The following is a 56,638-nucleotide window of genomic DNA, read 5'->3' on the forward strand; positions in this document are numbered from 1 at the left end:
GCAGTCGACGGACGGCGGGGAGTGCCCCGTCAGGGGCGCGGGGAACTGCGCGACGAGCCACGACGGCGCTGCAGTCGAGCGATGGCGGTAGGGCCCGCGACCGGGGGCTGGGGCGAAGGCCCCAACAGCCCACGACGGCGGCAGGACCCGGTGAGCCCCGAGCGTGGCGCGCCGCAACGGCAAGGGGGGGCCGGGGCTGAGCCCCGACCCCCGACCGACCCGCGCCGCAGGCACCCTCAGCGAGTCCCCACCGCCGCCCGAACCGCCCGACGCGCAAGCGCGACGTCATCGTGCAGCCGCCGCAGCAGCAGCCGCTGCTCCTCACCGGACGGTGCGCCGCCCGCCTGGGCCGGACCAGCCGCCGGAGAGGCAGCCGCGGGGGCCTCGGTCATGGCGCGCTGCACGGCCGTCTCGTACGTACGGATCTCCCGGGTGAGGACCAACATCAGGTTCACCAGGAAGGCGTCGCGTGCCGCCGGCCCCGCGGACTGGGCGAGTTGGCTGATCTGGCGTCGCGCCACGGGGGCGTCGCCGAGGCAGGACCAGAGCGTCGCCAGGTCGTACCCCGGCAGGTACCAGCCCGCGTGCTCCCAGTCGACCAGGACGGGTCCTGCCGGGGAGAGCAGGACGTTCTGCAGCAGGGCGTCGCCGTGGCAGAACTGGCCCATGCCGCTGGGGCCCGCGGAGTGCGCGATGCCGTGCAGCAGCTTCTGCAGGTCGCCCAGGTCCCGGTCGGTGAGCAGGCCCAGCTCGTGGTAGCGGGAGATCCGCGAGCCGTAGTCGAGCGGGGCGTCGAACATTCCGGCCGGCGGCCGCCAGGCGTTGAGCCGGCAGATCGCGCCGAGCGCGGCCCGGATGTCGGCGCGCGGCGGCGCCTCCACGGGGTGCCGTTGCGCTGCCGCGACCCGTCCTGGCATCCGCTCGATCACCAGCGTGCCGCCCACGGGGTCGGCGGCGATGAGCCGCGGGGCTCGTACCGGCGGACGGTGCCGGACGAACGCGCGGTATGACGCTATTTCGTGCTGGAGCCGCTCCGACCACGCGGGGGAGTGGTCCAGTAAGCACTTGGCGACCGCGGTTGAGCGCCCGGTCGTGCCGACTAGGAGCACGGAGCGTCCGCTGCGCCGCAGCACCTGCACCGGGTTGAACTCGGGGCAGATCCGCAGCACCGACGCGATGGCGGTACGCAACTGGGCGCCCTGGGCGCCGGACAGATCGAGTCTGCCGCTCACGGGTGGCGTGCCGGGGGCGGGGCGCCGCATCCGGCCGCCTATGGCGGGGACCGCCTGCCGGGACGGTGCCAAGTACGGGCCGCTGCCCTGACGGTGGGCCTGCGGCCGGGGCGGAGCGGACACGGAGGACGATGCTGCGTACATGGGAGAGACAGATCCCTTCGTGTGCCGACGAGTCACATGCGCCACCCGACCCGGCCGCCCGGTCGCACCCTGGGGAGTGCGGTGCGGACCCCGGGCCGGGGTGGCGCATATCTACCTGACACCTACCGGCCCTTGGCACACCACGTAGCGCACCCTGGCGAACCCTGGCGAATAGTCGCACCGCAGATGACAGGCGGTTACTGTCAACTCAGCCGAGAACCTGGGGGCTTGACGTGAGCAGCGAACCCAACACTCGCCTGCAAGACCTGTTCGGCCTGGCCGGCTGGTCCAAGGGCGAACTGGCGAGACTCGTGAACCGGCAGGCGGCGGCCATGGGCCATCCGCAGCTGGCGACCGACACCTCGCGGGTGCGGCGCTGGATCGACATGGGAGAGATCCCGCGCGATCCCGTGCCGCGGGTCCTTGCGGCCCTGTTCACCGAGCGACTCGGCCGTGTCGTGACCATCGAGGACCTAGGTCTGGTCCGGCACGGGCGTACGGGAAAGAGGCAGAGCAAGGGGCAGTTGGACAACCCCGACGGACTGCCCTGGGCGCCCGAGCGGACTGCTGCGGTCCTCACCGAATTCACGGGAATGGACCTCATGCTCAACCGACGCGGCTTGGTGGGCGCGGGCGCCGCGCTCGCCGCGGGATCCGCACTCAGCAGCGCCATGCACGACTGGCTGCACACCGACCCGGCCCTGTCCGCCGACGCTCCCCGCAACCACGACCCCCTGCACGCCGACCCCGCTGGGTACGACCGGTACGAGGCCGCCCCCATCGGGTCGCAGGAGATCGAGGAACTGGAGCGTTCGGTGGAGGTGTTCCGCGCCTGGGACGCGTCCCGGGGCGGCGGACTGCAACGCAAGGCCGTGGTGGGCCAGTTGAACGAAGTGGGCGGCATGCTCGCCTACCGGCACCCCGACCACCTCCAGCGCCGCCTCTGGGGCGTCGCCGCCAACCTCGCGGTCCTCGCGGGCTGGATGTCGCACGACGTCGGCCTGGAGCCCACCGCCCAGAAGTACTTCGTCATCGCCGCGCACGCGGCCCGCGAGGGCGGCGACCGGCCGCGCGCCGCCGAGGCGCTCTCCCGGGGCGCCCGCCAGATGGTGCACCTCGGCCGGCCCGACGACGCCCTCGACCTGATGAAGCTCGCCAAGTCCGGCTCGGGCGACGAAGTGCTGCCGCGTACGCAGGCGATGCTGCACACCATCGAGGCCTGGGCGCAGGCTGCCATGGGTAAGGGCCAGGCGATGCGGCGCACCCTCGGCGAGGCCGAGGAACTGTTCGTCTCCGACAAGGGCGATGTGCCGCCGCCGAGTTGGATGCAGATGTTCGACGAGGCGGACATGCACGGCATGCAGGCCCTCGCGTACCGCACGCTCGCCGAGCACGACCCGAGCGCGTCCGGCGTCGCCCAACGGCACGCCAAGGAGGCCCTGGAGCTCCGCGTCGGCGGCCGGCAGCGGTCGAAGATCTTCGACTACATCTCGCTGGCCTCCGCCTGCTTCATCGCGGACGACCCGGAGCAGGCCGACCGGTACGCACGCCTGGCCCTGGTGTCCATGGGCGAGACCTCCTCGCACCGCACCTGGGACCGGCTGCGGGAGATGTACCGGCTCACCGGCCAGTATGCCTCGTACCCGAAGATCCAGGACCTGCGCGAGGAGATCGAACTCGCCATGCCGAAGGCCCCGTCGAAGGCGAAGGGCAAGAACGTGAGGGCGTGAGGGCTCTCGCACACACCGACTGCGGGGGCTCGTCTGCCGGGTGGTGGTTCGTCGCCGGGGCTCAGGCCGGTGGTCCGTCCTCGCGCAGTTCCCCGCGCCCCTGAGAGGCGGCTCCGCCGGCCTCTCAGGTCAGGGCGTTCCGATCCTCGCGATCAGTACGCACGCGTCGTCCTCGCGCTCGGTCTGGCCGAACTCCTCGACGACCGTGCGTACGCAGTCCTGCGCTCCGCGCGCCCCGGCGAACCGGGGGGCGAGGTCCAGGAGCCGCTCCGTGGCCGTGCCGTCGCGCCCGGACACCAGGCCGTCGGTGTGCAGCACCAGCAGGTCGCCGGTCTCCAGGCGCTCCTCGGCCTGCTCGTACGCGGCGTTCGTGGTGGCGCCAAGGAGCACGCCGTCCGGCCGCGTCAGCGCACGCCCCGTCCCTTCGCGGAACAGCAGGGGGGCGGGGTGTCCGGCCTGCGCCCATGTCAGGGTGCGGCGCACCGGGTTGTAGCGGCAGCAGACGGCGCTGCCCAGGGCGGGCTGCACGGACACGTCCAGCATCTGGTTGAGGTGGCCGAGCAGCGGTCCGGGCTGGGAACCGGCGACGGCCATGCCGCGCAGCGCGCCGAGCAGCATCGCCATGCCGGAGGTGACGGCGACGCCGTGCCCGGTGAGGTCGCCGACGCTCAACAGGGCGTCGCCGTCCGGGAGTTGCATCGCGTCGTACCAGTCGCCGCCGATCAGGGCGCTGGACGAGGACGGCAGATAGTGCGCCGCCAGGTCCAGGGAGGCGGGGCCGCCGTCCTGGAAGCGGAGCGAGCCGCGCCAGGGCGGCAGGACGGCCTCCTGCAGTTCCACGGCGACACGGTGTTCGGTCTGGGCGAGCTGCTGCTGGCGCTGCAGCGACTCCCCGGTCTCGCGGACGGCGAGCTCGCTGCGGCGCAGCTCGCTCACGTCCCGCAGGACCGCCCACATCGAGGCGGTCATGCCGTCCGAGTCGAGGACGGGCTCGCCCATCATGTGGACCGTGCGGACCTCGCCGTCGGGGCGGATGATGCGGAACTCGCCGTCGATGGGCCGGCCGTCGACGAGGCAGTCCGTCACCATCGTGGTGAGCAGCGCCTGGTCGTTCTCGTGGACGAGGGCGGGGAGTTCGTCGAGCGTCAGCGGCTGCTTGGTCTGATCCCAGCCGAATATGGCGTAGAGCTCGCCGGACCAGGTCACCTCGTCCGTCAGCAGGTTCCACTCGGCGCTGCCGACCCGGCTGAGCAGGGAGCCGCGGGGCGCGTCGGCCCGCAGTGGCGCCTGCTCGTACGCGAGGTCCTCGTCCTCCGGGGAGTCGACGGGGATGCCGGCGCGGAGCTGGCCCAAGTGGGCGTTCAGGTCGTCGAGTTGGGTCACGGCGAGTTCGCAGAGGGCGCGCTGCCAGCGGCCCTGCGGATGCGTGTCGTCGTGCCCGGCGTCGCGGCGTACGGCGTCGACGTCACCGCGCAGTCGCTGGGTCTGCGAGATGAGCGCGTCGACCGTGCCGCGCTCGGGCGGCTGGGGTGCGGGGCGGTCCGCAAACAGATGGGACGGCATGACGTACTCCGATGCAGGCGCGGTGCGACCAAGGCTGACGGAAGAGCCGGTTACGACTGTTGCACAGGCAGCCATGCCCCGTAAGGGATTTGGCAACACACGATCCGGTGGTGCTCTCGGCATATGCCGGTGTCCCGCCGTGCGTGATGGGTGTTTTCGGGTGGTTTGCCGGGCGGTTTACGCGGTTGCGCGCCCACTCGAACTATGCCCGGGGCAGCGCGAGTTGAGGCCGAAAATAGCCGTTTGCCCGAAGCAAGTAACGCTCCGTACGCACCCCGCTCCAGGCAGACCGCCGACCCCGCCCGCGCCCCGGCCGGAAGCCGCCCCGCGAACGGCCGGAAACGACTGCCCGAGGGTGCTGTCGCGAGAGGTGACCGGGCCGTCGGCGGCTCACAGCGGCAGCGCGCACACCGCCGTCGGAGAGGCGTAGGGCTCGCCGGTCCGCCGCAGGGCGCCGTCGGCCGGGTCGACCGCGAACGTCGTCACCGTGCTCGACCGCTGGTTCGAGGCGAAGAGGAGGGCGCCGTCGGGGGAGAGGGCGATGTGGCGGGGGAAGTCGCCGCCGACGGGGACCGTGTCGAGGAGGCGGAGTCGGGCGCCGTCCGACTCGATCGCGTAGCGGCTGAGGCTGTTGTGGCCGCGGTTGGCGAGGTAGGCGTACGCGCCGTCCGGCGTCACCGCGAACTGTGCCGGGTAGCTCGTGCCGGGCCCCGTGCCGGTCTCCTGCGGCTCGCCCGCCCGCAGCCGCCCGGTCTCGGGGTCGTACGCGCAGACCACCGCCGTGTTGTCCAGCTCGTTCGCGACGTACGCGTACCGCCCCGACGGGTGGAACGTCAGGTGCCGCGGCCCCGCGCCGGGCCGGAGCGTGACGTGGGCGGTGCGGCTGAGGGTGCCGGCTGCGGGGTCGAGCCGGTACGTGTAGACCGTGTCCGTGCCGAGGTCGACGGCGAGCAGGTGGTCGCCGTCCGGGGCGGTGACGAACTGGTGGGCGTGCGGGCCCTGTTGGCCGGGGCCGGGCGGCGGGTCGTCGTGCGTGACGAGGGCGGTGCGTTCGCCGAGCGCGCCGGACGCGTCGACGGGGTGGACGGCGACGCTCCCCGAGCCGTAGTTCGCGCTGAGTAGCCACTTGGCGTCGGGGTGCACGGACAGGTGGCAGGGCGCGGCGCCGCCGCTGTCGCGCCGCCCGATGACCTGGTGCGGCCCGCCCTCCCGGAAGCGGATCGCGGTCACGCCGCCCTGCTCGCCCTCGTTGACCGCGTAGTACGTGTGCCCGTCCGGGTGGACCGCCAGGTACGACGGGTCGTCGACCCCGGTGAGCGTGTCCCCTGCGGTGATCTTCCCGGTGCCCGAGTCGTACGAGGCGATGCCGATCCCCTTGCCGCCGCCCTCGGCCGACGTGTACGTGCCGATGAGCAGTGGCCGGGGGCCGGGCTTCGGGCGGCGGGAGGCGGCGGGGCGCCGGTCCGTGGACGTGGACGCGGGCGGGGGTGAGGCGCTCGCGCCGGACAGCGTGGCCAGCGCGCCCGCGGCCGAGAGCGCACCGAGGAAGCGGCGCCGGCCGAGGGGGCGGGGAGGTGTGAGGCCATCCATGGGGACACAGTGACGTGTGCGCCCCCTCCGGGACAAGTACCGCAACTCGAATTGCGCGCTCCGCAACGCCAGTTGAGCCCGGGGTTCTCACGCTTTACACCTCACGCCGTCACGGCCCGCACCCGCTCCCGTGCGTCCACCCGCTGGGCCGCGACGCCCTCCCGGCCGGGCGCCACGTGTGGCCGCAGCACCAGGTCGGCGTCGAAGTCGCCGCCCTGCTCGTGCCGGTAGCGCAGCGGCTCCTCGTCGGCGAGGCCGCGCAGGCGGTCGGCGAGGGACGCGGCGGCCGTGCGGGCGCCCTCGGCGGTCATGCGGTCGGCGCCGAAGACGGTGAACGGGGCGAGCGGCGCCATGCCCGTGTACCAGAACGTGCCGTGCAGCAGCGGGAACAGCACCTCGTCGACGGGGCCGTGGATGCCGCGCGGCCCGAAGCTCGACTCACGCGCCCCGACCGACGTCACGACCAGGGCGCGCTTGCCCGCGAGCCCCCCGTCGCCGTACCGCAGGGTCGTGCCCGACGCGTCCTTGAGGCCGAAGGCGAAGCCCTGGACGAGGACGCGGTCGAACCAGCCCTTCAGGATCGCGGGCGGCCCGAACCACCACATCGGGAACTGGAACACCACGACGTCCGCCCAGTCCAGCTTCTCCTGCTCGGCCCGGATGTCCGCGCTCAACTCCCCTTGCTCGTAGGCCTGTTCCTGCGCGGCCCCGACGACGAGCCGTTCCCGTGCGGAGTCGTCTCCGGAAGCGTCCGCGCCGCCGAAGTCCGCCGCGTCGACGACGGCCTTCCAGCCCATCGCGTACAGGTCGGACACCCGGTGCTCGTGGCCGAGCGCGTCGAGGGTGCGCAGGCCCTCGTCGAGCAAGGCGCCGTTGAGGGAGTGCCGTTCGGGGTGGGCGAAGATCCACAGAACTCTCATGCCTCGATCGTGCGCCCGCGAGCCTCGCCGAACCAGTGGCCAGATGGCCCCGTACCGCAAGCATCTGGCCAGGCCGGGCCGGGCTCGGGGAGGAGTGGGCCCCGGTCGGCCGAGGACCAAAGTCCCTACGAGCATCCAGGACTAATGCCTGCACTCGTCATAGAGTGCGAATCGTGCATAACGCCCATAGGTGGGCATCAGGGTCGCTGTCGTAAGTGCTTTGTGGGGAGAGTCGATGGGATACCGTCCGAGCCGCCGCACCACCCGGTTCCTGCTGGGCGGCGGAGTGGTCCTTGTGCTGGCCGCGACCAACGCACCGGCGGTCTACGACTTCGCCTCCGAGCAGTACCACGCGTACGAGATCGACCAGCCGGAGTACAAGGCGGCCAACGGTCAGTGGAAGCTCGTCGATGTACCGGAGCAGTACCGCATCAACACCATTCACGCGGCCCTTCTGCACACCGGGAAGGTGCTGCTGATCGCGGGCTCGGGCAACAACGCGAAGATGTTCGACGCCAAGACCTTCCGGACCGTGCTCTGGGACCCGGAGAAGAACACCTTCGAGAACGTGGACACCCCGGCCGACCTGTTCTGCGCCGGGCACACCCAACTCCCCGACGGCAACCTGCTGGTGGCGGGCGGCACCCAGCGCTACGAGACGCTCAAGGGCGACGTGAAGAAGGCCGGCGGCCTGATGATCGTCTACAACGAGAACCCGGACAAGCCGAAGACCCTGCCCGCCGGGACCCGCTTCACCGGCCAGGAGAGCGGCAAGACCTTCGAGTCTAAGGTGAGCCTCGTCGTCCCGCGCGCCGAGAAGACCACCGACCCGAAGACCGGCAAGGCCAAGGTCACGGCGAGCAGCGCGCGCGTGTACGTGGAGGCGCTGAAGGAGGGCGAGCAGTACCAGACCGGCAGCCAGGACCAGTACCGCATCTCCGGGCTCAAGGGCGACGAGCAGAAGAACATCTACGGCATCGCGCAGAAGCTGTCCTTCGACAAGAAGGACTTCCAAGGCATCAAGGACGCCTACGAGTTCGACCCGGTCGCCGAGAAGTACATCAAGGTCGACCCGATGGGCGAGGCCCGCTGGTACCCGACCCTGACGACCCTGGAGGACGGCAAGGTCGTCTCCGTGTCCGGGCTCGACGAGATCGGCCAGGTCGTGCCGGGCAAGAACGAGGTGTACGACCCGAAGACCAAGAAGTGGCGCTACCTCCCCAAGTCCCGCTTCTTCCCGACCTACCCGGCGCTGTTCCTCGCCGACGACGGCCGGTTGTTCTACACCGGCTCCAACGCCGGGTACGGGCCGGACGACCAGGGGCGCGAGCCCGGTCTGTGGGACCTGGACACCAACAAGTTCACCAAGGTGCCCGGCATGAGCGACCCGGACGTCCTGGAGACCTCGATGTCCGTGCTGCTTCCGCCCGCCCAGGACCAGAAGTACATGGTGCTCGGCGGGGGCGGCGTCGGCGAGTCCGAGAAGGCCACCGACCACACCCGCCTCGCCGACCTGAAGGCCGCCAGCCCCCGCTTCGTGGACGGCCCGAACCTGTACGAGAAGGCCCGCTACCCCACGAGCGTGATCCTCCCCGACGACAAGGTGCTCACCACCAACGGCTCCGGCGACTACCGCGGCAAGGGCGACACCAACGTCCTCAAGGCCGCGCTCTACGACCCGAAGAGCAACAAGTTCGACCCGGCCGCCGCCCCGCTCGTGGGCCGCAACTACCACTCCGGCGGGCTGCTGCTCCCGGACGGGCGGGTGATGACCTTCGGCTCCGACTCGCTCTTCGCCGACAAGGCCAACTCCAAGCTGGCCACGTTCGAGCAGCGCATCGAGCTCTACACGCCCCCGTATCTGCACCAGGGCGGCGAGCGGCCCGAGCTGCGGGACCCCAACGGGGCGCGCGGCAGCGTCGAGTTGGGGAAGAAGGCGAAGTTCACCAGCAAGGACGCGGCGTCCATCGAGCGGATCCGGCTGATGCGCCCGGGCGCCTTCACCCACGTCACCAACGTCGAACAGCGCTCCATCGCCCTGGACTTCGAGCGTACGAAGGACGGTGTGGAGGTCACGCTGCCGAAGAACCCGGCGCTCGTGCCGCCCGGCTGGTACATGGTGATGGCCGTCGACGACCGCGGCGTCCCCTCCGAGGCGGTGTGGCTGCACGTGCCGGTCAGCGACGACGCCCCCACGCGCAAGACGACGGCGAAGATCCCGGCCGCCGCCCACTGAGACACCCCAACGCTTCCCTCTTTTCTGGCTGATTGACGGCCCGTCCGGTCACGTACCTGACGGGCCGTCGCATGGCGGGGGAATCCCCGGGTACCGGGAAGGAATGCGTAGGGGAGTGATCGATGTCGGTTCGAACACGGCACGTCTGGTCGTCGCAGACACGGACGGTGCCGTTCCGTTGCCGGTGCACACCGCGAAGCGGGCGCTGCGCCTGGCCGAGCACGTCGACCGCGGCGGCCATGTGCCCGAGGAGCAGGTCGACCGGATCGTGGACGCGGTGGCGGCGGCCCGCGCCGAGGGCCTGCGCTGGGGCGTGACCGAGCCGTTCGCCTTCGCGACGGCCATCGTCAGGGACGCCCCCAACCGCGCCGAGGTGCTGCGCACGGTCACCGCCCGCACCGGACTGCCCCTGCACGTGCTGCCCGGCGAGGTGGAGGCTGAGCTGACCTTCCTCGCCGCCCGCCGCTGGATGGGCTGGCGGGCCGGTCCGCTCGCCATGCTGGACATCGGCGGCGGCTCCCTCGAAGTGGCCTTCGGACGCTCGAAACTGCCCGACTTCGCGCTGTCCCTGCCGCTCGGCGCGGGCCGCCTCACCCGCGAGTTCTTCGGCAACCAGGACGACCCGCCCGCGCCCCGCAAGGTCAAGGAGCTGCGCCGGTACGTGCGCCACCAGATGCGGGACGCCGCCGCCCGGATCCGCTGGGAGGCGCCCCGGACGACGGCGGCGACCTCGCGTACGTTCCAGCAGCTGGCCCGGTTGTGCGGGGCGCCGCCGGGACGGTTCGGCCCGTTCACGCCGCGCGGGCTCGCGCGCGCCGACCTGCGTACGGCCCTCGACGAGCTGGCGCGGCGCAGCAGCGCGGAGCGCGCCGAGCTGCCCGGGATCTCCGCGGCGCGGGCCCGGCAGTCCCTGGCCGGCGCGGTCGTCGCGCACACCGTGATGAAGCTGACCGGCATCGACGAGCTGACCGTCTGCCCGTGGGGCCTGCGCGAAGGCATCCTGCTGCGCTGCATCGAGGACGGCGACACGGACTGGTGGCGCCGCACCACGTCCGCCGAGCCCGCCCCGCCCGCCGGACTCGCCTCGTACGCCGACGTCCTGCCCGCCCTCCGCACGACGGTGCCGGAGCAGGCGCGGCTGCACAGCAACGGGCGTACGACGCAGCGGAGTTGAGGGGCCTGGCCGATCGGGGGTCAGTTCACGTCGACGTCGTCGATGAAGGCCAGCATGCGGGACAGCACCCGCAGGCAGGCGCTGACCTCGGCCTCCGTGAGGTCGCCGTCGACCTGGCCGAGGAGCGCGTGCTCGCGGGCGACGACCGCTTCGATCGCGGACCGGCCCGCGTCGGTGAGGCGGATCAGCGAGGAACGGCGGTGCGCCGGGTTGGGCGCCGCCTCGGCCAGGCCGAGCGCCGCCGCGTCGTTGACCATCCGCTGCACGAACTGCCGGCTCAGGGCCTGGGCGCGGCCCATCTGCGGCACGGTCATCGGCCCGTTGGCCCGCAGCAGGTCGAGCACCGCGCGCACGCCGACGGAGAGGCCCTCGACCGGCACGTTCTGCTCGACGAGGCGATGGGCGCGGCGGTACAGCGGGCCGACCAGGGCGTAGACGTCCGCGAGGCGCTCGGCCAGGCGGTCGGGCGGGAGGGGCTGGTCCGGGGCGGGGGCACTTTCGGTCACGTACGTCATCATGACACCCCGGTTGTCATCCGTCGACGCACATGACACCCTGGTTGTCATGACTGATGGTGCTGCGACCTCGGACCTCCACTTCCTGACCGTCGACGGCGGCCGCCTCGCCTACCGCGACACCGGCGGCCCCGGCGCACCCCTCGTCCTGCTCCACGGCGGCTTCCTCGACCATCGCATGTGGCAACACCAACTCCCGTACTTCGCGCGGGAGTTCCGAGTGCTCGCCCCGGACGCCCGCGGACACGGCGCCTCCGACAACGCGAGCGAACCCTTCCGCCCCGCCGACGACGTGGCCGCGCTGCTCCGCCGTCTCGACCTCGGCCCGGCCGTGCTCGTCGGCGTGTCCATGGGCGGCGGCACGGCGGTCGACGTGGCGCTCGAACATCCGGAGCTCGTACGGGCGTTGGTCGTCACCGCCGCCGGCACCAGCGAGGCCGTCTTCGCCGACCCCTGGGTCCTCGGCGTGCAGGCGGAGCAGCAGCGGGCCTTCGAGGCGGGCGACCCGGCGGCCTGGGTCGAGGCCTATCTGCAGTTCGCGTCCGGGCCCCACCGCGCCCTCGCCGAGGTGGACCCGGCAGTCGTCGCCCTGATGCGGGACATGGCCGCGAGCACCCTCGCCAAGCACCGCGAACCCGGCCCCGACCAGCGCGTCCTCCCCGCCGACAGCTGGACGCGGGCCGCCGGGATCAAGGCGCCCGTGCTCGCCGTCAACGGCGCGCTGGCCTCCACCGACCACCTCGCCATGGCCGACCGCCTCGTCCGCACCGTCCCCGACGGCCGGTCCGCCACCGTCGAGGGCACCGCCCACTACCCGAACCTGGAGCGCCCGGAGGAGTTCAACGCCCTCGTACGGGACTTCCTCACGGGGATTCACGGAGGCTGAGCTGGGCGGGCGCGCGTACCATCCGGCCATGCGCCCAGCCCAGTACAGCGACGACGACCTCGAACAGCACTCCCTGCGCCGCCGGGTGTCCGACGACGGGCAGCGGTCCGGCTTCGAGCACGACGTGGACCGCATCCTCTACTCCACCCAGTGGCGGGCCCTCGCCGGCAAGAGCCAGGTCGTCGCGAGCGGCGAGCTCGGCGCGTACCACACCCGCCTCACCCACTCCATGAAGGTCGCCCAGCTCGGCCGCCGCATGGCCGAGCGGCTGCAGCGGAAGTACGGCGGGCCCAACCCCGCCCTCGTCGAGGCGGCCTGCATGGCGCACGACATCGGGCACCCGCCCTTCGGCCACGCCGGCGAGACCGCACTGCGCGCCACCATGGACCAACTCCGCGGCGAGGCAAGCCAGTTGGAGCTGGACAGCTTCGAGGGCAACGCGCAGACCTTCCGCGTCATCACCTACCTCGCCGCGCACAAGTACCCCGGCCACCGCGGACTCCACCTCACCCGCGCCTGCCTCGACGCCGCCACCAAGTACCCCTGGGAGCGCGCCCCGCTCGCCGAGAACCCGGCCCGCCACCTCAAGTGGGGCGTGTACGACGCCGACCGGGCCGCCTTCGCCTGGGTCCGCGCCGGCCGTACGGACACCGCCGTGCCCGTCGAGGAACAGCTGATGGACTGGGCCGACGACGTCACGTACGCCTGCCACGACGTCGAGGACTTCTACCGCACCGGGCACATCCCGCTCGCCTCCCTCTTCCCGCCGCCCGGCGCCGCCGGCGGCGACACCGAACGCGAGGTGCGGCGCTTCCTCGACTACGTGGAGACCAAGCGGGCGCGGGCCGGGGAGCCCTTCGACCGGGGCGCCGCCCAGGACCTCCTGTCCGAGATCGGCAAACGCCTCACCGTGCCCGCGCCGTACACCGGCAGCCACGACGACGCCGTCGCCGTCAACCGCCGCACCGCCGACCTCATCGACTACTTCACCCGCGGCATCACCCTCGACGTCACCGGCAACGCCCCCATCCGCTACGACGCCCGCCTCGTCATCCCCGCCGAGCGCCGCGCCGCCTGCGACCTGCTCAAGGAACTGGTGTGGGCGTACGTCATCGACCGGCCCGCCCTCGCCACCCAGCAGCACGGGCAGCGGCGCATCGTCGGCCAACTCCTGCGCTGGACCCACGAGTCGCCCGAACTCCTGCCGCCCGACCGGGCCGAGGAGCTCGCCGAGCACGGCGACGTGCTGCGCGCCGCCGCCGACCACGTCGCCTCCCTCACCGAGGACCAGGCGATCGCCTTGCACCGCAGGCTCGCGGGCACGGGGCTCGGGTCCGTCAACGACAACGTGTGGTTGTGAACTGCGTCTGGTTGTGAACGCGCGTTCGCGACCCGGCAGTAGGATCAACTCCCATGGAGATAGCGATCTTTGTGCTGGCGTTCGGCGTCCTCGTCGTCGTCGGCACCCTGGAGAACAAGATCAAGCGCGTGGACAGCCGGGTCGCCCGCGTGGAGCGCAAGCTGGACCTGGTCATCGAGCACCTCGGCGTCGACGCGGGCGCCCTCGCCCCCGACCTGGGCCGGGTCCGCGCCCTCGTGGCCGAGGGGAAGCAGGTGCAGGCGATCAAGGAGTACCGGCAGCTGACCGGCGTCGGCCTGAAGGAAGCGAAGGACGAGGTCGAGCGCCTCACCGCGACGCGCTGACCACCGCAACGCGCTGACCACCGCGCCGCCGACCGGCCCGTGCATCAACTGGTCCATGATGGCCCGATGTTGAGCATCGGATCGATCGTCCTGGGCGTCTCCGACGTCCCCCGCGCGACCGCCTTCTGGACCCGCGCCCTCGGCTACGTCCCCCGGGACGAACCCGAGGAGCACTGGGTGGTCCTCGCCCCCGCCGACGGCGAGGGCCCCTGTCTCTCGCTCGGCCGGAGCGACGTACCTCCGTCGCCCCGGCCGCGCGTCCACCTCGACCTGTACGCGGCCGACGCCGCCGACCAGGCCGCCGAGGTGGAGCGGCTCCTCGGCCTCGGCGCCCGGCGCGTCGACTGGGACAGCTACCCGGACGACCCGGACTTCATCGTCCTCGCCGACCCGGACGACAACCTCTTCTGCGTCATCGACACGAGCCGCGGTTAGCCGTACCCAGCCCTACCGCCTCAACTCACCGCCGAGAGGCACGTGGTGGGCTTCGCGTTGTGGGGGTCGAGGGCGTTGGCGACCTCGTGGAACGCGAGGCGGTCGGTCAGGCCGATCGCCACGTGCCCGGACAGGTCGGCCGCGCACTTGTCCTGCAGCAGGACGTTGTTGACCTTCGGCCCGTCCAGGAACTGCGTTTCGTACGGGGTGACGACCTGGTCGTACCTGGTCGCGATCACCGTGTAGGCGACGCCGGGCACGGTGTCGCCGCCCTCGTTCAGGCGGGTCAGGAACGGGGAGCCGGCGACCTGGTCGGTGAGGGCGGGGGTGTTCTCGTCGACGAACTCGCGGGCGCCGGGGAACACGTCGAGGAGCTGAGTGAGCCCGTTCATCGTCGTGCCGTGGTTGCTGGGCGCGATGCCGATCAGCGCGTTCACCTCGTCGGCGCCGCCGAGGAACTTCAGGTAGTGGCGCGGCATCATCCCGCCCTGCGAGTGCCCCACCAGGTCGGCCTCGCGCGCGCCGGTCGCCGCGAGCACCTTGTCGACGTACGCGTCCAACTGCTCCGCGGACTTCTCGACCGGGCCGAGGCCGTGGAAGACCGGCACGTTCGGCAACTGGCCGTAGTCCAGGGAGAAGACGCAGTAGCCGCGCGCGACGAGATACGGGGCCAGGCCCAGCCAGTTGTCGACGGAGTTCCCGAGCGTGCCGTGCACGAGCACGACCGGGCGCGGGTGTGCGGCCGACGGCTTGCAGTCGAAGTCGTTCCAGCCGCTGGTCGACGCGGCGGCTCGGGTGGTGGGCCCCGCGTCGGCCTGTGCGGAGGCGCCGGGCGTGAGCGCGACGGCGGCCAGCAGCAGCGCGGCGACGGACCGCAGCCCGCGGAGGGCACGTGACCTGGGGGACTTGGGTGAACGGAGGGATTTGCGCAGCATCGGACAGGCTCCTTGCGGCTCATGGGTGGGGGTGCGCCGTGACGTGAGGGTGCGCCGTTCCTCGGAGGGAGCGTCGTGCCTCGGGGAAGCGTCATGCCTCGGGGGAGCGTCGTGCTCCAGCCAAGTTACGGGCGGGTAAGGCCGACGGGGAAGTAACGGGTCGGCAAATTGACACAGAGTCAACAACGAGCGCGCACGGCTAGGGTGACGGAATGTTCACCTCCCAGGGGCCGACCCTTCGCGAACTGGCCGAACAGGCGCTGACCTCCGTCGAGCGCGGCTACGACCTGCTCGCGCCGAAGTTCGACCACACCCCGTTCCGCACCCCGGACCGGTTCCTCGCCGCCACCGGGGCCGCACTCACCCGCCTCGGCCCCTTCGACTCCGGGCTCGACGTGTGCTGCGGCACGGGCGCGGGCCTCGGCGTCCTGCGCGCCGTCTGCCGCCGCCGGGTCACGGGCGTCGACTTCAGCGCGGGCATGCTGCGACGGGCGGCGGCGGACGAGAGCGCGCACCTCGTACAGGCGCACCTCGTGCAGGGCGACGCACGGGCCCTGCCGTTCGGTGAGGCCTTCGACCTGGCCGTCAGCTTCGGGGCGTTCGGCCACTTCCTGCCCGCCGAGCGGCCGGGCCTCTTCGCCGAGGTGCACCGCGTGCTGCGCCCCGGCGGCGTCTTCGCCTTCCCGATGACCGCGCCGCCGCGCATCGGCAGCCCGCCGTACTGGACGCTGCTCGGCTTCGACGCGGCGATGCGCGTACGGAACCGGCTGTGGCGCCCGCCGTTCGTCATGTACTACCGCACCTGGCCGCTGGGCCCGGTCCGGGCGGACCTGGAGGCGGCGGGGTTCGCGGTCGAGCTGTACGCGTTGGAGGAGTTCGGCAGGCGGCGGGACGGCAGCCCACGGTGCCGCCTGCTCGTGGCCCGCAAGGCGGGGTGAGGTCACCCGTACGGCGGTGGGCCGGAAAGGGGCGCGGGGAACTGCGCGACCAGCTACGACGGCGCGGCAGACGAACGGATCAGCGCCGCAGGCTGTCGGGAAGGGGCGGGTGGGGGAGCAAACCCGCCCGAAGGGGCGGAGGGCGGTCACCGAGTCGACGGTGCGGGAGGGACCACCTCGCCCGGATGCGCCCGCCCCTCACCTCCGCGATGCTCACCGCGTACAGCGGACCTCGCGCCCGAGAGGAACCCATGCCGGACGACGCCCTCGACCTCCCCGCCACCGTCGACGCCCTGATGGACGGCCTCCGCTCCGACCTGGAGGAGCTCGCCGCCATCCCGTCCGTCGCCTTCCCCGGCTTCCCCGCGGGCCCGGTGCACGAGGCGCACGACCTCCTCGTACGGCTGCTGCGCGAGGCGGGCGTCGAGTACGTCGACCGGATCGATCTGCCCGACACCGCGCCCGTCGTCCTCGCCGAGATCCCGCCGCCCGACCCGGCCGCGCCGACCGTGCTGCTGTACAGCCACTACGACGTGCAGCCGCCCGGCGACGAGTCGCTGTGGGAGTCGCCGCCGTTCGAGCCGACCCCCGTCGCGGGCGGGCTCCGGGCGCGCGGCATCGCCGACGACAAGTCCAATGTGATCGCCCACCTCGGCATGCTGCGGGCGTACGGCGGCCGGCCCCCGGTCGGCGTGAAGATCGTGTTCGAGGGCCAGGAGGAGTACGGCAGCGCCTTCGACACGTACCCGCAGACCCGGCCCGAGCGGTTCGCCTGCGACGCCATGGTGATCGCCGACCTCGGCAACCTCCGCCCCGGCACCCCCACCCTCACCACCGGTCTGCGCGGCGCGAGCGAGGTCGTCGTCGAGGTCCGGACGCTCGAAGAGCCGCGCCACAGCGGCGAGTTCGGCGGGGCCGCGCCCGACGCCCTGCTCGTCCTGATCAAGGCCCTCGCCACCCTGCACGACGTGCACGGCGACGTCGCCGTCGAGGGCCTGCGCCGCGAGCCGTGGACCGGCGCCGGGTACACCGACGACGAGTTCCGTACCCTCGCCGGCGTCCACGACGACCTGCCGCTGCTCGGCTCCGGCGGGCTCGGCGAGCGGCTGTGGAGCGGGCCCGCCGTCACCGTCGTCGGCCTGGACGCGCCGGCCGTCGAGGGCGCCGCCTCCGCCGTCGTGCCGTACGCGCGGGCCAAGCTCAACCTGCGCTTCCACCCGCAGCAGGACCCGCACGAGGCGCAGGCCCGGCTCGTCGACCATCTGCGCGCCCTGCGCCCCTTCGGCGTCCCGCTCACCGTCACACCCGGCGACACCGGGCCCGGCTACGAGGCCGCCACCGAGGGGCCCGCCTACCGCGCCGCCCGCCGCGCCCTGAAGGAGGCCTGGGGCGCGGACGCCGCGTACGTGGCGACCGGCGGTTCCATCCCGCTGGTCAACGGGCTCGCCCAGGCCGCGCCCGACGCCGAGGTGCTGCTGTTCGGCGCGCAGGACAGCATGTGCAACCTGCACGCCCCCAACGAACGCGTCCTCTTCTCCGAGCTGCGCAACACGGTCCTCGCGATGTGCGCGTTCGTCCGCGAGTACGCCGCCGACTTCCGCAAGGACGCCCCGGGCCACCGCAAGGACGCCGCCCGGTGAGCAGCCCGAGCACGACCGAAGAGGCCCAACCGCCGGACAGCGGACGGAAGTTCACGTTCCCGAGCGCCCTGACCGTCCTCGCCCTCGTCACCGTCGCCGTCTGGCTGCTCGCGTTCCTGATCCCGCCCGGCGCGTACGAGCGCACCGAGGACGGCGCCCCCAAGCAGGGCACGTACCACCGCGTCGAGTCCACGCAGAGCTTCACCGACCGGCTGAACGACCTGTTCCTCGCCCCGGTCAACGGCCTGTACGGCGTGCAGGACGAGAAGACCGGCCAGGTCGGGCCGGACATGACAGGCGCGCTGTACGGCAGCGCCGGGGTGTTCCTCTTCGTCCTCGCCATCGGCGCGTTCATCACCGTGGTGTTCGCGACCGGCGCCCTCGACCGGGGCATCGCCCGCCTCGCGCACCGCCTCCGCGACCGCGGCGCCCTGCTCATCGCCGGCGTGATGCTCGCGTTCTCCGTGCTCGGCACCGTCGAGGGCTTCGCCGAGGAGACCCTCGGCTTCTACGGTCTGCTCGTCCCGATGATGCTCGCCCTCGGCTACGACCGGATGGTCGCCGTCGGCGCCTCCATCCTCGGCGCGGGCGTCGGTGTGCTCTGCTCCACCGTCAACCCGTTCGCCACCGGCGTCGCCTCGTCGGCCGCCGACATCTCCCTCGGCGACGGCATCGTCCTCCGCTTCGTCATGTGGCTCGTCCTCACCGCCGTGACCATCGCGTACGTCGTGCGCTACGCGAAGCGAGTGCAGCGCGACCCGGACCGGTCCGTCTGCGGGTTCCTGCCCGGCGACCGCGAGCAGTCCGCCGCGGCCGCCGAGGAGGTGCCCGCGCTCACCGGGCTGCACAAGGCCGTACTCGCCCTGCTCGGCCTGGTCTTCGCGTTCATGATCTTCTCGGTGGTGCCCTGGTCCAGCGCCCTCACCGGAGACGCCGACGCCGAGCCGTACGGCTTCGAACTCGGCTGGTCCTTCCCGCAGTTGGCGGCGCTGTTCCTGTGCGCGGCCGTGCTGGTCGGGATCGTGGCCCGGTTCGGCGAGCAGAAGCTCAGCTCCACGATCGCGCGGGGCGCCGGGGACTTCATCTCCCCGGCGCTCGTGATCATGCTGGCCCGCGGCGTCACCGTCATCATGAACAATTCCCGGATCACCGACACCGTGCTGCACTCCATCGAGGGCGTCGTGAAGGGCACCTCGTCCGGCCTGTTCGCGGTGATCGTGTTCCTGGTCAACCTGCCGCTCGCGTTCCTGATCCCGTCCACGTCCGGGCACGCCACGCTCGCGATGCCGATCCTCGCGCCGCTCGCCGACTTCGCGGGCGTCTCCCGCGCCGTCGTCGTCACCGCCTGGCAGGCCGCGAGCGGCTGGATGAACCTGTGGGTGCCGACCACGGCCGTCACCATCGGCGGCGTCGCCCTCGCCAAGGTCGGCTACGACAAGTACCTCCGTTTCGTCTGGCCCCTGCTCGCCGTCCTGTTCGCGCTGATCTGCGGTTTCGTGGCCCTCGGCGCGGTCCTGACGTGAGCCGGCGCCCGGTCCTGACGTGAGCCGGCGCCCGGCCCGGACGTGAGCCGGCGCCCGGCCCGGACGTGAGCCGGGGCGCGGCCCTCAGTCCGCGTACGCCGCGAACATGCCCGGCTCGTACGACCCTCCGGGGTTGTGCACGATCACGTTCATCCGTGTCGACGCGTTGATCAGGGCGATCGTGCAGACGAGCGCGCCGATCTCGTCGTCGTCGAAGTGCTCGCGCGCCGCCGCCCACGTCGCGTCCGTCACGCCCCGCTCGCCGAGCAGCGTGCCCTCCTCGGCGAGTGCGAGCGCGGCCCGTTCGGCGTCGGTGAACACCGTGGTGTGCCGCCAGGCGGCGACCAGCTGCAGCCGCAGCGTGCTCTCGCCGGCCGCCGCGGCCTCCTTGCTGTGGATGTCGAGGCAGAAGCCGCAGTCGTTGATCTGCGCCACCCGCAGCTGCACCAGCTCGCGCAGCGCCTTCGGCAGCGTCGACTGATCGAGGGGCAGCGCGGCGTTGAAGAACCGCTTGGCGACCTTCGCGGCGGTCGGGCTCTGCATCAGGTCGAAACGGGGTTCCATGGTGTACGTCCTCCCGGTGCGGGCGCGGGCCCGTTGCGCCGCGCCGTCCGCACACAGGACCCCGGCCGGGCCCGAACTGTGACACCCCACCCGCCCCGGCGGCCTACACGGGCACCAACCGGCCGATGAGCGAGCCGAGTTGGCGGGCCGTCCGGCACTCGTACATGTCGACGACCTCCGCGTACACGGACGCCGCCGAGTCGCCCGTGTCCCAGGCCGAGCGGCGCTCCGGGTTGAGCCAGTACACGCGCTGCGCCTTGTCCCGCACGGCGCGCAGGGCGTCCGCGTTCGGCGGGGTGCGGTTGGTGCGGGCGTCGCCGAGGACGAACACGCAGGAGCGCGGGCCGAGCGTGTGCGCGTACCGCTCCGCGAACTCGCCGAGGGCCGTGCCGTAGTCGCTGCTGCTGTGGAAGCGCGTGACCCCGGCCTGCGTCAGGATGCGGGCGCCGAGGCCCTCCGGGTCGGCGCGGCCGCGGTCGACGAGCTCGGTGACCTCGTCGACGCTGTTGACGAAGGCGAACACCCGCACCTTGCTGAACTCGTCCCGCAGCGCCTGCACGAGCAGCATCGTGAACTGCGCGAACCCGGCCACCGACCCGGACACGTCGCACAGCAGCACCAGCTCCGGCCGGCCCGGCCGCCGTCTGCGCAGCACCGGACGCATCGGCACCCCGCCCGTCGACAGCGAGCCGCGCACCGTACGCCGCAGATCGATCCGCCCGCGTGCCGCCCGCCGCCTGCGCGCCGCGAGCCGCGTGGCCAGCTTCCGCGCCAACGGCCGTACGGCGCGGTGCAGTTCGGCCAGCTGGCCGCGGTGGGCGATGAGGAAGTCCACGCGGTCGGCGGTGGGGGCGACGGCCCGGCGGGCGATCGCGTCGGTGCCGCGCCGCTCCGCGACCCGTCGCCGCGCCTCGGTCGCGACGAGGCCGCGGAAGTCCTCGATCCGGCGCCGGATCTCGTCGGCGGTGAGCCGGTCGGTGAACTCCCCTTCCGTGTCCTGCTCTTGACGCAGCCCGGCGAGCACCCGCGCGAGCAGCGTCTGCGGCCGCAGCCGTTCCAGCGTCTGGTACGCGGACCAGCCGTCCGAGCCCGACGCGTCCCCGTACCCGCCGAGCGAGTCCACGGCCTGCGCGGCCAGCTGCGCCAGCTCCGCCGCGTCGCCGGAGGCCAGGGCGACGGCCAGCCGATCCCTCAACTCCTCGCGGCCCGAGGGGACTTCGGCCCCCGAGTCAGGGGCGCCGACCGCGCGCGGAAAGTACAGGTCGAAGAGCTGGTCGAACACCGGCCGCTGGCCCTCGTTGTGCAGCAGCGTCGCCGCGAGCCCCGCCCGCAGCCGCTCCCGGTCGGCCAGGCCGAGCGCCGCCACCGCGAGCCCCGCGTCCACGCTCTCGCCGGTGCCGACCCGCACACCCTGCGCGCGCAGCGCCCGTACGAACCCGGTCAGCCGGTCCGCCACTCCGGCGCCCGCACCCGTCGTCCCGGTGCCGGCGCTCACACCGCGTCCAGGTCCAGCTTCGCCGCCGCCTTGGCCACGTCCTCCTGATGCTTGAGGACGACGCCGAGCGTCTGCCGTACGACGGTCTCGTCCAGCGTGTCCGTGCCGAGGGCCAGCAGGGTGCGGGCCCAGTCGACGGTCTCCGCGACCGACGGCGCCTTGCGGAGGTCCATCGCCCGCAGCGCGCCGACGACCCGCACGACGGACGCGGTGAGCGCCGCGTCCAGGCCGGGAACCTTCAGGCGGACGATGCGCTGCTCCAACTCCTCGTCGGGGAAGCCGATGTGGAGGAACAGGCAGCGCCGCCGCAGCGCCTCGGACAGCTCGCGCGCCGCGTTCGACGTGAGCACCACGAACGGCTTGCGCTCGGCGCGCACGGTGCCCAGCTCGGGCACGGTCACCTGGAAGTCGCTCAGCACCTCCAGGAGCAGGCCCTCCACCTCGACGTCGGCCTTGTCGACCTCGTCGATGAGCAGCACCTTCGGGTCCGCGCCCCGGATCGCGGTGAGCAGCGGGCGGGCGAGCAGGAACTCCTCGCTGAAGATGTCGGTACGGGTCTCGTCCCAGCTCTCGTCCCGGCCCGCCGTGATCCGCAGCAACTGCTTGGCGTGGTTCCACTCGTACAGTGCCCGCGCCTCGTCCACGCCCTCGTAGCACTGCAGTCGTACGAGCCGCGCCTGAGCGACCTCCGCCACGGCCTTGGCCAGCTCGGTCTTGCCGACCCCGGCCGGGCCCTCGATCAGCAACGGCTTGCCGAGCCGGTCGGCGAGGAACACGGTGGTCGCGACGTCGGGCGACGCGAGATAGCCGGCCCCGGCGAGACGCGCCTCGACGTCGTCGACGGAACCGAAGCGCGTACGGTCCCCGACCTCCTCGGTGCTGCCCAACTCGGCCTCCTGTGACGGGTGCTGATCACTGACGGGTGCTGACGACGGTCTCGTCCGGCGCACTGTAACCGGCGAGTAGCTTCTCGGGCACCCGTTCCCGTCAGGGGCGCGGGCCCGCACCCGCTCGGCCGGGCCCGCGTACCGCTACCCCACACACCCCCGAACCGCCTCCACCAGCCGGTTCGCCCGGGCGTCCCCGTGCCCGACCATCCGATTCGCCACGTACGCGAAGCCGACCCCGAACGCGTCGTCCCCGAACGCGAACTGACCGCCCGCGCCGTCGTTGCCGAAGCTGCGCGGGCCGAGCATCGGCCGGAACGACGCCGAGTCGAGCAGGAAGCCGGAGCCCCAGCGCGCCCCCAGGTCGAGGCCCAGCCATGACGGCCCCGACGACAGCTCGCGCACGGCGTCGCCGACCGTCTCCTCCGACAGCAGCCGCTGTGTGCCGTCGATCCCCGTCGCCGCCGCCGCGTACAGGCCCGCGAGCCCGCTCGCCGACGCCAGCGCGCCCGACCCCGGCAGTTCCATCGCGAACAGCTCCGGGTCGTTCCAGCCGTGCGGCTCGTCCAGGCCGGGGAACGTCAGCGCGCCGTTCATCGTCACGATCCGGGTCAGCAGATGCTCGGGCCCCGGCATCCCCGGCCGGCCCTCCGCCTCGACGAGCCGCGCCCGCCCCGCCGACTCGGCCTCCGACGCGCCGATCCACGCCCGCAGCCCCAACGGCCCGGTCACGGCCTCCCGGACGTACGCGCCCGGGGTGTGCCCGGTGATCCGCCGCACCACCTCGCCGAGCAGGAAGCCGAACACCTGGCCGTGGTACTCGTACGCCGAACCCGGCTCCCACAGCGGCTTCTGCTCCTCCAGGGCCCGTACGACCGGCGTCCACGCGGCGATCTCCGCGAACGACGGCGACGCGTCGAGCACCGGCACGCCCGCCCGGTGGCCGAGGACCATCCGGCAGGTCACCGCCTCCTTGCCGTGCCGGGCGAACTCGGGCCAGTACCGCGCCACCGGAGCGTCCAGGTCCAACCGCCCCTGCTGCGCGAGCAGCTGCACGGCGACCGCCACCAGGCCCTTCGCGCAGGAGAACACCGGCACGACCGTGTCCCGCTCCCAGGGCCGCCCCGTCGCCTCGTCGGCGACGCCGCCCCACAGCTCGACGACCTTGCGGCCGTTCACGAACACCGTTGTGGCGGCGCCCAGTTCGGGAAAGTCGTCGAAGTTCCGCGCGAAGGCGTCGGCGATCGCGCCGAACCCCTCCTCCACCCAACCCTGGTGCCCCGCCACTGTGTTGCTCCGTTCCTGGCCGTACGTACGCGCCGCGCGCCGGTCGCTGGTCGAACGCCGCACGGTATGCAGGGGCGCCGGGGCAGGGCCACTCATTTTGCGGAGGCACCGGGCACGGGGTCACAGGGCCCGGCGGTACCGCAGCGCAGGCAGCCCTTCGAGCATCGTCTCCCCGACGCACTCGAACCCCGTACGGCTCAGGACCGCGCGGGAGCCGGCGTTCTCGACGGTCGCCTCGGCGAGCAGCGTGTGCAGCCCGTACGCGTCGGCGGCGAGGGTGAGAACGCGGCGTACGGCGGTCGACGCCAGGCCCCGCCCGGCCGCGTGCTCGGCGATGCGGTAGCCCAGGTGGGCGGCGCCGTCGGCCACGTCGACGAGGTTGACCCGGCCGAGGATCGCCCCGTCCGCGTCGACCAGGACGTGGAACAGGCAGGCGCCGGTGTCCTGTTCGGCGAGGCGGGCCGCGTGCACCTCGGCGAAGTCGGCGAAGTACGCGTCGCCCCGGTCCGGCACCCAGCGGGCGAAGTAGGCACGGTTCTCCCGCTCGAAGTCGAGGAGGGCCGGGGCGTGTTCGGGTCGCAGCAGCTGGAGTTCGGGCATGGGCGCAACGGTAACGCCGCAGGGCACGGGTGTTCGGGCCGCAGGGCTCGCGTGTACCGGCCACAGGGCACGGGGCGCTGGGTGCCTCGATCGCCTGAAGTTCCCCGGAACTGTTCGATTACGGCCCGCGAATTCCCCTGACACGGCAGGGGAGTTGACCAGGTTCGATTACGGAGCGCGAGGAACACCCGGAGCGGAGGCCATGGTTCCGTCACCCGTGTGGGCCAATGGGGCTCATCCCGGGCTTATGGCGATTCTGTGAAACTGCATTCCTATCCGATGACCGGGCACCGGACGTCGCGGCGTGGACGGGGTGGTGCGCGCCGCGGAACCGAAGGAGCCGGAATCGGATGCGCGGATGCCGGACGCGGCTGGCCTCGGCATACGCGGCGGGGGCTCCGGTGCACCACGGAGCCCCCGCAACATTTCTGATGTCCGGTTGCCGGACTACGCCTTTCTGGCGCGGGCCTGCAGCCGTTCCTCGTCCTCGTGCTCGATCGCGACGATCTCCGGATGGTGCAGATCGAAGGCCGGGGACTCGGAGCGAATACGGGGGAGCGTGGTGAAGTTGTGCCGGGGCGGCGGGCACGCGGTGGCCCACTCCAGCGAACGCCCGTACCCCCAGGGGTCCTCCACGCCGACCGGCTCACCGTATTTCGCGGTCTTCCAGACGTTGTAGAGGAACGGCAGGACGGACAGGCCGAGCAGGAACGAACTCATCGACGAGACCGTGTTGAGGGCGGTGAATCCGTCGGCCGCCAGATAGTCCGCGTACCGCCTCGGCATTCCTTCGGCGCCGAGCCAGTGCTGCACCAGGAACGTGCCGTGGAAGCCGGTGAACAGCGTCCAGAACGAGATCTTCCCGAGCCGTTCGTCGAGGAGCTTCCCGGTGAACTTCGGCCACCAGAAGTGGAATCCGGCGAACATCGCGAAGACGACGGTGCCGAACACCACGTAATGGAAGTGCGCGACCACGAAATACGTGTCCGACACGTGGAAGTCCATCGGCGGCGAGGCAAGGACGATGCCGGTCAGGCCGCCGAAGAGGAACGTGACGAGAAAGCCCGTCGTCCACAGCATCGGCGTCTCGAAGGACAGCGAGCCCTTCCACATCGTGCCGATCCAGTTGAAGAACTTCACCCCGGTCGGCACGGCGATCAGCATCGTCATGAACGAGAAGAACGGCAGCAGCACACCGCCCGTCGCATACATGTGGTGCGCCCACACCGTCGCCGAGAGCCCGGCGATCGCGATGGTCGCGCCGATCAGCCCGATGTACCCGAACATCGGCTTCCGCGCGAACACCGGAATGACCTCGGAGACGATCCCGAAGAACGGCAGCGCGATGATGTACACCTCCGGATGCCCGAAGAACCAGAACAGGTGCTGCCACAACAGCGCACCCCCGTTCGCCGGGTCGAAGATGTGCGCCCCGAATTTCCGGTCGGCCTCGAGCGCGAAAAGGGCGGCGGCGAGCACCGGGAACACCATGATGACGAGCACCGCGGTGAGCAGCACGTTCCAGGTGAAGATCGGCATACGGAACATCGTCATGCCCGGCGCCCGCATGCAGATGATGGTCGTGATGAAGTTGACCGATCCGAGAATGGTGCCGAATCCGGAGAACGCCAGGCCCATGAGCACCATGTCGGCGCCGATGTTCGCGGAATGCACACCGTCCGAGAGCGGCGTGTACATGAACCAGCCGAAACTCGGCGCACCGTTCGGCGTGAGAAACGAACCGACGGCGATCAGCGAGCCGAACAGATAGAGCCAGTACGCGAACATGTTGAGCCGCGGGAACGCCACGTCCGGCGAACCGATCTGCAACGGCATGATCCAGTTCGCGAATCCGGCGAACAACGGAGTGGCGAACATCAGCAGCATGATCAGGCCGTGCATCGTGAACGCCTGATTGAACTGCTCGTTGGAGATCAACTGCGTGCCGGGACGCGCCAGTTCTGCCCGCATCGCGAGCGCGAGCAGCCCGCCGAAGCAGAAGAACGCGAACGACGTGACCATGTAGAGCGTGCCGATGGTCTTGTGGTCGGTGGTCGTCAGCCACTTCACCACCGTGGTTCCGCGCCCGGCCGGCCGCGGCACGGGCTGCGCGTGCGCGGCGGTGTCTTCGGGCGCGGGCTGCGGGGACGGGGAGGAGGGATGGAGGGCCATCCGACGACGATGTCCCCCCATACCCGTACGGCGCACGGAGCCACTCGGGCGCGTCACCCGGGCGGCGGCCAAGCCTTGGGAGCCATGCGTACGGAGGGTCCGGGAGCCTCGCGTACGGCCGGCTCGGAAGCTACGCGTGCGGCCGGCTCGGGAGCTACGCGTACGGGTTGTTCCCGTGCTGCGGCTGTCCCGCCGCGCCCTGGCCGCCGCCCTGGGCCCCGGCCCCGTGCGCGAGCAGCCCCTCGGCCTGCTCCTTCGGCACCTTGTGCTCGGTGCCGCAGAACGTGCACTGCGTCAGGTACGACGTCGAGATCGGGAACAGCGGCACGAAGAACAGCGAGAACTTCGTGACCTTCTTGCGCAGTGAATGGGCGGCGGGATTACCGCAGTTGCCGCACACCAGCGTGACGATGGCCAGCTGGTACAGATAGCTCTTCGTGCCGAAGATGATCACGGGGCAGCCCCTCCCGGTCCCGGTAGACCGCCGGCCTTTGGCGACGGCTTGTGCGGTCATCGTACGTGGGTGCCGTCGCGGGCGACGGATCACGGGAGGGGCTCCGGCCCCGGCCGGTCGGGCCGGTTCGCTCAGCCGAACTGGCCCGGCTGGTACTCGCCGCCCGCCTGCTGCGTGATCACGTTCAGCCGGTTGAAGGCGTTGATGACCGTGATCACCGTGAGCAGCGCGCCGAGCTGCTCCTCGTCGTAGTGCTTCTCGGCGTTCGCCCACACCTCGTCCGGGACGCCGCCCGCCGCGTCCGCGATGCGCGTGCCCTCCTCGGCCAGGGCCAGGGCGGCCCGCTCGGCCTCCGTGAAGACCGTCGAGTCCCGCCAGGTCGCCACCAGGTGCAGCCGCACCGCGGACTCCCCGGCCTTCGTCGCCTCCTTCGTGTGCATGTCGACGCACATGCCGCAGCCGTTGATCTGGCTGCACCGCAGCAGCACCAACTCCCGCGTGGCGGGCGGCAGCGCGGTCTCCGTGACCGCCATCCCGGCAGCGGCGAGATGCTTGAGCGCCTTGGCGACGACGGGGTGGCTGTGGATGTCGAGTCGTGCGGACATGGGGTTCTCCTTCATCGGAACGCGTCGAACGTCCTTACGCCGATACGACGGCACAGCCCCGAAAAATGTGAGGCCCCAGCTCCAACCGCCCCCCCACCTCACATTTCCCGCCGCTGTCTCGTCGTAGGGGAAGAAGAGGAACCGGGCCGTACGGGCGGGCGCGCGGCCGTACGACAGTGAAGGAGCGGCAGGAGCATGGACGGACAGCCGGAGCAGGCGTCGGCGGCGGACCGGGGCGAGCCGGAGCTGAGCGTGATCGTCGGCGAGCGGCGGCAACTGCTCAACCTCGCCTACCGGCTGCTCGGCTCGCTCGCCGACGCGGAGGACGTCGTACAGGAGACGTACACCCGCTGGTACGCCATGACGCCGAGCCGGCAGCGGGCCGTCGACTCGCCCCGCGCCTGGCTCACCAAGGTCGCCGGGCGGATCTGCCTCGACCAGCTGCGCTCGGCCCGCGCCCGGCGCGAGCGCTACGTCGGTGCGTGGATCCCGGAGCCCGTGCCCGACGCGTCGGAGTGGCCGGCCGCAGGGCGGAGCACGGACCGGACCGCGGACCCGGCCGACCGGGTCACCCTCGACGAGTCGGTGAACATGGCGTTCCTCGTCGTCCTCGACGCGATGACCCCGGCGGAGCGCGTCGCGTTCGTGCTGCACGACGTCTTCCGCTACTCCTTCGCCGAGGTCGCCGAGATCGTGGGCCGCACCCCGGCCGCCTGCCGCAAGCTCGCCTCATCGGCCCGCGCCCGCCTGCGCACCAACCGCCCGTCCGTACCGCCGTCCGCACCCCCGTCCCGCTCGGAACGCGCCCGACAGGCCGATGTCGTACGGCAGTTCAAGCGGGCGTGGGAGGCGAAGGACGTGCCCGCGCTGGTCGGGCTCCTCGACCCCGACGCCACCGGGATCGCCGACGGCGGAGGCCTGGTCACCGCCCGGCTCGACCCCATGCTGGGCGGCGTCGAGATCGCGGAGTACCTCACGGCCGTCTCGGTCGGCGCCGCCGACCGGGAGATCCTGGAGCGCACGGTCAACGGGCAGCCCGGTCTGGTCGTCCAGGACGGCGGCGTCACGACGGTGGTGATGGCCTTCGAGATCGGCGACCACGGCCGCATCACCCGCCTGTGGGCCGTACGCAACCCGGAGAAGCTGCGCGCCTGGACGTGACCTCGTCTTTCGGGGCGCGGGGAGGAAACGAGCCTCGGCCGTCGGCCGCTCGGCCCCCGCGCCCCGGTCCGCATGTGACGTACCGCACGAGGCGCATGGAGTGTGGCGTACGCCGCAAGGGGCCGTCGGGAGGGCGAGCGGGCGAAGTGATCTGCGTCATGGGGAACGGTGGATTCCGGCCATGATCGGGTGCGTTGAGGGTGGTCCTGTCCCGGAATGGGGTCATGTTTCCGTCCCCGCCCGTGACGGTTTGGTGACGAGGAGTTTTATCGACCCCCCTGCAAACCCGGGAATCGAGCTCGTAGACTCAACCCCCGCTGTCGCCTGGCAGCACGAAACACGTCCCCGACCGAAAGAGGCTTCACGGTGAGCCCCGCTGACAGTGCCGACGCTCCGATCTACGCCGACCTGGTGGAAGAGCGCGGAGACGTTCCCACCGAGGTCCGCGAAGCCGCCGAAGAGGCGCTCCGCGAAGCAGAGCGCGTCCTCGACTTCAGCACCCTCGAGGTCTCCGCGGCCTAGTCCCGCCGACGCTCGGCCCCGGGCCCGCTCTGCCCAGTGGCCGAATCCCGTCTACGGGCCAGCAGATACGCCTGCGGCGCGGTCTCGTCCTCCTCGGGCCCGCGCACCATCCGCGTCCGCGGCTCGAACCCGGCCGCACGCAGCAGTGACTCGACCTCCTCCGGATCGCGCCGGTGGAAGTCCAACGACACCGGGTGGCCCCAGGCCTGCTCCACCCGCAGCGGCGCCTCGCCCACCTGGAACGCGAGCAGCAACTGCCCGCCCGGCGCGAGCACCCGGTGGAACTCGGCGAACGCGTCCGGCAGCCGCTCCTGCGGCATGTGGATGATCGAGTACCACGCGGCGAGACCGGCCAGGCGGCCGTCCGGCACATCCAGGTCGAACAGCGACCCCTCGGCGAACTCGATCCCCGGATGGGCCCGCCGGGCCTGCGCCACCATCCCCGGCGACAGATCGACCCCGGACGCGTCCAGGCCGAGCCCGCTGAGATGAGCCGTCACCCGGCCCTCACCGCACCCCGCCTCGACGACCGGCCCACCCCCGCCGGCCCGCACCAGCTCCGCGAACAACCCGAGCACCGCTCTGTCGTACGGGTTCGAGGCGAGCGAATCCCCGAACCGCTCCGAGTAGTCGGCGGCGATCGCGTCGTAGAAGGCGCGCGTCGACGACAGGAACTCGGGCTCGGCGCGGGTGGCGTCGGAAGGCGTGGGGGAGGCGGCCGCGGACGGCGCGTCGGTGGCGGACACTGGGGCGGTTGCGAAGTCGGAATCAGTCACGAGTCCGGACTGTAGCGGCCGCCACCGACAATCGCCCCGACGGCCCCCGCGCAGCCCAACCGGCCGCCGAGACAAGGCAGTTCGATCCGGCCAGGGTACGGAACCCTCAGGTCAGCGGCACGCTCGCGCGCACCCGCTTGCCGCCCGCGCGCTGCTCCACCGTCACCGCGCGGCTCAACGCGTGCACGATCTCCAGGCCGTGCCGCGACGGCCGCAGCGCATCGGGCGCCGCCATCACCGGAAGGGCCGGTTCCGTGTCCCACACGCTGATGTCCAGGGCGCCCGAAGCCACTTCCAGCTCCAGCACACAGGGGCCGGACGCGTGCTTCACGACATTCGTCACCAACTCCGTGACCACCAGCATCGCCGCGCCCAACGCCTCCGCCGGCACCGTGAACGCGGCGCTCGCGCGCAGCCGGGCGACGAACTCCGACACCAGGTCCCTGGCGTGCACGGCGCTGTCCGTGCGGCCCTCGAAAGCCGCCCCCGCGTAGGTGCTGCAGCCGGTCGGCATGGTCGCGGCCCTCTCCTGTGGTGCTCGTTCGGTCGTGCTCCCCGCCCATGAACATCGGCGGGTCGGTGCCGAAGTCCTCATGAACTTCTCACCTGGATCCCGGATACCCGCCGAGTCCTGCCGCATGCATGCATCGATCAGCTGAATCGCAGGTCACAGTCGAGGGCGCATGCCGGGCTCCGGTGCGCCGGGTCTGTACCCGCATGCGCCGGCCCGGAGCCATGGCCTCGGATTCGCACACAGTGCCTGACGGTCGCTGCGCTGCGTGGAAGGAGCGGAGTGCTCGATACCGCATGCCGCGCCGCGCAGTTGGAGCTTTCGCCGTTTCCGTTGCAGTGACGATTCTGCAGGGGATGGTGGTTCGGGCCGGACCCGCGTGTGCGGCGGCTGTGTGCTGGGAGTGAACGGGGAGTTGGAGCGTGCGCAAGCACCAGCGTGGGGCGAGACGCCGGGGTGAGGGGCGCCCACGGGCCCCCGTGGCGCTGGTGGGGAGGGACGCGGAACTGGCGGTGGTGCGGCAACTCCTCGCGACCGGCCGCCTCGTCAGCGTCGTCGGCGCGGCCGGCGTCGGCAAGAGCAGCGTCGCCCGCGCCGCCGCCGTGCTCGTCCGCGGCGCGCTGCCCGCCGACGCCGCGGTGGAGGGCGTCCTGCGCGTGCCCTGCTGGGAGGGCGCGCCGGGCGGGAGGGCCGGGGCTGCGCCTGACGGTGCGTCGGGCGGCGCGGCGACGGCGCTCGCGCGGGCGCTCGGGGGCGGGCCCGCGGGCGTACGGGACGTCGTCGACCGGCTGCGCACCCGGCGGCTGCTTGTGCTGCTCGACGACGTCGACCCGGTGCACGCCGAGTGCATCCGGCTCGTCCAGAGCGTCCTGCAGCACGCGCCCGGCGTACGCGTCCTCGTGACCGGGCGCCAGCCGCTCGGCCTCGGCGAGGAACAGGTCGTACGCCTGGCAGGGCTGCCGGAGACCGCGCCGGACGGCGGGGACGGACCGGCCGTCGAGCTGTTCCTGCGCCGGGCGCGGACGGCGCAGCGCGGCTTCACGGTGGACGGCGCCGGACGGCGGCTCGTACGCGAGCTGTGCGCGCGGCTCGACGGGGCGCCGCTCGCGATCGTGCTGGCCGCGGCGCAGGTGGAGCGGTTTCCGCTGCCCCGGCTCGCGCGGCTGGTCGAGTCGGGGCAGTGCTGGCTGCGCGACGAGTCCCTGCCGGAGCGGCGGCAGCGTTCGCTGCGGGCCGCGATGGAGGCGCAGTACGCGCTCTGCGACCGCGCGGCCCGGCTCGTCTGGGCCCGACTCTCCGTGGCCGCGGGGGACTTCGCGCTGGACGCGGCCGTGTTCCTGTGCCAGGGCGGCGGCCTCGACCCGGACGAGGTCCCGGCCTGCCTGGCCCGCCTCGCCGCTGCCGCCGTCCTCGAACCCGTACGGGAAGCGGGCGGGGTGCTGCCGCCGCGGTACCGCATGACCGGCGCCGCCCGCGACTTCGGCGCCGAACGGCTGCACGCGGCGGGCGAGTCCGAGGAGGCGGCCGACCGGCACCTGCTCTGGTACAGCAGGGTCGCCACCGCCGCGCACGACCTCTGGCGCGCCGGCCAGCCCACCCGCGCGACCCTCCTCGTCCGCGACGAGTCCGCCAACATCCAGGCCGCCCTCGACCGGGCGCCGCGCGACGAGATCCAGGCCGACGTCGCCCTGGCCATGGCGCTCGACCTGTGGTTCTGGTGGGCGGTGTGCGGTCACGCGGCGCACGGGCGGGAGGTCGTCGAGCGGCTCCTCCCGCTGACCGACGGCACGGGACCGCTGTACGGGCGCGGGCTCTGCCTCGCCGCGTGGCTGGCGGCGGGCACCGGGGGAGAGGGCGTCGAGGACCTGCTGAGCCGGGCCTGGGCGGCGGCGGTGCTGGTCGGGGACGTCGCCACGGCCGGTCATGTCGCCCTCGTCCAGGGCCTGGTGGCGCTGGGCGGCGGCGAACTGGAGCGGGCGGCGACCCTGCTGGGGGACGCCGCCCACATCGTTCCCGACGATCCGGCCCACGGCCCGCCCGCCGCCCTGAGCCGCCTGCTGCTCGGCGTCACGCGGGCGCTGCGCGGCGAACCGGCGGAGGGGCTGCGGGACATCCGGGGCGCGCTGCGGGACCCGGCCGCGCAGCGCGACCTGCTGATCCGCTGCCTCGGGCAGTACGGACTCGCCCTCGTCGACCACCTCACCGGCCGCCGCAGCCGCGCCTGGCGCCGCGCCCACCGGGCCATGGCCCAGGCGGTCTCGCTCGGCTGCCCCTCGGCGGTCTTCGCCATCCAGCACCTGCTGCAGGACGTGGAACGCGGCGCGAGCGGCACCGTGGCCCGCCCGCCGGGGCTGTTGTGCGAGGCGGCGGCGGGGAGTTGGTGAGGGAGGGGCAGGGGTCAGTCCCCGAGCGGTCGTCCGGCGCGGCGGGCGGCGACGGCCTGCCGCGTGTCCTCGGTGACCAGGTCGGCGTTGATCGCCGCTCCCGCCCGTACGCCCGCGGCCGCGGAGACGATCACCTGGGCGCTCACCTCGGCGACGTTGCCCGCCGCCCACACGCCGGGCACGTCCGTGCGGCCCGTCGGGTCGGTGGGGATGTGGCGGCCGACGACGGTGCCCTGGACCGCCTGGTCCGCGAGGTCGAGGCCGAGCGGGGCGAGCCAGTCCGCGCGGGCGCTCATCCGGGTCGCGACGGCCAGCGCCGAGACGCCGAACTCCTCGCCCGACGCGAGCCGCACCCCGGTCAGCCGGCCCTCAGCCGCGACCAGCTCGTCGACCTTGCCGTCCACGACGGCGACGCCGCGCGCGGCCAGCTGCTCGTAACTCTCGTCGTCCGGCTCGGGGGCCGTGTGCAGGAACAGCGTGACGTCGTCGCTCCACTGCCGCCAGAGCAGGGCCTGGTGCACGGCGAGCGGGCCGGTCGCCAGCACGCCGATGCGCCGGTCGCGCACCTCCCAGCCGTGGCAGTACGGGCAGTGCAGCACGTCCTTGCCCCACAGCTCCGCGAGCCCTGGCACGTCGGGCAGCTCGTCGACCAGGCCCGACGTCACGAGCAGCCGCCGGGCCCGGACGACGGACGCGTCCGCCAGGGTCAGGCGGAAACCGGTGCCGTCGCGCTCGGCGGAGACGACCCGGCCGGTGCGCAGCTGCGCGCCGTAGCGGCGGATCTCCGCGCGGCCGTCGGCCATCAGCTCGGCCGGCGGTGTGCCCTCGCGGCCCAGGTAGACGTGCACGCCGTCGGAGGGCGCGTTGCGGGGCTCGCCCGAGTCGATCACCAGGACCGAGCGCCGGGCCCGGCTCAGCGCGAGCGCCCCGCTCAGGCCCGCCGCGCCGCCGCCGACGACCACGACGTCGTACGCCTCCGCGCCGTTCTCCGCCGCCTCGTCCATCGCCGTGCTCCTCGTCATCGCCGTACTCCTCCGGCTCGTCGTACCGATGCGGTCAGAGTGCGACCGGTCGTACCGTCTTGACAAACCTTGTTGCCGAGACAGCAAATGGGACGATGAGCGACGACGACGATCTCTCCGCGGTCCTCACCGGGGTGGGCCCCAGGCTGCGCGCCCTGCGCAAGGCGCGCGGCACCACGCTGACCGCGCTCAGCGAGACGACCGGGATCTCGGTGAGCACCCTGTCCCGCCTGGAGTCCGGCCGCCGCGAACCCACCCTGAAGCACCTGCTGCCGCTGGCGAAGGCGCACGGCCTGCCCCTCGACGAGCTCGTCGGCGCACCCCAGACCGGCGACCCGCGCGTCCACCCCCGGCCTTTCACCCGGCACGGCCAGACCTGGATCCCGCTGACCCGGCACCTCGGCGGACTGCACGCGTACAAGCAGATCCTGCCCGTCGGCAAGGGCTGCGGCCCCGGCCCCGACGGCCGCCCGGCGCAGGGCACGCACGAGGGGTACGAGTGGCTGTACGTCCTCTCCGGGCGGCTGCTGCTCGCGCTCGGCGAGCACGATCTGATCCTCACCGCGGGCGAGGCCGCCGAGTTCGACACCCGCACCCCGCACGGCTTCGCCAACGCCGGCGAACACCCCGTCGAATGGCTCGCGTTGTACGGGCCGCAGGGCGAGCGCATGCACGTACGGGCCCGACCCGCGGTGAAGAAGGGGACCGGCTCGGACGCGTGACTCGCTCGGAGACGGGTCGGGACGGCTGGACGTAAACGCTTGCGCAAACGTTTACGTCTCGCGTTTCGTGAGGTAGGTTCGGGCCCGGCCGAGGCGGGAACTGCGGGCGAGCCGCGTGCGCCCCGTGCTCGGCGGGTGTGCGTGGACGTCGCGCGGGAGTCGCGCGGAAGGAGTGGGGCTGTGGCGACCATGGTGGATGTGGCCCGGCGGGCCGGCGTGTCCGTGGCCACGGTGTCGCACGTCGTCAACGAGACCCGGCCGGTGCGCCCCGCGACGCGTGCCGCGGTCCGGGACGCGATCGACGAACTCGGCTACACGCACAACACGTTGGCGCGTTCGCTGGTGACCTCGCGCACCCACTCGATCGGGCTCGCGGTGTCGGCGACCAGCAACCCGTACTTCACGGACATCCTGCGCGGAGTCGAGGCCAGCGCCCTTGAGCACGGATACAGCCTGCTGATCGCCGACCCGCACGACGACCCCGCGCACGAGCTGCGCGCGGTGCAGCTGCTGCACGAGCGGCGCGTGGACGGCCTCGTCGTCGCGCCCTCCGCGCGGCCGGACGCACTGCTCGACCACGTGCGGCGCGCGTCCATCCCGACGGTGTTCCTCGACCGGCTCGTCGGGGACGCCCACGACCAGGTGTGCGCGGAGAACGAGGAGCCGGTGGCCCGGCTCGTCACGCATCTCGCCGAGGCCGGGCACCGCAGGATCGCGCTGGTCGCGGGCGTGCCGGGCCTGTCGACGACCACCGAACGCGTCGCCGGTCACCGGCTCGGGCTCGACCGGGCGGGCCTCGACCACGATCCGGCCCTCGTCGTCGGCGGGGAGTCGAGCGCCGAGGGCGCCGAGCGGGCGACGCGGGAACTGCTCGCGCTCGACCGGCCGCCCACCGCACTGGTCACCGCCAACAACACCATGACCATCGGCGCGCTCCGGGCACTGCGCGCGGCCGGGATCCGGGTGCCGGACGACATGGCGCTCGCCGGGTTCGACGACTTCGCGTGGGCGGACGTCTTCGAGCCCCGGCTCACCGTCGTCGACCAGCCGAGCTGGGAGATCGGCGCGGCGGCCCTGCGGCTGCTCGTCGACCGGCTCGCCGATCCCGAACGGGCGCCGCGCACCGTCCGGTTGCCGTGCGCGTTCGTGCACCGGGAGTCGTGCGGGTGCGGGGCCTGACGGCCCCGTCCCCGTGCCCCTCCTTCCCGTACCCCTTGTTCCGCAGGACCTCCGCTTGTTCCGCAGGACCTCCGCCCCACCGCAGTCGTACCGCCAGCAGAAAGGCCAGCCCATGATCGTCGTCGCCGGCGAAGCCCTCATCGACCTCGTCCCCGCGGGGCCCGCCGCCGAGGACGAACTGCCGCCGCTGCAGCCGAAGCGGGGCGGCGGCCCGTACAACACGGCCGTCGCGCTCGGCCGGCTCGGCTCGCCCACGGCGTTCTGCTCGCGCCTGTCGACCGACCACTTCGGTACGGCGCTGCTCGGCGGGCTCGCGGCGGACGGGGTCGACACATCGCTGGTGCAGCGCGGCGACGAGCCGACGACGCTGGCCGTCGCCCACATCGCCGCCGACGGCTCGGCGTCCTACAGCTTCCACGTCGAGGGCGCCGCCGACCGGCTCTTCGCACTGCCGGACGCGCTGCCGGAGGCCACGCGGGCGGTGTCGTTCGGTACGTGCTCGCTCGTCCTCGAACCGGGCGCGAGCGCGTACGAGGAGCTGCTGCGGCGCGAGTCGGAGCGGGGCACGTTCACGGCGCTCGACCCGAACATCCGGGCCGGGCTGATCGCCGACCCGGAGGCGTACCGGGCGCGGTTCCGGGCGTGGCTGCCGTACGTGTCGCTCCTGAAGCTGTCGGAGGAGGACGCGGCGTGGCTGGCCCAGTCGGACGACCTGGAGGGCGCGGCTTCGGAGTGGTCGGCGCTCGGGCCCGCGGCGGTCGTGCTCACGCGGGGCGGCGACGGGCTGACGGCGCTCACGCGGGAGGGCGGGCGCGTGGACGTGCCGGGCGTGCCGGTGGACGTGGTCGACACGATCGGGGCGGGCGACACCGTCAACGCGGCGCTGCTGCACCGGCTCGACGCGCACGGGGCGCTGCACGCGGGGCGGGACGCGGTGCTCGATGCGGGGCAGTGGCGGGACGTGCTCGGGTTCGCGGCGAGGGCTGCCGCCCTCACCTGCTCCCGGGCTGGGGCGGAGCCGCCGTACGCGCGGGAGTTGGGGCGCGTGTCCTGTGCGGGTTGACTCGGGCGCCGCCGATCGCCCTCCGGGCTCGTCCTCAAACGCCGGACGGGCTTGATTTCGTGGCCCCTGACCGTCCCTTCCCGTGAGCCCGCGGCGCCGTCGGTCGCGCTGGCGCGCTCGTCCTCAAGCGCCGGAGGGGCTGATAGTGGTCCCCGCTCATGCGCCGGACGGGCTTGATCTCGTGGCCCCGGACCGTCCCTTCCCGTAAGCCCGCGGCACCGTCGATCGCGCTGGCGCGCTCGTCCTCAAGCGCCGGACGGGCTGATTGTGGTCCCCGCTCATGCGCCGGACGGGCTGATAGTGGTCCCCTCACGCGCCGGACGGGCTGATAGGTGGCGGGCTGGGGACCTGGCCCCTTCTCGGGCCGCCGAAGAGCAGTGTCGCCAGGGCCACCCCCGCTGCCCCGCCTGCCAGTTGGGCTGTGATGAAGCCGGGGAGGGAGGCGGGGGAGATGCCTGTGAAGGAGTCCGTGAAGGCTCGGCCCAGGGTTGCCGCCGGGTTGGCGAAGGAGCCGGACGACGTGAACCAGATCGCCGCCGCGATGTACGCCGCCACCGCGACCGGGGTGAGCTGGGGGCGGCCGATGCGGGTCAGGCCGTAGATGAGCAGGACCAGGCCCGCCGTGGCGACGACCTCGCCGAGGAGGAGCCGGTCGCCGATGCGGGCCTGCGTCGACCAGGCGAGGGTCGCCCGGCCGAACATCGCCTCCGCGAGTCGCGCGCCGATCACCGCGCCGACCGCCTGGGCCGTGACGTACGCCGCCGCGTCCCGTGCGCGTGGGCCCGAGCCGTCGTGGCGTCCCGCCCACCAGGCGGCGAGGGTCACCACGGGGTTGAGGTAGCCGCCGGAGACCGGGCCGAACAGGGCGATGAGCAGGCCGAGTCCGATGGCGGAGGCCAGGGAGTTGGCCAGGAGCTGCACGCCGATGTCGGCGCTCAGCTCGGCGGCCTGGATGCCGGAGCCGACGACGATCGCCACGAGGGACGCGGTGCCGACGAGTTCGGCGGCGGCCCGGCGGAACAGCGGGGCGGGTCCTTCGGCCGGCTTCACCTGGTCGTGGGGCAGCGGGGCAGGGCTGTGCAAGGCCTCTCCTTCCAAGGGTGCGCGGAATGCCGTCGGTGCACGGGATGGTCACCTGCTGCGCGTTCTCGGAAAGAATATTCCGCAGTTCGGAATTAAGCTAGACGGAGTGGGTAGAAGGCGCCCGCCGGGTCTGTCCCGGGGGCCGGAGTCCGGGGGCGGGGTCAACTTTCCGGGTCCAGCGCGCACTTCGTCACGAGGTTCCTTCCGTCCCGTCCGTCCGGCCCTTCCGGCCTGCGGATCGTGCCGCTCTCCGGCGGTCGTACGCCGTCGTCGAGGAGCCGTTCGAGGGCCGTGAACGCGGAGCGGTGGCAGGGGACGAGCGGGCGGAGCCGGTCCGGGAAGGAGTCGACCAGGGCGTCGGAGTGCGTGCCGTCCTCCACGCGGTACGTGCGGTGCAGGGCGCCGCGGCCCGCCGACCGCACGAGCCGCGCGTACGCGTCCGCGCTCTGCCCGATCGGCAGCAGCACGTCGAGCGTGCCGTGCACCGTGAGCAGGGGCTTGCCGATCCGTCCGGTCAGGGCGACCCCGCGCACCGCGCGCCGCACCTCGTCCGGCCGGTCCCCGTACACGTAGTCCGCGTCGCAGCCCGGCGTGCCCGGAGCGCAGTACGGGGTGCCGGCCTCGGTCGCGCCGTCGAAGTCCGGGTCGAACTCCTCGCGGTAGATCCGCTGGGTCAGGTCCCAGTAGACGCGGTGGTGGTACGGCCACAGGAACTCCGAGCCGGGCGGGAACCCGGCGGCGTGCAGGGCGGCGCGGGCCCGTTCCGCGTCCGGGCCGCCCGCCGCGACGGCCGGGTAGTGGCGCAGCGCGGCCGGGAGGAACGTGAAGAGGTTCGGCCCGTGCTCGCGCCAGAGCGTGCCCTCCCAGTCGACGCCCCCGTCGTACAGCTCGGGGTGGTTCTCCAGCTGCCAGCGGACCAGATAGCCGCGTTGGACATGCCGGTGGCGAGGGTGCGCGCGGGCGGGCGGCCGTAGCGCTGGGCGACCACCTTGCGGGCGGCGCGGGCGAGTTGGGTGACGCGGGTGTTCCACTCGGCGACCGCGTCCCCGGGGCGCCGCCCGTCGCGGTGGAAGGCGGCGCCGGTGTTGCCCTTGTCCGTGCTGGCGAAGGCGTAGCCGCGGGACAGCACCCAGTCGGCGATGGCGCGGTCGTTCGCGTACTGCTCGCGGTTGCCGGGCGTGCCCGCGACGACGAGGCCGCCGTTCCAGTCGTCCGGCAACCGCAGGACGAACTGGGAGTCGTGGTTCCAGGCGTGGTTGGTGTTGCTGCGGGACGCGTCCGGGAAGTAGCCGTCGACCTGAATGCCCGGCACACCGCTCGGCACCGGCAGGCCCTCCGGGGTGAGCCCCGCCCAGTCGGCCGGGTCGGTGTGCCCGGACGCGACGGTGCCCGCGGTCGTCAACTCGCCCAGGCAGGCGGCCTGTTGACGCTCTGCGCCCGGCATGCTCAGCTCACCGATCCGCCCGCAGTGCCCGGCGTACGGGCCCTGCGGCGCGGCCTCGGCGGGGGAGAGGGTGAGCGCGGTCGTGGCGGTCAGGGCGAGGGCGGCGAGCGCGGCGCGACGTGTTCGGGCGCAGGGTGCGAGCGGGTGCATGGGGCCTCCAGAGGCGGGATGGCTGGAGGCTAGGCCGCCCCCGCACCGCCCGACATGGGTGCGCACCCCATGCTCGTACGCCGACACCAGTGGCCCGCCAACACGAACGAACGTGCTGTGCCCCGCGTCAACGGCGAGGCACAGCACGCAAGTTGTGGGCCTGTGGGCCAGGGCTCAGACGATGCCCTCCGAGATCTCCGCCTGCTCGCGCTCCGAACCGTACGCCGACGGGGTGCTGTACGTGCGGCGGGCGGCGAACCACCAGGCCGTGGCGAGGATCAGGACGACGGCGAGGGCGATGGACGCGTAGTTCATCGAGTCGGCCGTCACCGGCGCGGACTGCGGCAGGCAGAACAGCACCGTCACGAAGCCCACCCAGATCACCGCGATCCAGCCGACCGGCTTGCTCCACTTGCCGAGGTTCCACGGGCCGGGCGTGAACCGGTCGCCCGCGCGCAGCCGCAGGAAGATCGGGATGGCGTACGCGGGCGTGATGCCGATGACGTTGATCGCGGTGACGGCGCCGTACGCGGTCGCCGAGTACAGGGACGGCGCCGCGATCAGGGCGGCCAGGCCGACGGAGAGCCACACCGCCGGGACCGGCGCCTGCGTGCGCGGGCTGACCTTGCGCCACAGGGCCGAGCCGGGCAGCGCCTTGTCCCGGCTGAACGCGAACACCATGCGGCTCGCGGCGGCCACTTCGGCGTTGCCGCAGAACAGCTGGGCCACGACCACGACGAGCAGCAGGGCCGTGGCGCCGGAGGTGCCGACCGCGTCGATCATGATCTGCGCGGGCGGTACGTCGGCCGCGGCGGTCTTGTCGTAGTCCTGGATGGCGAAGGTGAGTCCGGCGAGGAGCACGAAACCGGCCGCCCAGGAGGCCCAGATGGCGCGGACGATGCCGCGGGCCGCCGACACCGAGGCGTTGGACGTCTCCTCGGAGAGGTGCGCGGACGCGTCGTAGCCGGAGAACGTGTACTGGGCGAGCAGCAGGCCGATGGCCGCGACGTACAGCGGGTTGTCCCAGCCGGTGTCGTTGACGAAGTGGCCGAACACCTCGCTCGGCGTGCGGTGGCTGTCCGGGGCGACGACGAGGACGCCGACGATCAGGGCGACGCCGGCCAGGTGCCACCACACGCTGATGGAGTTGAGCAGGCTGACCAGGCGCACGTTGAACAGGTTGAGCAGGGCGTGCACCAGGAGGATCGCCAGGAAGATCAGGAACGTCGACTGCGGGGTCGCCTGGAAGCCGAACTGCAGGTCCAGGATCGCGCCGGTGAACAGCGCCGCGCCGTAGTCGATGCCCGCGATCGCGCCGAGCAGACCGAGCAGATTCAGCCAGCCTGTGTACCAGCCCCAGCGGCGGCCCCCGAGCCGGTCCGCCATGTAGTAGAGCGCGCCGGACGTCGGGTACGCGCTCGTCACCTCGGCGAGGGCCATGCCGACGCAGAGCACGAACAGGCCGACGCCCGCCCAGCCCCACATCATCACCGCGGGCCCGCCCGTGCCGAGGCCGAAGCCGTACAGCGTCATGCAGCCGGACAGGATGGAGATCACGGAGAAGCTGATCGCGAAGTTGCCGAAGCCGCCCATGCGGCGGGCCAGGACCGGCTGGTAGCCGAGCTCCCTCAGGCGGGCTTCCTCGTCGTGCACCTGTGGGGGCGGTGCGGACTGCGACAGGGTGGTGCGGGACACGCGCGTACCTCCGTGGGGACAGGGGTGAGGTGGGGTCGAGGGGGGCGGGGTCAGGTGCGGTCGCGGCCCCGGCGTCCGGTGGCGGCCCGGCAGCGGGACCTGGCCTGGGTGAACAGCTCGGCCGCGGCCTCGGACGAGCCGGGGGTCGGGGTGCGGTACGACCAGGGGACGACCGTGAAGTACGGGTCGAGGGCGTCGAACACCCGGAGCGCGTCGTGGAACTGGTGCGCGCCCCACAAGGCGTGCGCCAGGTGGTTGAGGTCGAGCAGCGAGCGCGTGTCCGGCGCCGAGTGGTCGAACCAGAGGCGCAGGGCGTGCAGCGCGCCGCGGGTCGCCTCCTCGGAGATCCAGTGCAGGTCGAGCGCGCGCTCCTGGCCGCCCTCGCGGCGGTAGCGCTCCACGCGCGCGTACAGCGGAAGGACGTGCAGCGCGGAGCCCGCCGGGGCCGAAGAGGCCGCCCACTGGACGAAGTTGACGGCCGCCGTCATCGAGACACCGGGCCGGAGCTGGTACGCGTACTGCAGCATCCGGTGGTACGCCTCGCGGTTGCCGGGGTCGCGCTTGTCGGCCTGGGCGAGCAGCTGCCACGGGCCGGGGAACAGCATCGGCTCCGGCGCCGGCTGCCGGTGCTCCGGGCGGCGCTGTCCCTCGTCGAGCTGGGCGAGGGCGAGCAGTCCGACCCACGGCACCGGGTCGTCGGGCGCCGCCTGCGAGGCGTACCGGCAGGACTCGGCCGCGTCCCGCCAGAGTTCGGGGGTGCGGCGGTGGCCGGAGCGGTGGGCGCGCAGGGCCCGTTCGACGGCCACGCGCGCGTGCAGCACGGTCAGGACGAGGCTGTGCGGCTCCTCGGCGTGCCACACCTGGAGCACGTCGGTGCCGGCGAGGGCCGCGGCGATGATCTGCGTGCGCTGGGTCCACAGGCCCCAGTCGCGGGTCTCGGCGAGCAGGGTGCGCGTCGACACCCAGCGGCCCGCCCTGAGGTCCTGCAGCACGGCGCGCAGGGCGGCGTCGTGCCCGGCGGGGTGGTACACCGGGCGGGCGGGCGGCATAGGCATGAATCCTCTGGTGAACCCCTCTTTCCCGAGGGCGGGCAGGCTCGCGCGCGGCCGTGTCCGTGAAGTCTCGCCTGCCCTGCGGGCGAACGGCGGGACTTCACGGACGCGACCGGGCTGTCCGGGCGGCGGAGCCCGAACTCCCGTACTGCGGAGCCTGGTTGGTCGGCGATCAGTGTAGAGCGGGTGGTTCCGATTCTGGTCTGGTCCGGGAAACTGTCTTGATCGAATCTGTCGGCCGGGGTTACGGGAATGGACGGCCGATGTCGGGGAAGGGCTGACCGGCTGGGCCCGGAGGGCGTCCCTTGACTGGGTCGCGGCCCCTGTTGCACGCTGCCGCGGTGATCACAGCCGACCGTGCAGCACACTCCGACCGCCCGGTGCTCGCCGTCGACCAGGGGACATCCGGCACCAAAGCCCTCGTCGTCTGCCCGGAGCGCGGTGTGATCGGCACCGGCTCCGCGCCCGTACGCCCCCGTCAACTCCCGGGCGGACGCGCCGAGGTGGAACCCGCCGAACTCCTCGACTCCGTCGTCACCGCGGGCCGCGCGGCGCTCGCCGACGCGGGGGAGCCGGTGGCCGCCGTCGGCCTCGCCAACCAGGGCGAGACCGTCCTCGCCTGGGACCCGGCGACCGGCGAACCCCTCACCGACGCCGTCGTCTGGCACGACCGCCGCGCCGCACCCCTCTGCGTCGAACTCGCCGAGCACGCCGACGAGTTGAGACACCTCACCGGCCTGCCCCTGGACCCGTACTTCGCCGCGCCGAAGATGCTGTGGATCCGCCGCAACCGCACCCGGCGCGGCGCCGTCACGACCAGCGACGCCTGGCTCGTCCACCGGCTCACCGGCGCCTTCGTCACCGACGCCGCCACCGCCGGCCGCACCCAGCTCCTCGACCTCGACACCGCGACCTGGTCGCCGCGCGCCCTCGACCTGTACGGGCTCGCCGACGAGCCGCTACCCCAGGTCGTCGACGCCGCAGGCCCCGTCGGCACCACCACCGCGTTCGGGCCCGAACTCCCGCTCACCGGGCTGCTCGTGGACCAGCAGGCCGCGCTCCTCGCCCAGGACGTCACCGAGCCGGGCGGTGCCAAGTGCACCTACGGCACCGGCGCGTTCCTGCTCGCCCCGACCGGCAGCCGACCCCGCCGGGGCGATTCGGGCCTGGTGAGCTGCGTCGCCTGGCGCCTCGACGGCGACACCAGCTACTGCCTCGACGGCCAGGTCTACACGGCCGCGTCCGCGGTGCAGTGGCTCACCGAACTCGGCGTCGTCCAGGGCGCGTCGGACCTGGACCGGGTCGGCGCGAGCGTGCCCGACACCGGCGGCGTCACCTTCGTACCGGCGCTCGCCGGGCTCGCCGCGCCCTGGTGGCGGGGCGACGTCCGCGGCTCGCTCACCGGCCTCGGCCTCGACACCACGCCGGGCCATGTCGTACGCGCCCTCTGCGAGGGCCTCGCCGCACAGGTCGTCCACCTCGCCGACGCCGTCGCCGCCGACCTCGGCACACCGCTGCGCTCGCTGCGCGTCGACGGCGGCCTCACCCGCTCGGCCCTGCTCATGCAGACCCAGGCAGACCTGCTCCAACTCCCCGTGGAAGGCGCTGAGTTGGCGGACGCCACCGCCCTCGGCGCGGCCGCCGTCGCCCGCATCGGCCTCGACCCGCGCCTCACCCCGAGCGACGTGGTGCCGAGACGCGGCGGCGGCACCGTGTACGAGCCGAGGATCGGTGCGGACGAGGCGGCGGACAGGCTCGGCCGCTTCCGGGAGGCCGTGGCCGTCCTTGTGGAAGGGGGCGCCGCGTGAACGGGCCGTCCGACACAGCGGCCCGCGAGGGCGAGGTCACCCGGTACGGGCCGCTGCCCGGCGCAGCCGCGCCGGGGTCGTCCGTGACGTACGACGTGACGGTGATCGGCGCGGGCGTCGTCGGCGCCGCCATCGCCCGGGAACTCGCCCGGCACCGGCGGCTGCGCGTGGCCCTCGTCGAGGGCGCGGGCGACGTCGGCGACGGCACGTCCAAGGCGAACACGGCGATCCTGCACACCGGCTTCGACGCCACCCCGGGCACCCTGGAGGCCCGACTCGTCCGCGAGGGGCACAAGCTGCTCGGGGCGTACGCCGCCGAGTGCGGCATCGCCGTCGAGCCGGTCGGCGCGCTCCTCGTCGCCTGGGACGAGGACCAGCTCGCCGCGCTCCCCGGACTCGCCGCCAAGGCCGCCCGCAACGGCTACGACGCGGCCCGCATCCTCGACGCCGCCGAGCTGTACGCCCGCGAACCCCAGCTCGGGCCGGGCGCACTCGGTGCGCTCGCGGTGCCGGACGAGAGCATCGTCGACCCCTTCACGACCCCGCTCGCGTACGCCACGCAGGCGGTGCGAGCGGGCGTCGACCTGCACCTCAACTCGCCCGTGCGGAACGTGAGTCGGGCTGCCGACGGCGGCCCGCACACCCTCCACACCGGGCGCGGCGCACTGCGTACCCGCTGGCTCGTCAACGCGGCCGGGCTGCACGCCGACACCGTCGACCGGATGCTCGGCCGCACCACGTTCACCGTCACCCCGCGCCGCGGCCAGCTCGTCGTGTTCGACAAGCCCGCCCGTGACCTCGTACGGCACATCCTGCTGCCGGTGCCGACGGCGCTCGGCAAAGGCGTGCTCGTCGCGCCCACCGTGTTCGGGAACGTGCTGCTCGGCCCGACCGCCGAGGACCTCGACGACAAGACCGCCACCCACTCCACCGAGCAGGGCCTCACCGCCCTCCGCGTCCAGGGCGCCCGCATCCTCCCGGACCTCCTGGACGAGGAGGTCACCACGGTCTACGCGGGGCTGCGCGCCGCCACCGAGGAGGACGACTACCGCATCGACGCGTGGGCCGGGCAGCAGTACGTCACCGTCGGCGGCATCCGCTCCACCGGGCTCACCGCGTCCCTCGCCATCGCCGCCCACGTCACCGGCCTCCTCGCCGACGCGGGCCTCGACCTCGGCGCGCCCGCCGACCTGCCGCCCCTCCGCATGCCCCACCTCGGCGAACGTTCCCCGCGCCCCTACCAGGACGCCGAACGGATCGCCGCCGACCCGGACTACGGCCGCATCGTCTGCCACTGCGAACGGGTCACCCTCGGCGAGATCCGCGACGCGCTGACCAGTACGGTGCCGCCCGCGGGCCTCGACGGACTGCGCCGCCGCACTCGCGCGCGCGGCGGACGCTGCCAGGGCTTCCACTGCGGGGCCGGGCTACGAGACCTGCTCGACAGCGAACTGTCGCGGCAGAGTGGGGAGTCGAGGCCGTGGTGAACGACAACGGCGGAGCAGCCGTGGGCCGCCGGGAGCGCCACGTGGACGTGCTCGTCGTCGGGGCCGGGCCCGCGGGGCTGACCGTCGCCGAGCACCTGGCCGCCGCGGACTGCGGCACCGTCGAGGTCCTCGACCGCGAACCGCACGCCGGCGGCGTCCCACGGCACTGCCTGCACGGCGGCTTCGGCACCCCCTGGACCAGCGGCCCGCGCTACGCCGCCCGGCGCCTGCGGGCCGCGACGGACGCGGGCGCCGTCGTCCGCACCTCCGTCACCGTCACCGGTCTGCCCGCGCCCCGCACCGCCGACGTCACCGGCCCCGACGGCCTGGAACGCATCACCGCGCGTGCCCTCGTCCTCGCCACCGGCGCCCGCGAACGCTCCCGCGCCGCCCGCCTCGTGCCGGGCACCCGGCCCGCCGGGATCTACACGACCGGCGAACTCCAGCAGGCCGTCCACCGGTTCGGCCAGTACATCGGCCGCCGTGCGGTCGTCGTCGGCGCCGAACCCGTCGCGTACGCCGCACTCGACACGCTGCGCCGCGCCGGAGTCGCCGTCGTCGCGCAGCTCACCGACTTCGACCGACCGCAGGTCCCGCCGCTGCGCGCCGCCGACGCCCGCCTGCGCCACGCGGTGCCGCTCCTCACCCGTACGACGGCGACGGAGGTGCTCGGCCGGGGCCGCGTGACCGGGGCGCGCATCCGGCACGCGGACGGCCGAACGGCTCGACTCCCCTGCGACACCCTCGTGTTCACGGGGGACTTCATCCCCGAGGCGGAACTGGCGCGGGAAGCGGGCATCCGCCTCGACCGTGCGACGCGCGGGCCGCTGGTCGACACGGACTTCGGCACGGACGTCCCCGGCGTGTTCGCCGTCGGCAACGTCCTGCACGCCGTGGAGCCTGCCGTGGCTGTCGCGGCGGAAGGGGGTGCGGCAGCGGCGGCGGTGCGGCGGTTCCTGGGGCACGAGGAAGTCCAACTCGGGGTAGGTGGCCCGGAGTTGGTCGCGGAGCCACCGGCGCGCTGGATCACGCCGGGGCGCCTGCCCCGCGAGCCCCGGTCGGCCGACGGCGTGCGGCGCTTCTCGGTCCGGCTCGCGGGGCCGCTTCCCGGGGGCGGTGGTGCGTTCTTGACGGTCACTCAGGATGGTCGGATCCTGCACCGCGAGCGTCTGCGTGGGTCTGCCCGTACCGGCAACTCGCTTGATTTGGACGGGTATTGGGTGCGGAACGTCGATCCGGGTGGGGGAGCGGTGCGGGTCGCGATCGTGCGGCCGTGATGTGTCCCCTACCCGCCCCTTCCCGAAAGCCTGCGGCGCTGTTCGTTCGGCTGCGGCTTTCGTCGTGGTTGCTCGCGCAGTTCCCCGCGCCCCTGACGGGGCACGTTTCAGCCCCTGCCGACGGCAGTCTTACGGGAAGGGGCGGGGTGGGGAAGAAATGGAGCCCGTCCGGCGATTGAGGACGCGAGCCCGGAGGGCGATGCAGGGGCGGTGACCGAGTCGACGGGGCCCGTTACCGCTCCTCCGCCACCCGGACCAGCAACTCCCTCGCCTCCGCCTCCCGTTGGTCGTACCGCTCCGGGTACGCCGACACCTGAACCGCCTGGGCCAGTTCGCCCGCCGTCAGGGAAGGGTCGTCGAGGTCCAGGGCCCTCGTGAAGAACTGGCGGGACGCGTACGCCACGTTCGTCACCTGGTCCGGCGTGCCCCAGCCCTGGCTCGGGCGTTGCTGGAAGACGCCGAGGGAGTCGCCCTCGCCGTGGTCGAGGTTCTCCATGCCGGACTCCACCAGCGCCGCCTCGAACGACGCGAGCAGCACCTTGTCGCCCGCGCCGAGTTCCCGGCCCACGCGGTGCACGACCACCGCCACCCGCAGGTCCGGCTCGCCCGTCCCGGGCCCCGGCGGCGGCCCGTCCTCGTCCGCCGTCCCGCCCCGCCCGCCGTCCGTCGCCGTGTCGACCACCGCACGCCTCCCCGTCGTAACGCCGCGAAACCGAAGCTCCTTCGACCGTACGCACACGGAAGCGGAGGCGGAACACCGCACTTGCGTACGGGCTGCGACGAAGCCAGGAAGAGCCCCGCGCACATCGGCGCACATGTCACATGCCGGAAACGTCCCTGTACCTTCCGCTCCAACAACGCCTCCTACGCTCGATGCCACGCACAGGCCGACGTCGTCCGGTGAACCCGATCGAGACAACAGGAGCCAACGAGCCGTGCCCCAGTACGCCGTGTCCGTCCCGCCCTGGCTGCGTCACGCGCTGACCGCGCAGCGAGGGCCCGTGCCGTGGAACGCGGTGGTGCGCGGCGCGCTGGCCTGCGGGCCGCTGCTGCTCGCCGCCGTCCTCGCGGGCCGGCCCACGGCGGGCGTCCTCGCCGCGCTCGGCGCGATGCTCGCCGGGGTCAACGACCGCCCCGGCAGCCGCCGCGCCGCCGTCACCCGGCTCGGCGCCCCCGCGCTGGCCGGCGGCCTCGGCCTGTTCCTCGGCACCGCCGTCGTCCAACTCGGCGCGGATGCCTGGCAGTTGAGCTCACTCTTCGTGCTGTGCGGACTCGTCGGCGGTGCGCTGAGCGCGATCGGCCCGGTCGCGTCCGCCTGCGGCACCCAGTTCCTCGTCACTCTGGCCGTCGGCGCGGGCATGCCGCTGCCCGAGCCGGCGGGGGAGCGGGCCCTGCTGTTCATGGCGGGCGCCGCGCTGCTCCTGGCGCTGCGGCTAGCTTTGCCGGGGCGTGTGCAGCGTGGCGCGCCGCACCGGTTCGACGGGGAGCGCGCCGCCGTCGCGGCCGTGTACGACGCCGTCGCCGCCCTCCTCGACGCCGTCGGCACCCCCGCCGCCACGCCCCGCCGCGCCGCCCTCACCGCCGCGCTCGACCACGCCCAGGACGCCCTGGCCGGGCCCCGCCTCCGCCGCGCCGCGAGCACCGCAGCCGAGCGCCGCGTGCACGCCCAGTACGCGGCCGCCCTGCCCCTCGCCGAAGCCGCCACCGCGCTCGCCTGGTCGCGCGCGACCCCCGTGCCGGGCGCCGCCGTCGGACCGCGCCGCCTCGCCGCCGCCGTACGCTCCGCACAGCCCTGCGGCCCGCTGCCCGCACCCGCACGCCGGGACGCCGCCCTGCGCGCCCTCGACGACGCGCTGCTGCACGCCGCCGACACCTTCGACAAGGGCACCGCCGCCGCCCTGCACACCCGCAGGCCCAGCCCGACAGCACTGCTCCGCAAGGCAGTCGGGCCCGCGGGCCGCGAGTACGGGGTGCGCGTCGCCGTCTGCTACGGCGCCGCCACCGCCGTCGCCCAGGCCCTCGACCATGCCCACTGGTACTGGCTGCCCGCCACCGCCGTCTTCCTCGTCAAGCCCGACCTCGGCCCGCTCGCCTCGCGCGTCCTGTGCCGGGCCCTCGGCACGCTCGTCGGCGCCGCCGTGTTCGCCGGGGCGGCCGCGCTCCTGCCGCATCCGGCCGGGCTCGTCGCCGTCGCGGGCGTCTGCGGGGCGCTCATCCCGGTCGCGGCACGGCACTTCGCCGCCCAGACCGCCACCATCACCGCCCTCGTCCTCGCCCTCGCGATGCTCGGCGGCGAGCCGCAGATGGCGTGGGTGCGCTGCGGCGAGACCCTCCTCGCCTGCGCTCTCGTCCTGCTCGTCGGCCACGTGCCCTGGCCCCGCCAGTCCGGCGGCGGCGTCACGGCCCGCCTCACCGCCGCCCGCGCCGCCACCCACGCGTACGTGCACCATGTGCTCGGCGCGCACGACGACCGCTCCGCCCGCTGGACGCTGCGCCGCGAGGCCTACCGCACCCTCGCCGAGGCCCGCGCCGCCATCGACCGGGCCGCCGCCGAACTCCCGCCCCTGGCCCGCCGCACCGCGGGCACCGAACGCACGGCCGCCGCCCTCGAACGCCTCGTCGACACCACTACCGCCTGCGCCGTCCACCTCGACGACACCGGCCGCGTCCCCGCCGACCAGGCCGCCGCGACCGTCCGCCAGGCCCAACTCCTGGGCCTGCACGAGGAGTTCGGCCCGCTCCCGGAACCCGAGTGCCCCGTCTCCGCGTCCAACACCACGCTCAGCGCGCCCCGTTGACCCACCGCCCGCACCTCCCTCCGTACGTCCGATAGCGTGCCCCCGGCACATCCACACGGAGGGAAAACGGCATGCACACGGCCGACGGGGGCGCAGCGCAGGAGCAGGTCGACGACGTGCAGGACGTCGAGCACGACGAGTTCTTCCCGAAGATCCCCGACCCGGACGACGGCGACCGCTGGCTCGCCCCCAGCGACGTCGAGCAGCACGTCCACCGGCTCGTCCGCCGCGACAACACGTACGCCTACCTGCGCATCCTCGCCGTCGAGGGCGTGTACTACCCGGTGCGCCGGGAGGACGCGGACGCCGCGGGCGAGGACGAGTACCCGATGTTCACCAGCGAGAGCAGCGGCCACGTCTGGGCGCCCGTCTACACCGAGGGCCTGCTGCCCCGACCGCACCCCGACCTCGTGTACGAGTACGCCAACCTGGCCCGGCTCGCCCGCATCGTGCCCGCCGACGTGGACGTCCTCATGGTCAACATGTCCACGCCCTGCCAGATGCTCCTCGCCGTCGACGAGGAGGAGCGGGACCTCTGGTACGACCTCAGCGGCGCCCTCTACGAGGGCGACGACCCCGGCAACCGTGTCGTCACCCGGCGCAGCGGAGGCGGCGTCCCCGAGGTCGGCCCGCTCCTGCACGGCCTGGCCTGCGGCGCCCACCTCTGCTACACCAACGCCGACGCGTGGAACACCCTGCACTGGCACGGCATCGGCTACCACAACGAGATCCGGCGGCTCAGCAAGTGGTGGGGCGTCGACAGCCGCGCCGACTGGATGCAGATCCAGGAACGCCTGCTGACCCGTCAAGTCAGCCCCTGGTACTGGGACTTCGTGCTCGCCGCCCGCGACAAGCTGCAGCCCGCGCACGGCACCCTCGTCGAGGAGTCCGCCTGGCGCGACACCGTCGAGGCCACCCTCCGCGAACGCGTGCGCCGCTCCGGCGCCGACCACCACCCGGGCGCCGACGCCGACTTGGACGGCTTCGTCGTCGAACTCCGCGGCCTCGTCGGCAAGATCATGCGGTACGAGCACCGCTTCCGCGCCGACGGTCTCCTGCCGCCCGGCGGCATCGTGCGCACCGTCGCCGCGTGGGACGTCGGCCGCGCCTCGAAGATGGCCCGCTGGGGCCGCGGCGCCCGCTACGCCACCGAACCGGAGATGCACGAGGCGATCGAACGCGCCGGGGCCGGGGCGCGGGCCGCGTACCACTCGTGGGAGGAGTTCTCCGCGGGCTATGTCCTCGGGCGCTGCCTGCACTTCGACCAGGAGGAGTTCGGCGACTGGTACACGACGGTCCTGGACGCCCACCGCGCCCTCGTCACCGACCCCGACAGCCCGTGGCGCACGGTCCCGTTCCTGGGCGCGGCGGTACGCGGGCGCTGAACCGGGCCGGTGGCCGAACGAAGGGCGGCGGGCGAAGGGCGGTGGGCGGAGGCGGGCTTGACCCGGCGCCCGTACGGGTCGCAGGATGAGGACATGATCGCGCACCTGACCTGTACCGCAGCCCTGTCCGGCACCGTGCCGGACCGCTGCGGCTGTGCGCGCAGCGGCCTCTAGCGGACGTCCCGCCCAGGGCCCGCCGCCCTGACCGCCGCACCTCCGCCGAACGGCACACCGGCACACCTGCACCCGTCTCGCGGCGCTTCGACCGCACGCGAGCGCGCACCCCGCAGTGCCGACGGCCACCGCACCCACCCCCTTCCACCGGCGGGGCGCAGCCCCACGTCCCGGCCCCGGCCGCACCCGTACCCGCGCGGGCGCGTCCGGCGTACGGGCCGTGCCGCCGCGCCCCGCCCCAGCCACCGGGAGCCCGTCGATGACCGCGACCACGACGACCACCACGACCACCCCCGCCGTGCCCGCCCTGCGCACGGCCCAGATCCCGCCGAACGGCCTGTACGAGGGCCACCGCGTGCTGCGCCGCCTGCCCGACGGCGTGCAGGAGCGCCCGTACGAACTCTTCGGCGTCACCCCGCAGTCGGCGACCATCGGGGCCGAGATCAGCGGCGTCGACCTGTCCCGGCCGCTCACGCCGCGGCTGCGCGAGGAGCTGAACCGGGCACTGCTCGAATGGAAGGTGCTGTTCTTCCGGCAGCAGCACCTCACCTCCCTCCAGCAGCGTGAATTCGCCCGCAACTGGGGCGAGTTGGAGACCAACCCGCTCCTGGAGACCGGCGACAGCGAGGACGTCGTCCGCTTCGACAAGGGCGCGGGCACCGCCCCGACCTTCGAGAACGTGTGGCACACCGACGTCACCTTCCGCGAACGCCCCGCCCTCGGCGCCGTACTGCAACTGCGCGAGGTGCCGCCGCGCGGCGGCGACACCATGTGGGCGGACATGGCGGCCGCGTACGACAACCTGCCCGACGACGTGCGCGCCCGCATCGACCACGCCACCGCCGAGCACGACTTCCTGCCCGGCTTCCGCCGCTTCTACGGGCCCGAGCGGCTCGCCCCGCTGCAGGACCTGTTCCCGCCCGTGACCCACCCCGTGGTCCGCACCCACCCCGAGAACGGGCGGCGCATGCTGTTCGTCAACACCTCGTTCACCACCCGCATCCACGGCCTGGAGCGGTCCGAGAGCGACGAACTGCTGCGGCTGCTCTTCCAGCAGGCGCACGTCCCGGAGTTCCAGGTCCGCTTCCGCTGGCAGGCCGGGGACATCGCGTTCTGGGACAACCGCGCCACCCAGCACTACGCCGTCAACGACTACGGCGACGCCCGCCGCGTCGCGGAGCGCGTCGCGATCGCGGGAGACCGGCCGTACTGAGATCGCTGTGATGTCTTGTCAGGTGCGCCTGGTACGGGCCGAGTTGGCCCGCAAGGCCGCCGAATGCCCGCGCGGAGCGGTCAGGCGCGCCTGACGACGATGTCTCCCACGCTCGTGTCGGCCCGTACCTCGACCGTCTCGGCCGCGCCCTCCGGGCCCTGTGCCGGGCCGAGGGAGTTGAGGACGGAGCCGACGCTCGTGCGGACGTCCAGCCAGGCCGCCGTCGACTCGCGGATGCCGACCTCCAGGTCACCGGCCGCGGTGCGCAGCGTGATCCGGCCACGGGCCACGTCCCCGACCCTGATGTGCCCGTTGGCCGACTTGGCGTCCACGGAGGCGTGCGCCACGTCCACCGACACGCGGCCGTTGGCGGAGTTGACCTTGAGGTCGCCGTGCGCCTCCCCGACGGACGTGTCGCCGTTGCCGTTGCGCACCGCCGCCTCGGCGCCGAGCGAGCCGATGTCGATCCGGCCCGCCCCGCTGACCTCCGCCACGCCCTCGACACGGCCCACCGTCACGTCGCCGTGGCTGGTGCGCAGCCGTACCGTCGCCGCCCGCTGCACCTGGAGGTCGCCGAGCGAGGTCCTGAACTCGCAGTGCCCGAGCGGGCCTTCGGCCGTCAGGTCGGCCATCGGAGAGCTGCCCTGCACGTCCGAGCCGGCGGGCAGTTCCACGGTGATGTCGAGGCTCCCGGGCCGGCCGAACAGCGACCGCTTCCGGGGGCTCTTCACCAGCAACTTGCCGCCGGAGAAGGTCACTTTGGTCTGCTGCGCGGCCTGCATGTCGTTGTCGTCGGCGCCGTTGCGCGGCAGCACCTCCACGACCGTGTCGGCGCGGTCGCCGGCGACGACCCGCGCGGAGCCCATGTCGAACTCCAGCGTCAGCGAGATCGGTTCCGGGGTGTCGAAGGTGGGCATGGCCGTCCTGTCCTGGGGCGGTGGGGGAGGGTCGGTTGCGTACGGACTGCGGGTACGGGGCGGGTCAGCGGACCCAGCCCGTGAACCCCTGCTGGGTGCGGCCGCGCCCGCGTCCGGGGGAGCGCGTGGCGGCGTTCGTGTCCATCGCCGTGGCCACCGCCCGCACCAGCCACGCGTTGACCGACAGACCCTCGCGGCCCGCCGCCTCCTCGACCCGCGCCTTCAGATGCGCCGGCAGCCGGAAGTTGATCCGCGACGTCCCGCCGTCCTCCCCGTCGACCGGGGCGACCGGCGGCGCGACGGGCGCGGGCGGCTCCTCCCGCTCCTCGTACGGCTCGGGCGCGGGCGGCGCTGTCACCACGAACTCGGGCTCGCGCCCCCGCAGCCGCACGTCGACGGAGCCGGGCGCCAGGTCCTGGGTCACCTCGGCCATCGCCGCCGACAGCGCCTCCAGGAGGGTGAGCCGGGTGGCCGACTCCAGGGGCGCGGTCAGGCGCTCGGCAAGGGCACGGCTCTCCTCGCCGCCCGCCTCCGCGGCGACGGCGAGCTCTTGGCGGAGGTGGTCGACGTAGGGCGTGAGATCCATGGCGCCAGTATGGTGTCACGGTGGCGTCAGGGCAAGTTCGTGCGGGCGGTTCGGCGGCGCGACATGGCTGGTCACGGGCGTGCGGCCGAGCGGACCCGGGCCGTCCGCCGGGCGCTGTGATTGCGCGGGTGCCCCTCGGCCCGCGATGGTGGCAGGGCGGGCCCGAGCGCGCCGCCCGGCCCCGCGACAGCGCAGCGCGCCCTGGGCGTCCAGCGACGGAGAGGACCTGCCGTGAACGCCACCGACGGCACCGAGAGCAGCCCGCACACCGACAGCGACGCGAACACCGACGGCAACGGCAACGGCGCCGGGAGCGGGCCCGAGGGAAACGCCTCGTACGGGCACAAGAAGTTCAAGCGGTCCAAGAGCCACTTCGCCGACCGCATCACCGCCGACGGCCGCGACGGCTGGCCCGTCGAGCCCGGCCGCTACCGCCTCGTCGTCAGCTACGCCTGCCCCTGGGCCAGCCGCGCCCTCGTCTCACGGCGGCTGCTCGGCCTGGAGGACGCCCTGTCCCTCGCCGTCGCCGACCCCATCCAGGACGACCGCAGCTGGCGCTTCACCCTCGACCCCGACGGCCGCGACCCGGTCCTCGGCATCCGCTACCTCCACGAGGCGTACGACGCCCGCGAGCGGGACTACCCGGGCGGGGTGAGCGTGCCCGCGATCGTCGACATCCCCAGCGGCAAGCTCGTCACCAACGACTTCCAGCGCATCACCCTCGACCTCGCCACCGAGTGGACCGCCCTGCACCGCCCCGGCGCCCCCGACCTCTACCCCGAGCCGCTGCGCGACGAGATCGACACCGTCATGGACGGCATCTACCGCGACGTCAACAACGGCGTCTACCGCGCCGGTTTCGCCCGCGAGCAGAGCGAGTACGAGGACGCCTGCCGGGACGTGTTCCGCCGCCTGGAAGAGGTCTCCCAGCGCCTGGCCGGGCAGCGGTACCTGGTCGGCGACACCATCACCGAGGCCGACATCCGCCTCTTCACCACCCTCGTACGCTTCGACGCCGTCTACCACGGCCACTTCAAGTGCAACCGCTACAAGCTCGCCGAGGACCCGGTCCTGTGGGCGTACGCGCGCGACCTGTTCCAGACGCCCGGCTTCGGCGACACCGTGGACTTCGACCACATCAAGCGGCACTACTACCAGGTGCACACCGGCATCAACCCGACCGGCATCGTCCCCCTCGGCCCCGACCCCGCCGGCTGGACCACCCCGCACGGCCGCGAGGACCTCGGCGGGCGCCCCTTCGGCGACGGCACGCCCCCGGAACCCGCCGCGCGCCCGGGAGCCGGGGCCCGCACATGACCGAAGACCTCGCCCCGTACGCGGCCCGCGCGGCACGTCCCGGCCGCGCCCGCGGCGGCACGTACAACCGATCGCGCCCCTCGCGTGTCACACCGGACAACGCCCCACGCATCCAGTGAACTGACCCTTCCGACCGTGAACCGCGAGGGACCCGCCATGCACACCCGCACCGTCACCACCGCGCTCGCCGCGGCCCTGCTCCTCACCGCCGCCGCGAGCGGCGCGGCAGCCGCCCCCGCTGCTCCCGCGGCCCCCGACGCCCGCGGCAAGGCGACCCCGCAGTGCCGCGCGAACCAGGTGCGCGTGGCCGCGGTGACCGTCGAACCGGACGCCGGGCAGTACCCGAACGTGCTGCACATCAGCGTCACCAACGAGAGCAAGAAGAAGTGCGCGGTCGACCGCATCCCGACCGTCGTCTTCGGCGACCTCGACGGCCCGGCGCTGCCCGTCCCGCTGGGCGAGAGCGGCCCGTACGTCCTCGACGGCGGGGAGGCCGGCCACGCCGCCGTCCGTACGATCGAGGACCCGGCCGACCCGGAGACCCGCCTCGTGGACCACATCGTCGTCGCCGGCGCCCCCGCCCACCCCGGCGCCCGGTTCACCGCCGACGACCTGGACATCGACGGGAAGATCCGCGTCTGGGAACCGGTCACCACGTGGTGGCAGCCGACGTTCGCGGAGGCGGAGGAGGTCCTCGCCAACCGCTACCAGGCCTGAGACTCCCTTAGGAGCCGGACGGCAAGACGACGGGCCGGTACCGCCTCCCTCGACGGGGGCGGTACCGGCCCGGACGTGTTTCGCGGTCCTGCGGTGGGTCAGTGGTCCTTGGCGGCGGCCTTCTGCGCCTGCTCGGCCCGCTTCTCCTTGATGCGGATCGCCTCCTTGCGGACCTCGGCCTGCGTGGCCCGCTCACGCTGCAGCCACTCCGGGGACTCCTGCTTCAGGGCGTCGATCTGCTCCGTCGTGAGCGGCTCGGTGACACCGCCGCGCGCCAGGCCGGCGATGGAGACGCCGAGCTTCGACGCGACCACGGGCCGCGGGTGCGGGCCGTTGCGGCGCAGGTCCTGGAGCCACTGCGGCGGGTCGGCCTGCAGTGCGTTGAGCTCCGCGCGGGAGACGACACCCTCCTGGAACTCTGCGGGGGTGGCCTGGAGGTACACACCCAGCTTCTTCGCCGCGGTCGCGGGCTTCATCGTCTGGGAGTTCGCTTGCGTCGTCATGCAGTCCAGGGTAACGAGCCCCGGGCACTCCCGATGACCACGCCCGGTACGGCCGACCGCGACCCCCGCCGGTACGTCCGGCCTGGCCGGGGCCGGTAACCTGGCGGCGTGACTGGCTCGGATGCAACCCCTTCGTTCCGGCTCGCCTACGTCCCCGGCGCGACCCCCGCGAAGTGGGTGCGGATCTGGAACGAGCGGCTCCCCGACATTCCCCTGAACCTCGTCGCGGTCCCGGCCGCCGAGGCCGCCGACCTGCTGCGCGACGGCGGGGCGGACGCGGGCCTCGTCCGGCTGCCCGTCGACCGGGACTACTTCAGCGCGATCCCGCTCTACACCGAGACCTCGGTCGTGGTGATCCCCAAGGACCACCTCGCGGCGGCGTTCGACGAGGTCACGGCGGCCGACATCGCCGACGAGATCGTCCTGCACCCCCTCGACGACCCCTTCGACTGGGAGAAGCCGC

50 protein-coding genes and 1 pseudogene (1 of these 51 only partly in view) are annotated in these 56,638 nt (G+C 73.2%); 26 read left to right on the forward strand and 25 right to left on the reverse strand.

What is annotated here, in order from left to right:
- Positions 1 to 236 precede the first annotated feature (236 nt).
- A complete protein-coding gene (locus ACIDOF_RS22120; RefSeq protein ID WP_409007735.1) occupies positions 237 to 1,376 on the reverse strand; it encodes an aminoglycoside phosphotransferase family protein in 1,140 nt (379 codons plus the stop codon).
- A gap of 233 nt (positions 1,377 to 1,609) precedes the next feature.
- On the opposite strand from ACIDOF_RS22120, the gene ACIDOF_RS22125 reads away from it, so the two are divergent.
- A complete protein-coding gene (locus ACIDOF_RS22125; protein ID WP_409007736.1) occupies positions 1,610 to 3,106 on the forward strand; it encodes a hypothetical protein in 1,497 nt (498 codons plus the stop codon).
- A 129-nt stretch (positions 3,107 to 3,235) separates the two neighbouring features.
- Here ACIDOF_RS22125 and ACIDOF_RS22130 read toward each other — a convergent pair whose 3' ends face one another.
- The 3 genes from ACIDOF_RS22130 to ACIDOF_RS22140 form a co-directional block, all read right to left on the reverse strand.
- A complete protein-coding gene (locus ACIDOF_RS22130; protein ID WP_409007737.1) occupies positions 3,236 to 4,669 on the reverse strand; it encodes a PP2C family protein-serine/threonine phosphatase in 1,434 nt (477 codons plus the stop codon).
- Between the two features lie 390 nt (positions 4,670 to 5,059).
- Positions 5,060 to 6,259, reverse strand: a complete 1,200-nt coding sequence (locus ACIDOF_RS22135) for a lactonase family protein (protein WP_409007738.1) — start codon at positions 6,257 to 6,259, stop codon at positions 5,060 to 5,062.
- Between the two features lie 101 nt (positions 6,260 to 6,360).
- Positions 6,361 to 7,179 (reverse strand): NAD(P)H-dependent oxidoreductase, encoded by an 819-nt coding sequence (locus tag ACIDOF_RS22140; protein WP_409007739.1) that lies wholly within the window; start codon positions 7,177 to 7,179, stop codon positions 6,361 to 6,363.
- 235 nt (positions 7,180 to 7,414) lie between these two features.
- On the opposite strand from ACIDOF_RS22140, the gene ACIDOF_RS22145 reads away from it, so the two are divergent.
- Positions 7,415 to 9,415: a galactose oxidase-like domain-containing protein gene (locus tag ACIDOF_RS22145; protein ID WP_409007740.1), complete on the forward strand. Its 2,001-nt coding sequence runs from the start codon at positions 7,415 to 7,417 to the stop codon at positions 9,413 to 9,415.
- Between the two features lie 103 nt (positions 9,416 to 9,518).
- A complete protein-coding gene (locus ACIDOF_RS22150) occupies positions 9,519 to 10,589 on the forward strand; it encodes a Ppx/GppA family phosphatase (RefSeq protein WP_409007741.1) in 1,071 nt (356 codons plus the stop codon).
- 20 nt (positions 10,590 to 10,609) lie between these two features.
- Here ACIDOF_RS22150 and ACIDOF_RS22155 read toward each other — a convergent pair whose 3' ends face one another.
- Positions 10,610 to 11,104 (reverse strand): MarR family winged helix-turn-helix transcriptional regulator, encoded by a 495-nt coding sequence (locus ACIDOF_RS22155; protein WP_409007742.1) that lies wholly within the window; start codon positions 11,102 to 11,104, stop codon positions 10,610 to 10,612.
- Between the two features lie 49 nt (positions 11,105 to 11,153).
- Here ACIDOF_RS22155 and ACIDOF_RS22160 point away from each other — a divergent pair, with 49 nt between their 5' ends.
- From ACIDOF_RS22160 to ACIDOF_RS22175, 4 genes are all read left to right on the forward strand, one after another.
- A complete protein-coding gene (locus tag ACIDOF_RS22160; protein WP_409007743.1) occupies positions 11,154 to 11,990 on the forward strand; it encodes an alpha/beta fold hydrolase in 837 nt (278 codons plus the stop codon).
- A 28-nt stretch (positions 11,991 to 12,018) separates the two neighbouring features.
- On the forward strand, positions 12,019 to 13,350 hold the full coding sequence (locus ACIDOF_RS22165; RefSeq protein WP_409007744.1) for a deoxyguanosinetriphosphate triphosphohydrolase family protein: 1,332 nt from the start codon (positions 12,019 to 12,021) through the stop codon (positions 13,348 to 13,350).
- 53 nt (positions 13,351 to 13,403) lie between these two features.
- Positions 13,404 to 13,694, forward strand: coding sequence for a ribosomal protein L7/L12 (locus ACIDOF_RS22170; protein ID WP_409007745.1), 291 nt, complete (start codon positions 13,404 to 13,406; stop codon positions 13,692 to 13,694).
- Positions 13,695 to 13,760: 66 nt separating this feature from the next.
- A complete protein-coding gene (locus ACIDOF_RS22175; protein ID WP_409007746.1) occupies positions 13,761 to 14,129 on the forward strand; it encodes a VOC family protein in 369 nt (122 codons plus the stop codon).
- A gap of 20 nt (positions 14,130 to 14,149) precedes the next feature.
- On the opposite strand, the gene ACIDOF_RS22180 is transcribed toward ACIDOF_RS22175, so the two are convergent.
- Positions 14,150 to 15,064, reverse strand: a complete 915-nt coding sequence (locus ACIDOF_RS22180; protein ID WP_409007747.1) for an esterase/lipase family protein — start codon at positions 15,062 to 15,064, stop codon at positions 14,150 to 14,152.
- Positions 15,065 to 15,276: 212 nt separating this feature from the next.
- Between ACIDOF_RS22180 and ACIDOF_RS22185 the strand changes: the two genes are divergently transcribed.
- The 3 genes from ACIDOF_RS22185 to ACIDOF_RS22195 all read left to right on the forward strand — a co-directional run bounded on the left by ACIDOF_RS22185 (position 15,277) and on the right by ACIDOF_RS22195 (position 19,165).
- Positions 15,277 to 16,002 (forward strand): methyltransferase domain-containing protein, encoded by a 726-nt coding sequence (locus ACIDOF_RS22185; RefSeq protein WP_409007748.1) that lies wholly within the window; start codon positions 15,277 to 15,279, stop codon positions 16,000 to 16,002.
- A gap of 251 nt (positions 16,003 to 16,253) precedes the next feature.
- Complete coding sequence (locus ACIDOF_RS22190; protein ID WP_409007749.1) at positions 16,254 to 17,642, forward strand: M20/M25/M40 family metallo-hydrolase; 1,389 nt, start codon at positions 16,254 to 16,256, stop codon at positions 17,640 to 17,642.
- The gene (locus ACIDOF_RS22195; RefSeq protein ID WP_409007750.1) at positions 17,639 to 19,165 is read left to right on the forward strand and encodes a YfcC family protein; all 1,527 of its coding nucleotides are present in this window, start codon (positions 17,639 to 17,641) and stop codon (positions 19,163 to 19,165) included. Before ACIDOF_RS22190 ends, ACIDOF_RS22195 begins: the two co-directional genes overlap by 4 nt.
- An 84-nt stretch (positions 19,166 to 19,249) precedes the next feature.
- On the opposite strand, the gene ACIDOF_RS22200 is transcribed toward ACIDOF_RS22195, so the two are convergent.
- The 8 genes from ACIDOF_RS22200 to ACIDOF_RS22235 form a co-directional block, all read right to left on the reverse strand.
- Positions 19,250 to 19,729, reverse strand: coding sequence for a carboxymuconolactone decarboxylase family protein (locus ACIDOF_RS22200; protein WP_409007751.1), 480 nt, complete (start codon positions 19,727 to 19,729; stop codon positions 19,250 to 19,252).
- Positions 19,730 to 19,832: 103 nt separating this feature from the next.
- Entirely contained in the window at positions 19,833 to 21,224 is a 1,392-nt protein-coding gene (locus tag ACIDOF_RS22205) for a vWA domain-containing protein (RefSeq protein WP_409007752.1), read from the reverse strand.
- Positions 21,221 to 22,111, reverse strand: coding sequence for an AAA family ATPase (locus ACIDOF_RS22210; RefSeq protein ID WP_409007754.1), 891 nt, complete (start codon positions 22,109 to 22,111; stop codon positions 21,221 to 21,223). Before ACIDOF_RS22210 ends, ACIDOF_RS22205 begins: the two co-directional genes overlap by 4 nt.
- A gap of 144 nt (positions 22,112 to 22,255) precedes the next feature.
- Positions 22,256 to 23,398, reverse strand: coding sequence for a serine hydrolase domain-containing protein (locus ACIDOF_RS22215; RefSeq protein WP_409007903.1), 1,143 nt, complete (start codon positions 23,396 to 23,398; stop codon positions 22,256 to 22,258).
- Between the two features lie 120 nt (positions 23,399 to 23,518).
- Entirely contained in the window at positions 23,519 to 23,998 is a 480-nt protein-coding gene (locus tag ACIDOF_RS22220) for a GNAT family N-acetyltransferase (RefSeq protein ID WP_409007755.1), read from the reverse strand.
- Positions 23,999 to 24,445: 447 nt separating this feature from the next.
- Entirely contained in the window at positions 24,446 to 26,170 is a 1,725-nt protein-coding gene (gene ctaD / locus ACIDOF_RS22225; protein WP_409007756.1) for a cytochrome c oxidase subunit I, read from the reverse strand.
- A 154-nt stretch (positions 26,171 to 26,324) separates the two neighbouring features.
- Positions 26,325 to 26,624 carry a zinc-ribbon domain-containing protein gene (locus ACIDOF_RS22230; RefSeq protein ID WP_409007757.1) on the reverse strand — a complete coding sequence of 100 codons (300 nt, stop codon included), beginning with the start codon at positions 26,622 to 26,624 and terminating at the stop codon, positions 26,325 to 26,327.
- Between the two features lie 131 nt (positions 26,625 to 26,755).
- Positions 26,756 to 27,229: a carboxymuconolactone decarboxylase family protein gene (locus ACIDOF_RS22235; RefSeq protein ID WP_409007758.1), complete on the reverse strand. Its 474-nt coding sequence runs from the start codon at positions 27,227 to 27,229 to the stop codon at positions 26,756 to 26,758.
- Positions 27,230 to 27,424: 195 nt separating this feature from the next.
- Here ACIDOF_RS22235 and sigJ point away from each other — a divergent pair, with 195 nt between their 5' ends.
- Together sigJ and ACIDOF_RS22245 are read left to right on the forward strand one after the other, a co-directional pair.
- Complete coding sequence (sigJ, locus tag ACIDOF_RS22240) at positions 27,425 to 28,390, forward strand: RNA polymerase sigma factor SigJ (protein WP_409007759.1); 966 nt, start codon at positions 27,425 to 27,427, stop codon at positions 28,388 to 28,390.
- A 366-nt stretch (positions 28,391 to 28,756) separates the two neighbouring features.
- Positions 28,757 to 28,912 (forward strand): hypothetical protein, encoded by a 156-nt coding sequence (locus ACIDOF_RS22245; RefSeq protein ID WP_409007760.1) that lies wholly within the window; start codon positions 28,757 to 28,759, stop codon positions 28,910 to 28,912.
- Here the strand turns inward: ACIDOF_RS22245 and ACIDOF_RS22250 are convergent.
- Both ACIDOF_RS22250 and ACIDOF_RS22255 read right to left on the reverse strand, forming a co-directional pair.
- Complete coding sequence (locus ACIDOF_RS22250) at positions 28,909 to 29,688, reverse strand: class I SAM-dependent DNA methyltransferase (RefSeq protein ID WP_409007761.1); 780 nt, start codon at positions 29,686 to 29,688, stop codon at positions 28,909 to 28,911. The genes ACIDOF_RS22245 and ACIDOF_RS22250 overlap by 4 nt on opposite strands.
- Positions 29,689 to 29,794: 106 nt before the next feature.
- A complete protein-coding gene (locus ACIDOF_RS22255) occupies positions 29,795 to 30,202 on the reverse strand; it encodes an ATP-binding protein (protein WP_409007762.1) in 408 nt (135 codons plus the stop codon).
- 485 nt (positions 30,203 to 30,687) lie between these two features.
- Here ACIDOF_RS22255 and ACIDOF_RS22260 point away from each other — a divergent pair, with 485 nt between their 5' ends.
- Positions 30,688 to 32,583 (forward strand): ATP-binding protein, encoded by a 1,896-nt coding sequence (locus tag ACIDOF_RS22260; protein WP_409007763.1) that lies wholly within the window; start codon positions 30,688 to 30,690, stop codon positions 32,581 to 32,583.
- A gap of 14 nt (positions 32,584 to 32,597) precedes the next feature.
- Here ACIDOF_RS22260 and ACIDOF_RS22265 read toward each other — a convergent pair whose 3' ends face one another.
- Entirely contained in the window at positions 32,598 to 33,605 is a 1,008-nt protein-coding gene (locus tag ACIDOF_RS22265) for an NAD(P)/FAD-dependent oxidoreductase (protein ID WP_409007764.1), read from the reverse strand.
- Between the two features lie 95 nt (positions 33,606 to 33,700).
- Between ACIDOF_RS22265 and ACIDOF_RS22270 the strand changes: the two genes are divergently transcribed.
- The 3 genes from ACIDOF_RS22270 (at position 33,701) to ACIDOF_RS22280 (ending at position 36,569) form a co-directional block, all read left to right on the forward strand.
- Complete coding sequence (locus tag ACIDOF_RS22270; RefSeq protein ID WP_409007765.1) at positions 33,701 to 34,327, forward strand: helix-turn-helix domain-containing protein; 627 nt, start codon at positions 33,701 to 33,703, stop codon at positions 34,325 to 34,327.
- Between the two features lie 180 nt (positions 34,328 to 34,507).
- Positions 34,508 to 35,506, forward strand: a complete 999-nt coding sequence (locus tag ACIDOF_RS22275; RefSeq protein WP_409007766.1) for a LacI family DNA-binding transcriptional regulator — start codon at positions 34,508 to 34,510, stop codon at positions 35,504 to 35,506.
- A 112-nt stretch (positions 35,507 to 35,618) separates the two neighbouring features.
- Positions 35,619 to 36,569 (forward strand): carbohydrate kinase family protein, encoded by a 951-nt coding sequence (locus ACIDOF_RS22280; RefSeq protein ID WP_409007904.1) that lies wholly within the window; start codon positions 35,619 to 35,621, stop codon positions 36,567 to 36,569.
- Between the two features lie 309 nt (positions 36,570 to 36,878).
- Here the strand turns inward: ACIDOF_RS22280 and ACIDOF_RS22285 are convergent, their stop codons facing one another.
- The 4 genes and pseudogenes from ACIDOF_RS22285 to ACIDOF_RS22300 form a co-directional block, all read right to left on the reverse strand.
- Entirely contained in the window at positions 36,879 to 37,652 is a 774-nt protein-coding gene (locus ACIDOF_RS22285; protein WP_409007767.1) for an aquaporin, read from the reverse strand.
- A gap of 161 nt (positions 37,653 to 37,813) precedes the next feature.
- A pseudogene (locus ACIDOF_RS22290) lies at positions 37,814 to 39,246 on the reverse strand (3-hydroxybutyrate oligomer hydrolase family protein).
- Positions 39,247 to 39,420: 174 nt separating this feature from the next.
- The gene (locus tag ACIDOF_RS22295) at positions 39,421 to 40,941 is read right to left on the reverse strand and encodes an amino acid permease (protein ID WP_409007768.1); all 1,521 of its coding nucleotides are present in this window, start codon (positions 40,939 to 40,941) and stop codon (positions 39,421 to 39,423) included.
- Between the two features lie 50 nt (positions 40,942 to 40,991).
- Positions 40,992 to 41,996: a hypothetical protein gene (locus tag ACIDOF_RS22300; RefSeq protein ID WP_409007769.1), complete on the reverse strand. Its 1,005-nt coding sequence runs from the start codon at positions 41,994 to 41,996 to the stop codon at positions 40,992 to 40,994.
- A 338-nt stretch (positions 41,997 to 42,334) separates the two neighbouring features.
- Between ACIDOF_RS22300 and ACIDOF_RS22305 the strand changes: the two genes are divergently transcribed.
- The 3 genes from ACIDOF_RS22305 to ACIDOF_RS22315 are packed head-to-tail and all read left to right on the forward strand — an operon-like array spanning position 42,335 to position 46,565.
- Positions 42,335 to 43,801: an FGGY family carbohydrate kinase gene (locus tag ACIDOF_RS22305; RefSeq protein WP_409007770.1), complete on the forward strand. Its 1,467-nt coding sequence runs from the start codon at positions 42,335 to 42,337 to the stop codon at positions 43,799 to 43,801.
- Positions 43,798 to 45,288 (forward strand): FAD-dependent oxidoreductase, encoded by a 1,491-nt coding sequence (locus ACIDOF_RS22310; protein ID WP_409007771.1) that lies wholly within the window; start codon positions 43,798 to 43,800, stop codon positions 45,286 to 45,288. The genes ACIDOF_RS22305 and ACIDOF_RS22310 overlap by 4 nt, the downstream gene beginning before the upstream one ends.
- Positions 45,282 to 46,565, forward strand: a complete 1,284-nt coding sequence (locus ACIDOF_RS22315) for an NAD(P)/FAD-dependent oxidoreductase (RefSeq protein ID WP_409007772.1) — start codon at positions 45,282 to 45,284, stop codon at positions 46,563 to 46,565. The genes ACIDOF_RS22310 and ACIDOF_RS22315 overlap by 7 nt, the downstream gene beginning before the upstream one ends.
- 232 nt (positions 46,566 to 46,797) lie before the next feature.
- Here ACIDOF_RS22315 and ACIDOF_RS22320 read toward each other — a convergent pair whose 3' ends face one another.
- On the reverse strand, positions 46,798 to 47,247 hold the full coding sequence (locus ACIDOF_RS22320) for a hypothetical protein (protein ID WP_409007773.1): 450 nt from the start codon (positions 47,245 to 47,247) through the stop codon (positions 46,798 to 46,800).
- Between the two features lie 253 nt (positions 47,248 to 47,500).
- On the opposite strand from ACIDOF_RS22320, the gene ACIDOF_RS22325 reads away from it, so the two are divergent.
- The 3 genes from ACIDOF_RS22325 (at position 47,501) to ACIDOF_RS22335 (ending at position 52,135) form a co-directional block, all read left to right on the forward strand.
- A complete protein-coding gene (locus ACIDOF_RS22325) occupies positions 47,501 to 49,363 on the forward strand; it encodes an FUSC family protein (RefSeq protein ID WP_409007774.1) in 1,863 nt (620 codons plus the stop codon).
- Between the two features lie 71 nt (positions 49,364 to 49,434).
- Positions 49,435 to 50,748 carry a DUF1266 domain-containing protein gene (locus tag ACIDOF_RS22330; RefSeq protein ID WP_409007775.1) on the forward strand — a complete coding sequence of 438 codons (1,314 nt, stop codon included), beginning with the start codon at positions 49,435 to 49,437 and terminating at the stop codon, positions 50,746 to 50,748.
- 433 nt (positions 50,749 to 51,181) lie between these two features.
- Complete coding sequence (locus ACIDOF_RS22335; protein ID WP_409007776.1) at positions 51,182 to 52,135, forward strand: TauD/TfdA dioxygenase family protein; 954 nt, start codon at positions 51,182 to 51,184, stop codon at positions 52,133 to 52,135.
- A gap of 80 nt (positions 52,136 to 52,215) precedes the next feature.
- On the opposite strand, the gene ACIDOF_RS22340 is transcribed toward ACIDOF_RS22335, so the two are convergent.
- The gene (locus ACIDOF_RS22340; RefSeq protein WP_409007777.1) at positions 52,216 to 53,052 is read right to left on the reverse strand and encodes a DUF4097 family beta strand repeat-containing protein; all 837 of its coding nucleotides are present in this window, start codon (positions 53,050 to 53,052) and stop codon (positions 52,216 to 52,218) included.
- A gap of 64 nt (positions 53,053 to 53,116) precedes the next feature.
- Positions 53,117 to 53,638 carry a hypothetical protein gene (locus ACIDOF_RS22345; RefSeq protein WP_409007778.1) on the reverse strand — a complete coding sequence of 174 codons (522 nt, stop codon included), beginning with the start codon at positions 53,636 to 53,638 and terminating at the stop codon, positions 53,117 to 53,119.
- A gap of 231 nt (positions 53,639 to 53,869) precedes the next feature.
- Between ACIDOF_RS22345 and ACIDOF_RS22350 the strand changes: the two genes are divergently transcribed.
- The 3 genes from ACIDOF_RS22350 to ACIDOF_RS22360 are packed head-to-tail and all read left to right on the forward strand — an operon-like array spanning position 53,870 to position 55,672.
- Positions 53,870 to 54,955, forward strand: coding sequence for a glutathione S-transferase family protein (locus ACIDOF_RS22350; protein ID WP_409007779.1), 1,086 nt, complete (start codon positions 53,870 to 53,872; stop codon positions 54,953 to 54,955).
- Positions 54,952 to 55,074: a hypothetical protein gene (locus ACIDOF_RS22355; protein ID WP_409007780.1), complete on the forward strand. Its 123-nt coding sequence runs from the start codon at positions 54,952 to 54,954 to the stop codon at positions 55,072 to 55,074. Before ACIDOF_RS22350 ends, ACIDOF_RS22355 begins: the two co-directional genes overlap by 4 nt.
- A gap of 16 nt (positions 55,075 to 55,090) precedes the next feature.
- Entirely contained in the window at positions 55,091 to 55,672 is a 582-nt protein-coding gene (locus ACIDOF_RS22360) for a DUF4232 domain-containing protein (RefSeq protein ID WP_409007781.1), read from the forward strand.
- Positions 55,673 to 55,770: 98 nt separating this feature from the next.
- Here ACIDOF_RS22360 and ACIDOF_RS22365 read toward each other — a convergent pair whose 3' ends face one another.
- Positions 55,771 to 56,175: a DUF5997 family protein gene (locus ACIDOF_RS22365; protein WP_409007782.1), complete on the reverse strand. Its 405-nt coding sequence runs from the start codon at positions 56,173 to 56,175 to the stop codon at positions 55,771 to 55,773.
- A 108-nt stretch (positions 56,176 to 56,283) separates the two neighbouring features.
- On the opposite strand from ACIDOF_RS22365, the gene ACIDOF_RS22370 reads away from it, so the two are divergent.
- On the forward strand, positions 56,284 to 56,638 hold the beginning of the coding sequence (locus ACIDOF_RS22370) for a LysR family transcriptional regulator substrate-binding protein (protein WP_409007783.1). It continues 500 nt past the right edge of the window; only the first 355 of its 855 coding nucleotides appear in the window; the start codon lies at positions 56,284 to 56,286; its stop codon lies beyond the right edge, outside the window.

Source organism: Streptomyces sp. Da 82-17 (assembly GCF_046098215.1).
Taxonomy (GTDB): domain Bacteria; phylum Actinomycetota; class Actinomycetes; order Streptomycetales; family Streptomycetaceae; genus Streptomyces.

What these genes read in the sequence shown, in the direction of transcription:
- ACIDOF_RS22140 (WP_409007739.1), bottom strand. Translation starts at nt 7,179, where the DNA reads ATGAGAGTTCTGTGGATCTTCGCCCACCCCGAACGGCACTCCCTCAAC.
- ACIDOF_RS22330 (WP_409007775.1), top strand. Translation starts at nt 49,435, where the DNA reads ATGCACACGGCCGACGGGGGCGCAGCGCAGGAGCAGGTCGACGACGTG.
- ctaD (WP_409007756.1), bottom strand. Translation starts at nt 26,170, where the DNA reads ATGGCCCTCCATCCCTCCTCCCCGTCCCCGCAGCCCGCGCCCGAAGAC.
- ACIDOF_RS22335 (WP_409007776.1), top strand. Translation starts at nt 51,182, where the DNA reads ATGACCGCGACCACGACGACCACCACGACCACCCCCGCCGTGCCCGCC.
- ACIDOF_RS22160 (WP_409007743.1), top strand. Translation starts at nt 11,154, where the DNA reads ATGACTGATGGTGCTGCGACCTCGGACCTCCACTTCCTGACCGTCGAC.
- ACIDOF_RS22220 (WP_409007755.1), bottom strand. Translation starts at nt 23,998, where the DNA reads ATGCCCGAACTCCAGCTGCTGCGACCCGAACACGCCCCGGCCCTCCTC.
- ACIDOF_RS22355 (WP_409007780.1), top strand. Translation starts at nt 54,952, where the DNA reads ATGACCGAAGACCTCGCCCCGTACGCGGCCCGCGCGGCACGTCCCGGC.
- ACIDOF_RS22135 (WP_409007738.1), bottom strand. Translation starts at nt 6,259, where the DNA reads ATGGATGGCCTCACACCTCCCCGCCCCCTCGGCCGGCGCCGCTTCCTC.
- ACIDOF_RS22180 (WP_409007747.1), bottom strand. Translation starts at nt 15,064, where the DNA reads ATGCTGCGCAAATCCCTCCGTTCACCCAAGTCCCCCAGGTCACGTGCC.
- ACIDOF_RS22165 (WP_409007744.1), top strand. Translation starts at nt 12,019, where the DNA reads ATGCGCCCAGCCCAGTACAGCGACGACGACCTCGAACAGCACTCCCTG.
- ACIDOF_RS22300 (WP_409007769.1), bottom strand. Translation starts at nt 41,996, where the DNA reads ATGCCTATGCCGCCCGCCCGCCCGGTGTACCACCCCGCCGGGCACGAC.
- ACIDOF_RS22365 (WP_409007782.1), bottom strand. Translation starts at nt 56,175, where the DNA reads ATGACGACGCAAGCGAACTCCCAGACGATGAAGCCCGCGACCGCGGCG.
- ACIDOF_RS22150 (WP_409007741.1), top strand. Translation starts at nt 9,519, where the DNA reads ATGCGTAGGGGAGTGATCGATGTCGGTTCGAACACGGCACGTCTGGTC.
- ACIDOF_RS22185 (WP_409007748.1), top strand. Translation starts at nt 15,277, where the DNA reads ATGTTCACCTCCCAGGGGCCGACCCTTCGCGAACTGGCCGAACAGGCG.
- ACIDOF_RS22170 (WP_409007745.1), top strand. Translation starts at nt 13,404, where the DNA reads ATGGAGATAGCGATCTTTGTGCTGGCGTTCGGCGTCCTCGTCGTCGTC.
- ACIDOF_RS22280 (WP_409007904.1), top strand. Translation starts at nt 35,619, where the DNA reads ATGATCGTCGTCGCCGGCGAAGCCCTCATCGACCTCGTCCCCGCGGGG.
- ACIDOF_RS22340 (WP_409007777.1), bottom strand. Translation starts at nt 53,052, where the DNA reads ATGCCCACCTTCGACACCCCGGAACCGATCTCGCTGACGCTGGAGTTC.
- ACIDOF_RS22190 (WP_409007749.1), top strand. Translation starts at nt 16,254, where the DNA reads ATGCCGGACGACGCCCTCGACCTCCCCGCCACCGTCGACGCCCTGATG.
- ACIDOF_RS22270 (WP_409007765.1), top strand. Translation starts at nt 33,701, where the DNA reads ATGAGCGACGACGACGATCTCTCCGCGGTCCTCACCGGGGTGGGCCCC.
- ACIDOF_RS22255 (WP_409007762.1), bottom strand. Translation starts at nt 30,202, where the DNA reads ATGCCGACCGGCTGCAGCACCTACGCGGGGGCGGCTTTCGAGGGCCGC.
- ACIDOF_RS22120 (WP_409007735.1), bottom strand. Translation starts at nt 1,376, where the DNA reads ATGTACGCAGCATCGTCCTCCGTGTCCGCTCCGCCCCGGCCGCAGGCC.
- ACIDOF_RS22345 (WP_409007778.1), bottom strand. Translation starts at nt 53,638, where the DNA reads ATGGATCTCACGCCCTACGTCGACCACCTCCGCCAAGAGCTCGCCGTC.
- ACIDOF_RS22200 (WP_409007751.1), bottom strand. Translation starts at nt 19,729, where the DNA reads ATGGAACCCCGTTTCGACCTGATGCAGAGCCCGACCGCCGCGAAGGTC.
- ACIDOF_RS22265 (WP_409007764.1), bottom strand. Translation starts at nt 33,605, where the DNA reads ATGACGAGGAGCACGGCGATGGACGAGGCGGCGGAGAACGGCGCGGAG.
- ACIDOF_RS22155 (WP_409007742.1), bottom strand. Translation starts at nt 11,104, where the DNA reads ATGACGTACGTGACCGAAAGTGCCCCCGCCCCGGACCAGCCCCTCCCG.
- ACIDOF_RS22130 (WP_409007737.1), bottom strand. Translation starts at nt 4,669, where the DNA reads ATGCCGTCCCATCTGTTTGCGGACCGCCCCGCACCCCAGCCGCCCGAG.
- ACIDOF_RS22235 (WP_409007758.1), bottom strand. Translation starts at nt 27,229, where the DNA reads ATGTCCGCACGACTCGACATCCACAGCCACCCCGTCGTCGCCAAGGCG.
- ACIDOF_RS22145 (WP_409007740.1), top strand. Translation starts at nt 7,415, where the DNA reads ATGGGATACCGTCCGAGCCGCCGCACCACCCGGTTCCTGCTGGGCGGC.
- sigJ (WP_409007759.1), top strand. Translation starts at nt 27,425, where the DNA reads ATGGACGGACAGCCGGAGCAGGCGTCGGCGGCGGACCGGGGCGAGCCG.
- ACIDOF_RS22175 (WP_409007746.1), top strand. Translation starts at nt 13,761, where the DNA reads ATGTTGAGCATCGGATCGATCGTCCTGGGCGTCTCCGACGTCCCCCGC.